The 48,628-nt window shown below is 71.7% G+C and carries 46 protein-coding genes; 27 read left to right on the top strand and 19 right to left on the bottom strand.

Features of this window, described 5'->3' with window-relative positions:
• The 3 genes from KUM49_RS29920 to KUM49_RS29910 form a co-directional block, all read left to right on the top strand.
• On the top strand, positions 1–3,174 hold a 3,174-nt coding region (locus KUM49_RS29920), incomplete at its 5' end, for a non-ribosomal peptide synthetase (RefSeq protein WP_217240090.1).
• A gap of 473 nt (positions 3,175–3,647) precedes the next feature.
• On the top strand, positions 3,648–4,067 hold the full coding sequence (panD, locus tag KUM49_RS29915; protein WP_217240089.1) for an aspartate 1-decarboxylase: 420 nt from the start codon (positions 3,648–3,650) through the stop codon (positions 4,065–4,067).
• 61 nt (positions 4,068–4,128) lie between these two features.
• The gene (locus tag KUM49_RS29910; RefSeq protein ID WP_217240088.1) at positions 4,129–4,479 is read left to right on the top strand and encodes a GNAT family N-acetyltransferase; all 351 of its coding nucleotides are present in this window, start codon (positions 4,129–4,131) and stop codon (positions 4,477–4,479) included.
• A gap of 543 nt (positions 4,480–5,022) precedes the next feature.
• Here the strand turns inward: KUM49_RS29910 and gndA are convergent.
• A complete protein-coding gene (gene gndA, locus KUM49_RS29905; RefSeq protein ID WP_217240087.1) occupies positions 5,023–6,462 on the bottom strand; it encodes an NADP-dependent phosphogluconate dehydrogenase in 1,440 nt (479 codons plus the stop codon).
• 315 nt (positions 6,463–6,777) lie between these two features.
• Here gndA and KUM49_RS29900 point away from each other — a divergent pair, with 315 nt between their 5' ends.
• Positions 6,778–7,941, top strand: coding sequence for a transglycosylase family protein (locus KUM49_RS29900; RefSeq protein WP_217240086.1), 1,164 nt, complete (start codon positions 6,778–6,780; stop codon positions 7,939–7,941).
• Here the strand turns inward: KUM49_RS29900 and KUM49_RS29895 are convergent.
• Positions 7,931–9,199 (bottom strand): DMT family transporter, encoded by a 1,269-nt coding sequence (locus KUM49_RS29895; protein ID WP_217240085.1) that lies wholly within the window; start codon positions 9,197–9,199, stop codon positions 7,931–7,933. The two genes, KUM49_RS29900 and KUM49_RS29895, sit on opposite strands and share 11 nt — an antisense overlap.
• 210 nt (positions 9,200–9,409) lie before the next feature.
• On the opposite strand from KUM49_RS29895, the gene KUM49_RS29890 reads away from it, so the two are divergent.
• The 5 genes from KUM49_RS29890 to KUM49_RS29870 all read left to right on the top strand — a co-directional run bounded on the left by KUM49_RS29890 (position 9,410) and on the right by KUM49_RS29870 (position 15,733).
• Positions 9,410–10,165, top strand: coding sequence for an IucA/IucC family C-terminal-domain containing protein (locus KUM49_RS29890; RefSeq protein ID WP_217240084.1), 756 nt, complete (start codon positions 9,410–9,412; stop codon positions 10,163–10,165).
• A gap of 38 nt (positions 10,166–10,203) precedes the next feature.
• Positions 10,204–11,355, top strand: a complete 1,152-nt coding sequence (gene glgA / locus KUM49_RS29885) for a glycogen synthase (RefSeq protein WP_217240083.1) — start codon at positions 10,204–10,206, stop codon at positions 11,353–11,355.
• A gap of 81 nt (positions 11,356–11,436) precedes the next feature.
• The gene (gene glgC, locus KUM49_RS29880; protein ID WP_217240082.1) at positions 11,437–12,657 is read left to right on the top strand and encodes a glucose-1-phosphate adenylyltransferase; all 1,221 of its coding nucleotides are present in this window, start codon (positions 11,437–11,439) and stop codon (positions 12,655–12,657) included.
• 149 nt (positions 12,658–12,806) lie between these two features.
• Entirely contained in the window at positions 12,807–14,135 is a 1,329-nt protein-coding gene (locus tag KUM49_RS29875; RefSeq protein ID WP_217240081.1) for a wax ester/triacylglycerol synthase family O-acyltransferase, read from the top strand.
• Between the two features lie 104 nt (positions 14,136–14,239).
• Positions 14,240–15,733, top strand: a complete 1,494-nt coding sequence (locus tag KUM49_RS29870; protein WP_217240080.1) for an SDR family NAD(P)-dependent oxidoreductase — start codon at positions 14,240–14,242, stop codon at positions 15,731–15,733.
• 188 nt (positions 15,734–15,921) lie between these two features.
• Here KUM49_RS29870 and KUM49_RS29865 read toward each other — a convergent pair whose 3' ends face one another.
• On the bottom strand, positions 15,922–16,779 hold the full coding sequence (locus tag KUM49_RS29865) for an SDR family oxidoreductase (RefSeq protein WP_217240079.1): 858 nt from the start codon (positions 16,777–16,779) through the stop codon (positions 15,922–15,924).
• Between the two features lie 396 nt (positions 16,780–17,175).
• Between KUM49_RS29865 and KUM49_RS29860 the strand changes: the two genes are divergently transcribed.
• The gene (locus KUM49_RS29860) at positions 17,176–17,349 is read left to right on the top strand and encodes a hypothetical protein (RefSeq protein WP_217240078.1); all 174 of its coding nucleotides are present in this window, start codon (positions 17,176–17,178) and stop codon (positions 17,347–17,349) included.
• A gap of 60 nt (positions 17,350–17,409) precedes the next feature.
• A complete protein-coding gene (locus KUM49_RS29855) occupies positions 17,410–17,892 on the top strand; it encodes a GNAT family N-acetyltransferase (RefSeq protein ID WP_217240077.1) in 483 nt (160 codons plus the stop codon).
• 6 nt (positions 17,893–17,898) lie between these two features.
• Here KUM49_RS29855 and KUM49_RS29850 read toward each other — a convergent pair whose 3' ends face one another.
• Positions 17,899–19,242: an amidase gene (locus tag KUM49_RS29850; RefSeq protein ID WP_217240076.1), complete on the bottom strand. Its 1,344-nt coding sequence runs from the start codon at positions 19,240–19,242 to the stop codon at positions 17,899–17,901.
• Between the two features lie 205 nt (positions 19,243–19,447).
• Here KUM49_RS29850 and KUM49_RS49900 point away from each other — a divergent pair, with 205 nt between their 5' ends.
• Entirely contained in the window at positions 19,448–19,582 is a 135-nt protein-coding gene (locus tag KUM49_RS49900) for a hypothetical protein (protein WP_302185503.1), read from the top strand.
• A 6-nt stretch (positions 19,583–19,588) separates the two neighbouring features.
• Here the strand turns inward: KUM49_RS49900 and KUM49_RS29845 are convergent, their stop codons facing one another.
• The 3 genes from KUM49_RS29845 to KUM49_RS29835 all read right to left on the bottom strand — a co-directional run bounded on the left by KUM49_RS29845 (position 19,589) and on the right by KUM49_RS29835 (position 22,172).
• A complete protein-coding gene (locus KUM49_RS29845; RefSeq protein ID WP_254401996.1) occupies positions 19,589–20,626 on the bottom strand; it encodes a S9 family peptidase in 1,038 nt (345 codons plus the stop codon).
• Positions 20,627–20,630: 4 nt separating this feature from the next.
• Positions 20,631–21,371, bottom strand: coding sequence for a YqjF family protein (locus tag KUM49_RS29840; protein WP_217240075.1), 741 nt, complete (start codon positions 21,369–21,371; stop codon positions 20,631–20,633).
• A gap of 90 nt (positions 21,372–21,461) precedes the next feature.
• A complete protein-coding gene (locus KUM49_RS29835) occupies positions 21,462–22,172 on the bottom strand; it encodes a FadR/GntR family transcriptional regulator (protein ID WP_217240074.1) in 711 nt (236 codons plus the stop codon).
• 164 nt (positions 22,173–22,336) lie between these two features.
• On the opposite strand from KUM49_RS29835, the gene KUM49_RS29830 reads away from it, so the two are divergent.
• Genes KUM49_RS29830 through KUM49_RS29795 form a run of 8 tightly spaced genes read left to right on the top strand, consistent with a single transcriptional unit; the run spans position 22,337 to position 30,190 of the window.
• Positions 22,337–23,413 (top strand): sugar ABC transporter substrate-binding protein, encoded by a 1,077-nt coding sequence (locus tag KUM49_RS29830; RefSeq protein WP_217240073.1) that lies wholly within the window; start codon positions 22,337–22,339, stop codon positions 23,411–23,413.
• Positions 23,410–24,900, top strand: coding sequence for a sugar ABC transporter ATP-binding protein (locus KUM49_RS29825; protein ID WP_217240072.1), 1,491 nt, complete (start codon positions 23,410–23,412; stop codon positions 24,898–24,900). Before KUM49_RS29830 ends, KUM49_RS29825 begins: the two co-directional genes overlap by 4 nt.
• Positions 24,893–25,921, top strand: a complete 1,029-nt coding sequence (locus tag KUM49_RS29820; protein WP_217240071.1) for an ABC transporter permease — start codon at positions 24,893–24,895, stop codon at positions 25,919–25,921. Before KUM49_RS29825 ends, KUM49_RS29820 begins: the two co-directional genes overlap by 8 nt.
• Before the next feature lie 37 nt (positions 25,922–25,958).
• Positions 25,959–27,323 (top strand): L-fuconate dehydratase, encoded by a 1,365-nt coding sequence (locus KUM49_RS29815; RefSeq protein ID WP_217240070.1) that lies wholly within the window; start codon positions 25,959–25,961, stop codon positions 27,321–27,323.
• Positions 27,320–28,075, top strand: a complete 756-nt coding sequence (locus KUM49_RS29810; protein WP_217240069.1) for an SDR family NAD(P)-dependent oxidoreductase — start codon at positions 27,320–27,322, stop codon at positions 28,073–28,075. The genes KUM49_RS29815 and KUM49_RS29810 overlap by 4 nt, the downstream gene beginning before the upstream one ends.
• Positions 28,072–29,058 (top strand): aldo/keto reductase, encoded by a 987-nt coding sequence (locus KUM49_RS29805; protein WP_217240068.1) that lies wholly within the window; start codon positions 28,072–28,074, stop codon positions 29,056–29,058. Before KUM49_RS29810 ends, KUM49_RS29805 begins: the two co-directional genes overlap by 4 nt.
• Positions 29,055–29,369, top strand: coding sequence for an L-rhamnose mutarotase (locus KUM49_RS29800; protein ID WP_217240067.1), 315 nt, complete (start codon positions 29,055–29,057; stop codon positions 29,367–29,369). Before KUM49_RS29805 ends, KUM49_RS29800 begins: the two co-directional genes overlap by 4 nt.
• Positions 29,366–30,190: an amidohydrolase gene (locus KUM49_RS29795; protein WP_217240066.1), complete on the top strand. Its 825-nt coding sequence runs from the start codon at positions 29,366–29,368 to the stop codon at positions 30,188–30,190. Before KUM49_RS29800 ends, KUM49_RS29795 begins: the two co-directional genes overlap by 4 nt.
• Here KUM49_RS29795 and KUM49_RS29790 read toward each other — a convergent pair.
• Positions 30,178–31,599, bottom strand: a complete 1,422-nt coding sequence (locus tag KUM49_RS29790; protein WP_217240065.1) for a lipase maturation factor family protein — start codon at positions 31,597–31,599, stop codon at positions 30,178–30,180. The two genes, KUM49_RS29795 and KUM49_RS29790, sit on opposite strands and share 13 nt — an antisense overlap.
• Before the next feature lie 149 nt (positions 31,600–31,748).
• Here KUM49_RS29790 and KUM49_RS29785 point away from each other — a divergent pair, with 149 nt between their 5' ends.
• From KUM49_RS29785 to KUM49_RS29775, 3 genes are all read left to right on the top strand, one after another.
• Positions 31,749–33,044 carry a DUF6777 domain-containing protein gene (locus KUM49_RS29785; RefSeq protein WP_217240064.1) on the top strand — a complete coding sequence of 432 codons (1,296 nt, stop codon included), beginning with the start codon at positions 31,749–31,751 and terminating at the stop codon, positions 33,042–33,044.
• Between the two features lie 65 nt (positions 33,045–33,109).
• On the top strand, positions 33,110–35,197 hold the full coding sequence (locus KUM49_RS29780; protein WP_217240063.1) for a SpoIIE family protein phosphatase: 2,088 nt from the start codon (positions 33,110–33,112) through the stop codon (positions 35,195–35,197).
• 36 nt (positions 35,198–35,233) lie between these two features.
• A complete protein-coding gene (locus tag KUM49_RS29775; protein ID WP_217240062.1) occupies positions 35,234–36,097 on the top strand; it encodes an Fpg/Nei family DNA glycosylase in 864 nt (287 codons plus the stop codon).
• A gap of 1 nt (position 36,098) precedes the next feature.
• Here KUM49_RS29775 and KUM49_RS29770 read toward each other — a convergent pair whose 3' ends face one another.
• The 5 genes from KUM49_RS29770 to KUM49_RS29750 all read right to left on the bottom strand — a co-directional run bounded on the left by KUM49_RS29770 (position 36,099) and on the right by KUM49_RS29750 (position 40,448).
• A complete protein-coding gene (locus tag KUM49_RS29770) occupies positions 36,099–37,931 on the bottom strand; it encodes a caspase family protein (RefSeq protein ID WP_217240061.1) in 1,833 nt (610 codons plus the stop codon).
• Positions 37,928–38,320, bottom strand: a complete 393-nt coding sequence (locus KUM49_RS29765) for a hypothetical protein (protein ID WP_217240060.1) — start codon at positions 38,318–38,320, stop codon at positions 37,928–37,930. Before KUM49_RS29765 ends, KUM49_RS29770 begins: the two co-directional genes overlap by 4 nt.
• 128 nt (positions 38,321–38,448) lie before the next feature.
• A complete protein-coding gene (locus KUM49_RS29760; protein ID WP_217240059.1) occupies positions 38,449–39,102 on the bottom strand; it encodes a zf-HC2 domain-containing protein in 654 nt (217 codons plus the stop codon).
• Positions 39,103–39,251: 149 nt separating this feature from the next.
• Entirely contained in the window at positions 39,252–39,767 is a 516-nt protein-coding gene (locus KUM49_RS29755) for a hypothetical protein (protein ID WP_217240058.1), read from the bottom strand.
• Positions 39,768–39,902: 135 nt separating this feature from the next.
• Complete coding sequence (locus tag KUM49_RS29750; protein ID WP_217240057.1) at positions 39,903–40,448, bottom strand: sigma-70 family RNA polymerase sigma factor; 546 nt, start codon at positions 40,446–40,448, stop codon at positions 39,903–39,905.
• A 213-nt stretch (positions 40,449–40,661) separates the two neighbouring features.
• On the opposite strand from KUM49_RS29750, the gene KUM49_RS29745 reads away from it, so the two are divergent.
• Complete coding sequence (locus tag KUM49_RS29745) at positions 40,662–41,813, top strand: CapA family protein (RefSeq protein WP_217240056.1); 1,152 nt, start codon at positions 40,662–40,664, stop codon at positions 41,811–41,813.
• A 6-nt stretch (positions 41,814–41,819) separates the two neighbouring features.
• Here the strand turns inward: KUM49_RS29745 and KUM49_RS29740 are convergent, their stop codons facing one another.
• Positions 41,820–42,293, bottom strand: a complete 474-nt coding sequence (locus KUM49_RS29740; protein WP_217240055.1) for a MarR family winged helix-turn-helix transcriptional regulator — start codon at positions 42,291–42,293, stop codon at positions 41,820–41,822.
• 58 nt (positions 42,294–42,351) lie between these two features.
• Between KUM49_RS29740 and KUM49_RS29735 the strand changes: the two genes are divergently transcribed.
• Positions 42,352–43,167, top strand: coding sequence for an alpha/beta fold hydrolase (locus tag KUM49_RS29735; RefSeq protein ID WP_217240054.1), 816 nt, complete (start codon positions 42,352–42,354; stop codon positions 43,165–43,167).
• Positions 43,168–43,224: 57 nt separating this feature from the next.
• Here KUM49_RS29735 and KUM49_RS29730 read toward each other — a convergent pair whose 3' ends face one another.
• Positions 43,225–43,689, bottom strand: a complete 465-nt coding sequence (locus KUM49_RS29730; protein ID WP_217240053.1) for a universal stress protein — start codon at positions 43,687–43,689, stop codon at positions 43,225–43,227.
• 594 nt (positions 43,690–44,283) lie between these two features.
• Here KUM49_RS29730 and KUM49_RS29725 point away from each other — a divergent pair.
• On the top strand, positions 44,284–45,132 hold the full coding sequence (locus KUM49_RS29725; RefSeq protein ID WP_217240052.1) for a polysaccharide deacetylase family protein: 849 nt from the start codon (positions 44,284–44,286) through the stop codon (positions 45,130–45,132).
• Positions 45,133–45,165: 33 nt separating this feature from the next.
• Here KUM49_RS29725 and KUM49_RS29720 read toward each other — a convergent pair whose 3' ends face one another.
• Entirely contained in the window at positions 45,166–45,834 is a 669-nt protein-coding gene (locus tag KUM49_RS29720; RefSeq protein ID WP_217240051.1) for a class F sortase, read from the bottom strand.
• Positions 45,835–46,166: 332 nt separating this feature from the next.
• Between KUM49_RS29720 and KUM49_RS29715 the strand changes: the two genes are divergently transcribed.
• Complete coding sequence (locus KUM49_RS29715) at positions 46,167–46,664, top strand: hypothetical protein (protein ID WP_217240050.1); 498 nt, start codon at positions 46,167–46,169, stop codon at positions 46,662–46,664.
• A 118-nt stretch (positions 46,665–46,782) separates the two neighbouring features.
• Here the strand turns inward: KUM49_RS29715 and KUM49_RS29710 are convergent, their stop codons facing one another.
• The 3 genes from KUM49_RS29710 to KUM49_RS49895 all read right to left on the bottom strand — a co-directional run bounded on the left by KUM49_RS29710 (position 46,783) and on the right by KUM49_RS49895 (position 48,461).
• On the bottom strand, positions 46,783–47,298 hold the full coding sequence (locus KUM49_RS29710; RefSeq protein WP_217240049.1) for a hypothetical protein: 516 nt from the start codon (positions 47,296–47,298) through the stop codon (positions 46,783–46,785).
• Positions 47,299–47,546: 248 nt separating this feature from the next.
• On the bottom strand, positions 47,547–48,311 hold the full coding sequence (locus KUM49_RS29705) for a DUF4239 domain-containing protein (RefSeq protein WP_217240048.1): 765 nt from the start codon (positions 48,309–48,311) through the stop codon (positions 47,547–47,549).
• 21 nt (positions 48,312–48,332) lie between these two features.
• Positions 48,333–48,461 carry a hypothetical protein gene (locus KUM49_RS49895; protein WP_302185502.1) on the bottom strand — a complete coding sequence of 43 codons (129 nt, stop codon included), beginning with the start codon at positions 48,459–48,461 and terminating at the stop codon, positions 48,333–48,335.
• Positions 48,462–48,628 lie beyond the last annotated feature (167 nt).

Genomic DNA, 48,628 nt, shown 5'->3' with positions numbered 1-48,628 from the left:
ATCGAGGGCGGCGCGGCGAACATCGCGGACATCTACCCGCTCGCGCCCCTCCAGGAAGGCATCCTCTTCCACCACCTGATGTCCGGTCAGGGCAGCGGTGACGTGTATGTCCTGCCGATCGTGCTCGCAATGGATTCCCGGGAGCGGCTGGACGCGTTCCTGGAGGCGCTGCAGCAGGTGGTGAACCGGCACGACATCTACCGCACGGCTTTCCTCTGGGAGGAGCTGCGTGAGCCGGTCCAGGTGGTGTTGCGGGAGGTGAATCTGCCCGTCGAGGAGTTCGTTCCCGCTCCCGAAGGCGGCAATACCGTGCAGCAGCTGCTGGCGCATGCCGGAGGCTGGATGGATCTGCGCAGTGCTCCGCTGATCCGGGCGCATGTCGCCGCCGAGCCGGGCGGCGACCGGTGGGTGTGCCTGGTGCGTATCCACCAGACCGTCCGGGACCACACGAGTCAGGAGGCCCTGCTGCGCGAGCTCGGGGCTTTCCTCTCCGGGCAGGGCGACTCGCTGCCTGCAGCCCTTCCGTTCCGCGGCTTTGTGACCCAGGCGCGGCGGGGCGTGGCGCGGGAGGAGCACGAGCGCTACTTCTCGGTGCTGCTCGGTGACCTCCACGAGACGACGGCTCCCTACGGGCTGCTCGACGTGCACGGCGACGGCAGCGATGCCGAACGCGCGCGGTGGTCCGTCGGCGAGGACCTGGCCGGTCGGCTGCGGAGCACGGCGCGCAAGCTCGGCGTGAGCCCGGCCACCGTGTTCCATCTGGCGTGGGCCCGGGTCCTCGCGGCGGTCAGCGGACGGGACGACGTGGTCTTCGGCACCGTGCTGTTCGGGCGGATGAACGCCGGCGCGGGCGCCGATCGCGTCCAGGGTCCACTCATCAACACGCTGCCGGTGCGCGTCCGTGTGGGATCGGAGAGGGTGCCGGACGTACTGGTCGGTCTGCGGGACCAGCTCGCGGAGCTGCTGGTGCATGAGCACGCGCCGCTGGCGCTCGTCCAACGGGCCAGCGGCGTGCCGGGCGGCAGCCCGCTCTTCACCTCGATCTTCAACTACCGGCACCACCAGGCCGCCGCGGAGGCGCTGAAGCACGACAGCGCGACCGTGCTCGAGGGCGTCAGCACTCTGCTCACCAGGGAACGCACCAACTACCCAGTGGCCGTGGCGGTGGATGACCACGGCTCCGGCTTCTCCCTGACCGTGGATGCCGTGGGCTCGGTGGACGCCGAAGCCGTCTGCGCGATGCTGCACACCTGCGTGGACAACCTGGTGGCCGCGCTGGAGACGGCGCCGGAGACCCGGTTCGCGGCGGTCGAGGTGCTGCCGGGGCGCGAGTTGCAGCGGATGCTGGAGGAGTGGAACTCTACCGATGCGCCGGTGGCGGCCCGGATGGCGCAGGAGCTCTTCCAGGCGCAGGTCGCCAGGACTCCCGACGCGGTCGCGGTGGTGGCCGCGGAGAACGAACTGTCGTATGCGGAGCTGGACGCGCGGGCCAACCGCCTGGCGCATTTCCTGCGGGAGTACGGGGTCGGCGCCGAGTCCGTGGTGGGGCTCTCCCTGCCGCGGGGCGTGGCGGCCATAGCCGCGATCCTGGCCGTGTGGAAGGCGGGAGCGGCGTATCTGCCCCTGGACCCGGAGTATCCCGCCGAGCGGCTGGAGTTCATGCTCGCGGACAGCGGAGCCGACGTCGTCGTCGGGCAGAGTGAGCTGACACGCCGGGTCGCCGTGCCGGGACTCCCGGTGCTGGACCTGGACGACCCGGAGGTGGCGGCTGCCCTGGAGGCCGCGCCGGAGACTGCCCCGGCGGTGACCGGCGTGCCCGGCCAGACGGCGTATGTGATCTACACGTCGGGTTCGACGGGGCGGCCAAAGGGCGTAGCGGTGTCGCACGCCGGGCTGGCGGGCCTGGCGGCCGCACAGGTGGAGCGGTTCGCCGTAGCGGAATCCAGCCGCCTGCTGCAGTTCGCGTCGCTGAGCTTCGACGCGGCCGTCTCGGACGTGGTAGTGGCACTGTCGTCCGGTGCGTGTCTGGTCGTGGCGGGAGCGGAGGAGCTGCTGCCCGGACCGGGTCTGGCACGGGTGCTGGCTCGGCACGGGGTGACACATGTGACCCTGCCACCGGCGCTGCTGGCGGAGCTGTCGCCGGAGGACCTGGCGTCGGTGACGACCCTGGTGTCGGCGGGTGAGGCGCTGGCCGCACCGCTGGTGGAGCGCTGGGCGCCGGGGCGTAGGCTGATCAACGCGTACGGGCCGACGGAGACCACCGTCTGCGCGACGATGTCGCAGCCGTTGGCGGTGGACGACACGCCGGACATCGGCGGCCCGATCCGTGGCGTCCGGGCATTCGTCCTGGACGGGCAGCTGGCGCCCGCGCCGGTCGGGGTGATGGGCGACCTGTATGTGGCGGGCCCCAGTCTGGCCCGCGGGTATGTGGGACGCGCGGATCTGACGGCCGAACGGTTTGTGGCCTGCCCGTACGCGGGTGCGGGCGAACGGATGTACCGGACGGGCGACCGGGTGCGTTGGACGGCCGAGGGCCGGCTGGAGTTCGCCGGGCGGGCGGATGAGCAGGTGAAGGTTCGCGGCTTCCGGATCGAGCCTGAGGAGATCGCGTCCGCACTGGTCGGCCACCCCGCGCTGGCCCAGGCCGCGGTGATGGTCCGGGCGGATGCCTCGGGCGACGGGCGGCTGGTCGCCTATGTCGTCCCGGCGGGCGACCGGGTGGACATCGAGGACAGTGCGCTACGTCGGACGGTGCTGGACCACGTCGCACAGACGCTGCCGCAGTACATGGTCCCGCAGGCGGTCGTGGTGCTGGATGCGCTGCCGCTGACGCTCAACGGCAAGCTGGACCGTGCGGCGCTGCCGGAGCCGGACGTCGCTGCGGCGGCGGGCGCGGGCCGGCAGCCGGCCACGGAGCAGGAGCGAATCCTCTGCGAGGTGTTCGCCCAGGTGCTGGGCGTGCCCGTGGTGGGACCGGAGGACGACTTCTTCGCCCTCGGCGGGCATTCGCTGCTGGCCACTCGCCTGGTCAGCCGCGTGCGCACGGCGCTGGGCGTGGAGCTGCCGATCCGGATGGTCTTCACGGCGCCGACGCCGGCCGCACTCGCGGTCTGGCTCGTCGACCAGGGCCCCCATCAGCAGACCGCGAGGCCCGCGTTGCGGCGTATGAGGTGACCTGAGGGCGCGCGACGGTGTGCCACGTGGACGTCAGGGCGGCCATGCGGTCCGCAGCGGGTGCATCGTCGCGCCCGGGTAGGTGCTGGTCAGGCGAGAACCGTACGCAGGCAGGGCCGGGACGGGTTATGGGTGAGAATCGCGGCATGGGGCCGACGAAGGCCCCAGGTCCGTCTGGGCCGATTGCCCGCGCAGCAGTCCCGGTACCTTGCTGGAGGCCCTCGTCGTCTGAGGATCCATCAGGCAAGTCGGCGTCCGATCAGCATCGGTCCGAGACGCATGTCCGTATGCGCCTGGTCGGCGGCTGCAACTTCGCAGCAGCTTGACTCGCGCGGCATGCGAAGGCGAGCAGCCTGCCAGGGAGGCGCACGATGCTCTTGAAAGGTCTTCGAGTCGAAGGCGGGCCGGTGTACAGTGAAGGACGCCCTTGACCTGCAAAAAGCTGGCAGGGAGCCGTCTTCCAGGAGTCCAAAGTGCTGCGTACTTTGTTCAAGTCCAAGATCCATCGAGCCACCGTCACCCAGGCCGACCTGCACTACGTGGGATCGGTGACCATCGACGCCGACCTGCTCGACGCCGCCGACCTGCTGCCCGGCGAGCTGGTGCACATCGTCGACATCACCAACGGCGCCCGGCTGGAGACGTACGTCATCGAGGGTGAGCGCGGTTCGGGTGTCGTCGGGATCAATGGAGCGGCCGCCCACCTCGTCCACCCCGGCGATCTGGTGATCATCATCAGTTACGCTCAGGTGACCGACGCCGAGGCGCGGGCGCTCGAACCCCGGGTCGTGCACGTGGACGGTGACAACCGCATCGTGGCCCTGGGAACCGACCCGTCCGAGCCGGTGCCGGGCTCGGACCAGGAGCGCAGCCCGCAGGCCGTGGTGGTCTGACCTCCGACTCCTGACCCGTGACCCTGATTCTCACGACGATCTTCGGACCAGGAGCGTGTCCATGAGCGACATCGAGATCCGCGACGACCGGGCGGCGGGCCGCCTGGAGGCCATCGGCGACGGTTCCGGTGAAGTGGCCGGCCACATCGAGTACTTCGTGCTCGAGGCGCCCGAGGGCGCGCTCGTCCCGGTCCACACGATCGTCGAACCGGCCCACGAGGGGAAGGGCATCGCGGGCTCCCTGGCGCGTGAGCTGTACGCCATGGCCAAGCGCGAGGGCATCGTCGTCGCCCCGCTGTGCCCGTACGTCGTCACGTGGGCCGAGCGCCACCCCGACGAGGCCCCGCCGGCCGACCCGGGCCTGCTGCGGGCGGCGAAGGAGTGGCTCGTGGCGCACCCGGGGCGGTTCTGAGGTACGCGGTCCGATCTCTCCCAGCGACTCCGGTCGTCCCGCACACCGGCGGACCCACCCGGCTCAGCCCCTTCACGCGGCGGGGTGAGTGGTGGCGCTGGCGTCGGGTACGCGGGGGAGTAGTCCAGAGCCGATGTCGACCGACTGGCCGGAGGACGCCATGACCAACCCGTACGCCGACCCCGTCCACCCGGACCCCACGCCGGGCCCCGGGCCGGGGCCCACCCCCGGCCCGAATCCTCAGCCGCCGAAGCCGTACCCCGACCCGGTGCCGCCCGCGCCGGGCCCCGACCCCGCCCCGCCCGCGCCAGGCCCGGACCCGAGTCCGCCCGCGCCGGGCCCGGACCCGGCCCCGCCCCCTTCGCCGACCCCGGAACCCTCCCCGTCCCCCATCCCGCCGGGCCCGGAGCCGGTCCCGAACCCGGAGCCGGGACCGCCACTGTCCTGAGCCGGCATCGCCGGCCCCAGGCCCTCGGCGCGCAAGAACGGCGGTGGGCGGCCTTCCGGCCGCCCACCGCCGCTGTGCACCTCCGCACCACCTGCCTACTCCGAGACCTCCGACCGGTCCCCGCCCCACAGCGTGTGGAACGATCCGTCCCGGTCGGTCCGCCGGTAGGTGTGCGCGCCGAAGAAGTCCCGCTGCCCCTGCGTGAGTGCCGCGGGCAGCCGCTCCGCGCGCAGGGCGTCGTAGTAGGCGAGGGCCGCCGCGAAGCCCGGCGTCGGGACGCCCTGGCGGGTCGCGGCCACGAGGACCTCGCGCCAGTCGTCCTGGGCCGCCGCGATCTCCTGCGCGAACGTCTCGTCGGACAGCAGGCTCGGCAGGTCCGCCCGGGCGTCGTACGCGGCCCGGATACGGTCCAGGAAGGCCGCGCGGATGATGCAGCCGCCCCGCCAGAGCGCGGAGACGGCGCCGAGGTCGATGTCCCAGCCGTACTCCTCACTGCCCGCGGCGATCTCGTGGAAGCCCTGGGTGTACGACACGATCTTCGAGGCGTACAGCGCCTGCTCCACGCGGTCGGCGAAGGCGCCCGCCTCCGCCTTGCTCAGCGGCGACGCCTTCGGCCCGGCGAGTCCCCGCGAGGCCTCCCGCAGCGCGGCGTGCCCGGAGAGCGAGCGGGCGAAGACCGCCTCGGCGATGCCGGAGACCGGGACGCCGAGGTCGAGGGCGATCTGGACGGTCCAGCGGCCGGTGCCCTTCTGCTCGGCCTGGTCCACCACCACGTCCACGAAGGGCTTGCCGGTCGCTGCGTCCACGTGGGACAGCACCTCGGCGGTGATCTCGATCAGGTAGGAGTCGAGGCGTCCGGTGTTCCAGGTGCGGAAGATGTCCGCGATCTGCGCGGGCTCGTACCCGGCGACATCGCGCAGCAACTGGTACGCCTCGCCGATCAGCTGCATGTCGGCGTACTCGATGCCGTTGTGCACCATCTTCACGAAGTGCCCGGCGCCGTCCGGCCCCACGTGCGTCACGCACGGCGTACCGTCCGCCGCCTTCGCGGAGATCTTCTCCAGCATCGGCCCCAGCGAGTCGTACGACTCCCTGGGCCCGCCCGGCATGATGCTCGGACCGAGCAGCGCGCCCTCCTCGCCGCCCGAGACGCCCATACCGACGAAGTGGATGCCCTGCTCGCGCAGTTCGCGCTCGCGGCGCCGGGTGTCCGCGAAGTGCGCGTTGCCGCCGTCGATGATCATGTCGCCCGGCTCCAGGAGCGGGGCGAACTCCTGGATCACCGCGTCGGTCGGGTCGCCGGCCTTCACCATGACGACCAGGCGCCGCGGTCGCTCCAGAGCCGCCACGAACTCCTTGGCGGTCTCGGCCGCGACGAAGTCGCCCTCGCTCCCGAACTCCTCCACCAGCGCGTGCGTACGCGACGCCGTCCGGTTGTGCAACGCGACCGTGTAGCCGTTGCGCGCGAAGTTGCGGGCGAGGTTGCGGCCCATGACCGCGAGTCCTGTGACGCCGATCTGGGCTGAATTGCTCATTCGGTTGGCTCCTCAAGGATCCGGGGATCCGGTTGTCGGTGGTGCCGGTGGTGCCGGTGGTGCCGGTGCCTGGCGGTCGTGCAGGTCAGTATCGCCCCTCGGCCATCCTGACGTGCCGGTACGCCGGCCGCGCGTCCGGGCTGGGCGGCGCTCCGCAGGCAGATACGCATGAGAGGCACCACCTGGCTCAGCCGCCGCGCAACTGCCGCCTATTCCTGATTTCTTGAACGGAAGCACGGCCGATTGCCGCCTTGTCATGGCCTGTTCGCAGCGCTTACTTTTGCCCCTCCTGACGCATGCCTAGGGGGGCTCTTCATGGCCGTACGCGGCCGGCACCGCCGGTATCAGCCGAACAGGATCAACCGCGCCTCGCTCACCGTCACGGCGGGCGGTGCCGGGATGGCGATGCCGCTCATCGGTGCCGGGGTCGCGCAGGCCGCCGACGTGGACACCTGGAACAAGGTCGCCGCCTGCGAGTCGAGCAACGACTGGAACATCAACACCGGCAACGGCTACTACGGCGGACTGCAGTTCACCCAGTCCACCTGGGAGGCGTACGGCGGCACGCGGTACGCGCCGCGAGCGGATCTGGCCACCAAGGACCAGCAGATCGCCGTGGCGGAGAAGGTGCTGGACGGGCAGGGACCAGGGGCCTGGCCGACGTGCTCGGTGCGGGCCGGCCTGACACGGGGCGGCGACACCCCGGACATCCGTCCCGCCCAGGCCGGCGACAGCGCCGCGAAGAAGCCGGGCAGTGGCTCCGCGGCGGACGTGCAGCCGCAGACCACGCCCCAGTCCCGGGCCGGGACCGCCGAGATGTACACGGTGGTCCGCGGCGACTCGCTTTCCGAGATCGCCGACGCCCAGCGGGTCAAGGGCGGCTGGCGGGGGCTGTACACGGCCAACCGGAAGGCCATCGGACCGGACCCCGACCTGATCGTGCCCGGCCAGCGGCTGAAGCTGCGCGGCCAGGACACCACCACCGCCACCACGACCACCCGGACCGGTGGCGGATCGGCCACCGAGAAGGCCGCCTCGGGCACCCAGGAGACCGAGGAGAAGGCCACGACCAGCCGTTCCCTGGTCTCCCCGGTGAACGCCGGCCCGGGCACGCCGTACCGCAAGACGGGTTCCTCCTGGTCGAAGGGCTACCACACCGGCGTCGACTTCGCCGTGCCCACGGGCACCTCCGTGAAGGCGGTCTCGGCCGGCAAGGTCGTCACCGCCGGGTGGGGCGGATCGTTCGGCTACCAGGTGGTGATCCGGCACTCCGACGGCCGCTACACCCAGTACGCGCACCTGTCGGCGATCTCCGTGAAGAGCGGACAGACGGTGGGCGGCGGCCAGCGGATCGGCCGCTCGGGCTCCACCGGCAACAGCACGGGCCCGCATCTGCACTTCGAGGTGCGTACAGGGCCCGGCTTCGGAACGGACATCGACCCGGTGGCCTACCTGAAGGCCGGCGGCCTCAGGATTTGACGCGCGTGCGGTGCCGGTCGACGACGGGCAGCGGGACGAACAGGCCGGCGTGGAAGGGGCCGTAGAGATACGCCGGCACGTCGGACGCCGACGACGCCGCCCTCTCTGCGGCGTCCTCCGTGCCGGTGTCGCCGTCCAGGGCCGACGGTGAGACCGGGACCGGGACGAGCACCCCGTCGGGCACCGCGGCAGCCGCCGGGGCCGGCACGGAGTCCGGGATCGTGGCAGCGGAGGGGGCCGGCAGGAGCGTGGCTTCCTGGACCGCGGCAGTCGCCGGAGTCGGGACGAGCACGCCGTCCCGGACCCCTGCGGCGACCGGCTGGTCGGGGAACCGGCGGGCCTGGCGCCCTTCGGCCGGAACCGGCTCGGGCAGCGGCGCCACCGGCCGGGCGGTGGGCTCGGGCAGTGGCTCCACGGGCTCCGGGTGGGTGCGCTGCAGCCGCTCGGTGGTCAGCAGGATCAAGCCGCCCGCCGCCACCACACCGCAGCTCAGTGCGAGCGCGGTGCCCGTGGTGCCGTAGCGGAAGGTTTCTCCGAACATCGTGATGCCGACCGCGGCGGCCGCCACCGGGTTGACGACCGTCAGCGTGGCCAGCGGGGCCGCGAGCCCCGCGCCGCGGTAGGCGGCCTGGGACAGCAGCATGCCGGTCGTGGCCAGGACGCCGATCACGGCCAGGGACGGCACGTCGGCCGCGGAGACGCCGCCCGTCCAGTCGACGGCGACGGTCTTGGTGAAGACCGAGGACATGCCGAACGCGATACCGGACGCGATCGCGAGCAGGATGCTGCGCACCGCCGGGTGCCGGTGCGCGGCCCGGCCGGCGATCATCAGCGCGACCACCGCACCGGCGGTGACCACGGCCACCCCCACCCGCTGTGTGGTGTCCAGCGACTGCGCGTCGGACGCGCCGACCAGGGAGAGCAGACCGGCGAGACCGACCGTCGCCATGATCGCGCCGCGCCATGCGGTCGCCCCGGCCTTGCGGCCCACGAACAGGGCCGCCATCGGCAGGGCGAAGACGATGGTCAGCGCGCCCAGCGGCTGCACCAGGCTCAGCGGGCCGTAGGCGAGCGCCACCACGTGCAGCAGTGCACCCAGGCCGTTCAGCGCGACCGCCGCCCACCAGATGGGCCGGCGCATCGGCGCGTACTGCTGACCGGGGGAGGAGACCGCCACCTGCTCCTGGACGATCGCCCCGCCCGCGTACGCCACGGCGGAGATGAACGACAGGAGCACGGACAACGCGAGGGCACTCATGAGCGACTCCTCTGCGTGAGGCGGGGGCGCTGGGCCCGGCGCGGCGTACGGTCGGCTTCCATGACCAACACGATCCCGTGAAAAGTTCTTCCCGTCGTCGTCCCTGAGCAGTTAATGGGTCCTACTGCCGATGGAGTACGAATCGGGCGCAGTCATCCCCAGGGTGGGTGCCCCTGGGCGAACCCCTAGGGGCCGGCGCCCCTAGATGCCTTGGTATTACTGCTCTTCGTGGACCTCGACCCCGATCTCGCCGCGCTGCGCCCGCTCGGCGGCTTCTTCGCACTGCACACGGCAGGAGCCCCGCACGCGTCACCGCCGACGCTCGCGTGCCTGTACGAGCGGGACTCTTGGGATGTTTACGACGATTCTATGACGTTCCGGGTGCGCAAGGTAGGCGCAGCCCTGCGGGCCCCCGAGTCGCGCATCGCGGCCTCCGTGGCCCAGCAAGGGCTCGCCGCCCGCCTGTGGTCGGTGGCTCTCGGCTGCGCCGCCCTCTACGGCCGGGTCCCCGACCTCGACCCGCGGCTGCTGCACTGGGATCCCGACGGCAGCGCCCCCGACGACCTGTGGCTGTCCGCCGTACGGCCGCTGCCCGCGGACGCGAAGACCCTCGCGGACGTCGTGCTGCACGCCCACCTCCAGCCGGTGACCGACATCCTGCACGCCCGGTACCGCGTCGCCGAAGGTCTGCTGTGGGGAAACGCCGCCTCCGCGCTGGCGGGCGCCGCCCGGCAGCTGGACGGCTGGGCGCGGCGTCACGGCCGTACGGACGTGGCCGCGACGGCCCGCGCCCGCACCGCGGAACTCCTCGCCCACCCCCTCCTCGCGGGCGCCGGCACCCTCACCGGCACCGCCTTCCGCCGGCGCAGCTGCTGCCTCTACTACCGTGTGCCCGCCGGGGGCGTGTGCGGTGACTGTTGCTTCACACGACCCCCGCGGTCTTCCCCGCACGCCGCATCTGGGTGACCATGAAGACAAGCAGCCGCTGAGACAGGGGGTTCCGGGTGCGTGTGGGACTGCTGACCCGCGAGTACCCGCCGGATGTGTACGGCGGTGCGGGCGTCCATGTCGAGTTCCTGGCCCGGGAGTTGAGGTCCCTCGTCGACCTCGATGTGCACTGCTGGGGCGAGGGCCGTGCCGACGGCGTGATCCGCCACCGCCCCTGGCCGGTGCTGGACACCGCCAACGACGCGCTGCGCACCTTCTCCGTGGACCTCGCGATGACCGCCGGCCTCGAAGGCCGTGAGCTCGTCCACTCCCACACCTGGTACGCCAACCTCGCCGGCCACCTCGGCAAGCTCCTGTACGGCATCCCGCACGTGATGACCGCCCACTCCCTGGAGCCCCTGCGTCCCTGGAAGGCCGAGCAGCTCGGCGGCGGATACGCCCTCTCCAGCTGGGCGGAGCGCACCGCGATCGAGTCCGCCGACCGGGTGATCGCCGTCTCCGGTGCCATGCGCGAGGACATCCTCGGCTGCTACCCGGCGCTGGATCCGGCCAAGGTCCACATCGTGCACAACGGCATCGACACCAGCCTCTACCGGCCCGACCACGGCACCGACGTCCTGCGCCGCATCGGGCTGGACCCGGACCGCCCGTACGTCCTGTTCGTGGGCCGGATCACCCGCCAGAAGGGCGTGCCGCACCTGCTGCGCGCGGTGCGGGACATCGATCCGGCCGCGCAGGTCGTGCTCTGCGCCGGCGCCCCCGACACCCCCGAGATCGACCAGGAGTTCCGCGAGCTCTTCCAGGAGCTGAGCCGGGTCCGCGAGGGCGTGCACTGGATCCCGCAGATGCTGCCCCGCCCCGAGGTGATCCAGCTTCTGACGCACGCCGCCGTGTTCGCGTGCCCCTCGGTGTACGAACCCCTCGGCATCGTCAACCTGGAGGCGATGGCGTGCGGCACTCCCGTCGTGGCCTCCCGGACCGGCGGGATTCCCGAAGTCGTGGACGACGGGAAGACAGGACTGCTCGTGCCGGTCGACGACGACTTCGAGACGGGCCTGGCGCGGGCGCTGGACTCGGTCCTCGGGGACCCGGCGGCCGCGCGGGAGATGGGCGAGGCCGGGCGGGAGCGAGCGGTGGGCGAGTTCGGCTGGGACGCCGTCGCCCGGCGTACGGTCCGGCTCTACGAGGAGATTCTCAAACCGGATTAGCGGACGAAGTCCTCGAACAGGCGTAGTCCGCCCTGCTCGGGGGCAGGCATGGATGATCAACCCAGGGTGAGGGGAGCGGCCATGCGTCGTGGTGGTCCTTCGGTGCTCGGCATCGTGCTGGCGGGCGGAGAGGGCAAACGCCTGATGCCCCTGACCGCGGACCGCGCGAAACCCGCGGTCACCTTCGGCGGCACGTACCGGCTCGTCGACTTCGTGCTGTCCAACCTGGTCAACGCCGACATCCTGCGCATCTGCGTGCTCACGCAGTACAAGTCGCACTCGCTGGACCGGCACATCACCACCACCTGGCGGATGTCCAGCCTGCTCGGCAACTACGTCACCCCGGTCCCGGCCCAGCAGCGCCTCGGCCCGCGCTGGTACCTGGGCAGCGCGGACGCGATCCTGCAGTCCCTGAACCTCATCTACGACGAACAGCCCGAGTACGTGGCCGTCTTCGGCGCCGACCACGTCTACCGCATGGACCCGCGTCAGATGCTCGCCCAGCACATCGAGAGCGGCGCGGGCGTGACGGTGGCCGGGATACGCGTCCCGCGGGGCGAGTCGTCGGCCTTCGGTGTGATCAGCCCCGGTTCCGACGGCCAGACGGTGGAGCGCTTCCTGGAGAAGCCCGCCGACCCGCCCGGCCTGGCCGACGACCCCGAGTGCGTGTTCGCCTCGATGGGCAACTACATCTTCACCACCAAGGCCCTCATCGAGGCGCTGCAACGGGACGCCGAGGACGTGCACTCGGTGCACGACATGGGCGGCTCGATCCTGCCGCAGCTCACCGACCGAGGCGAGGCCCAGCTGTACGACTTCAGCGCCAACCACGTGCCCGGCGAGACCACCCGCGACCAGGGCTACTGGCGGGACGTCGGCACGCTCGACGCCTACTACGACGCCCACATGGACCTCATCGCCGAGCGCCCCACCTTCAACCTGTACAACCGCAGCTGGCCCATCTACACCCACTCGGGTCAGCTCTCCCCGGCCCGTTTCAACGCGGGCGGCATCGCGAGCGAGTCCATCATCAGCGCGGGCTGCCTGATCCGCGGCCAGGTCACCCGGTCGGTCCTGTCGCCGGGTGTCGTGGTCGACCCGGGAGCCGTGGTCCAGGGCTCGGTGCTGCACGACAACGTGCACATCGGGCGGGGCGCGGTGGTGCGCGGTGCCGTGCTCGACAAGAACGTCCAGGTCCCTCCGGGCGCGACCATCGGCGTGAATCCGGAGCGGGACGCCGAGCTGTACACGGTGTCCAAAGGCGGAGTGATCGCGCTGGGGAAGGGCCAGCAGGTGCCCTGATTTCCTGGGCCTTTGCCCCTGTGACAGCCGGGGCCCAGGGCGCCGGACTTAATCTGCTGTTAACTGAGCGTAGCCTGATCGTACTTGACCGTAATCGCTTGGGGGCGATTGACTGCTTGCCTCACCCGTCGTCGACGCGAGGCAAGCCATTGACTCCTGACCTGCTCGCACCTCTCGACCTGGCGTTCTGGAACATGGAATCCGCCGAGCACCCCATGCACCTGGGCGCACTCGGCGTCTTCACGGCACACTCGCCCACCGCGGGTGCTCACGCGGCCGACCTGCTGGCCGCACGGGCCGCCGCGGTGCCCGGACTGCGGATGCGGATCCGGGACGTGTGGCCCCTGGGCTTCCCGGGGGCCTTCGGCGGCGCGGCACGCGAGCCCGCTCCGGACTTCGACCCGCTCGACCACGTCACCCTGCACGCCCCCACCGCGGACTTCCAGGCCGAGGCCGGCCGGCTGATGCAGCGGCCGCTGGAGCGGGACCGGCCGCCGTGGGAGGCGCATGTGCTGCCGGGTGCGGACGGCGTCTCGTTCGCCGTGCTCTTCAAGTTCCACCACGCCCTGGCCGACGGCCTGCGCGCACTGACGCTCGCCGCGGCGGTCCTGGACCCGATGGACGTGCCGGCCCGCCGTCCCCGCCCCGCCGAGCCGCCCCGCGGCCTCCTCCCGGACGTCCGCAGACTGCCGGGGCTGGTGCGCGGCGCCCTGTCCGACGTGGGCCGGGCCCTGGACATCGGCACCTCGGTCGCCCGCTCCACCCTGGACGTACGTACCACCGCTGCCCTCACCGCCCGGTCCAGCGGCACCCGCCGCACCGCCGGGGTGGTGGTCGACATCGACGACGTGCACCGCGTCCGCAAGGCCGTCGGCGGCACCGTCAACGACGTCCTGATCGCCGTCGTCGCCGGCGCCCTGCGCAGCTGGCTGGACGAGCGGGGTGACGGCAGCGAGGGTGTCGCGCCCCGCGCCCTGATCCCCGTGTCCAGGCGCCGCCCGCGCACCGCCCACCCACAGGGCAACCGGCTCTCCGGGTACCTGATACGGCTTCCTGTCGCCGACCCGGACCCGCTCGGCCGCCTCGCCACGGTCCGCACGGCCATGGACCGCAACAAGGACGCCGGGCCCAACCGGGGCGCCGGCGCCGTCGCCCTGCTCGCCGACCACGTCCCGGCGCTCGGCCACCGCATCGGCGGACCGCTGATGAGCCAGGCCGCGCGGCTGTGGTTCGACATCCTGGTCACCAGCGTGCCGCTGCCGGGCATCGGCCTGAAGCTCGGCGGCAACCCCGTCACCGAGGTCTATCCCTTCGCCCCGCTGGCCGGCGGGCAGTCCCTCGCGGTCGCGATCTCGACCTACCGCGGGCGGGTGCACTACGGGCTCGTCGCCGACGCCGAGGCCGTGCCGGACCTCGATCGTCTGGCCCTGGCCGTGACCGCGGAGGTGGAGACGCTGATCGCCGCCTGCGACCCATGATCGTCACGGGTTTGGTGCTATGGCCCGGCGCTCCGTAAAATGCCCTGTTCGAAAGCGGTCGTCGTCGGAGCGCCGCGCGAAACACCCAGGGAACGGCAGCGGCCATGACGGTGACAGACAACGGCTCGGCGACCACGGACGAGATCGTCTACGGTCCCGGCATCGACCCGGAGCGGCTCGCCGTCTGCCTCAGTGTGCTCGAGGAGCTCGACAAGCTGGACGTCGACCACCCCGACGCGATCACCGTGCGCCGGGCCACCGCGGGCATCTACCGCAGCGTCAAGCAGCGCCGCCGCCAGGAGCGCCGGGCCGCCAAGACCGCTCACGACAAAGCGGTCACGGAGGCCACGGCGACCGGCTCCGCCCAGCGCATCGACGACGAGACGGAGGGCATCCTGCCGTCGTCGGCCACCGGGGAGGGGAAGCTCGCGGGGATACTCCAGCGCCCGCGCTCCTGCTACACCTGCAAGGCGCGGTACGTGGAAGTCGACTACTTCTACCACCAGCTCTGTCCCGACTGTGCCGGTCTGAACCGTGCCAAGCGCGACGCCCGCGCCGACCTCACCGGCAAGCGCGCCCTGCTCACCGGCGGCCGCGCCAAGATCGGCATGTACATCGCGCTGCGACTGCTGCGCGACGGCGCGCACACGACGGTCACCACGCGCTTCCCGAAGGACGCCATCCGCCGCTTCAAGGCCATGGACGACTCGGGGGACTGGATGCACCGCCTGGAGGTCGTCGGCATCGACCTGCGCGACCCGGCACAGGCCGTGGCCCTCGCCGACCAGGTGGCCGAGGCCGGTCCCCTCGACATCCTCATCAACAACGCGACGCAGACCGTGCGCCGCCTGCCCTCCGCCTACGCCGCCCTGGTCGAGGGCGAGAGCGCCCCGCTGCCCGCCGGTGAACTGCCCGCCCACCGCGTCATCGGCGCCTTCGGCTCCGGCGCGGTTGACGGCCTGGCGGCCCTGCCCGAGGGAATCTCCGGCATGGACGCGCAGCAGGTCGCCGACCTCGCCCTGGTCGCGGGCAACGCCAGCGTCGCCCGGCACCTCGACGGCACCGCCATCGACGCGGGCGGTCTCGTCCCCGACGTCGTCGACAGCAACACCTGGGTGCAGACGATCGAGCAGATCTCCCCGGTGGAGCTCCTCGAGACCCAGCTGTGCAACTACACGGCGCCGTTCATCCTGATCAGCAAGCTCCGCCCGGTCATGGCCGCCGCCGCCGGGCAGGCGACGAGCGGGCGCGCGCACGTCGTGAACGTCTCGGCGATGGAAGGTGTCTTCGGCCGCGGCTACAAGGGCGCCGGCCACCCGAACACGAACGCCGCCAAGGCCGCGATGAACATGGTGACGCGGACCAGCGCCCAGGAGATGTTCCAGACCGACGGCATCCTCATGACCTCGGTCGACACCGGCTGGATCACCGACGAGCGCCCCCACTACGACAAGCTGCGCCTCGCGGAGGAGGGCTTCCACGCCCCCCTCGACCTGGTCGACGGAGCGGCCCGCGTCTACGACCCGATCGTGCGCGGCGAGGCGGGCGAGGACGTGTACGGCGTCTTCCTCAAGGACTACGCGCCGGGCAAGTGGTAGGGCGCTAATCCGCTGGCCAGCCGGAGCGTCGCTGTCCTACGGTGGGAAGCGAACGCCGGTGTGCCCGGTGCGATGGTCACGCGTACTTCCTGGTTCGACTCCATGCAGGCCCGCCCTCGGGCCTGTCGCCCTTCGGGGGCGATCGCGTAGCCGCCTTGATCTCGGGCACCCGCGCCGGCGCGTCGTGTTCATCGGTGTCCGGGCGCTTGTCCGCCGGCCTCCGGCGGTGCCTGGGAGCGCAGCCGCTCGTGCACCGCGTACGGCGCCGACGTGGACGCTGCCCGCACCCGCGTGCCCCCGTCCACCAACAGGTCCGCGCCGGTCACCCACTGCGCCGCGTCCGAAGCCAGCCACGCCACTGCCCGCGCCACGTCCTCGGGTTCTCCGATCCGCCCGAGCGGCAGCCCTGCCGCCACGTCCCGCTCGCCCGGCTCCCACACGAAGCGCGCCATCTCGGTGCGTACGAGGCCGGGGGAGACGGAGTTGACGCGCACCCTGGGGGCGAGTTCGCCCGCCAGTTGCCCGGTCAGATGCAGCAGGGCCGCCTTGCTGGTGCCGTACGCGCCGACGCCCGGCCCCACGTGCCCGGCGCCCTCCGTGCAGACGTTCACCACCGCGCCGCCGTGCTCGCCCATCCAGGCCCGCCACGCGCACTGCACCAGCCGCAGGGCGGCCTCGACGTTGACCGTGAACGCCTCGCGCCAAGCGTGCGGATCCGCCTCCATGAGCGGCCCGAACGGCTGGTTCGTCGCCGCGTTGTTGACCACGATGTCGATCCGGCCGAACTCGCGCAGCGTCAGTTCCGTGACCTCCCGCAGGTGGTCGGGGTCGGCCACACTGCCCGCCAGTCCGACACCGCCCAGCTCCCCGGCGGTCCGGCGCACGGCGTCGCCGTCGCGGGCGGTCACGCACACCAGCGCCCCGGCCTCGCTCAACTCGCGGGCCACGGCCCGCCCGATGCCGCGCGTGGCACCGGTGACGATCGCGGCCCTGCCCCGGAGTGCCTGAAGTCCTCGGTGCCCTTGCGGTCCGTACGACGACGTCATCGGCGTACCGTCTCATGACGGGATCCGAACTACGCCGCTTGTGCGGTGGCGTAGGCCATCCGAGGGACCATCAAAACGGGCGCGACGTAACAAAACGGTGCAGACTCCGCCTAGGGAAACACGGGGCGACTTCGGATAGTTACCCTTTGTTTTCAGCCCTATCGAGCGGCCTGCCGCTCATTTGGTTAGTCTGTAGCGGACGGACAGCAGTACCGGGTTCTACCCACACCCAAGGTCCGTCATGGGACACACCCGTTCACAACGGCCTGCTCTCGTACGAGCAACCGACGCCACCGCGTCCAACTGCCTCTAGCCACACCCAAGCGGGCGTCTGGTACCTGGCCGCAGACTGGGCAGGTACGCCCCGAGGGTGACCCGACACATAAGGAGTGCGCGGTGACACCGGAGACATCGAATCGCGAGCAACGCCCCAAGGAACGCACGGAGCGTGCGGGCCGCCGAGCCGGAGAGCTCGGCAGCCTCGACGTGTGGGCCCGGTCGGCCCCCATCCGCCTGGCGGGCTACGAGGACGACCTCGCCGAGCCCCACATCCTGCCCAGCGTGGACTGACGCCCGGGCCGAACCCGTCGTCGCGATCGCCGAACGCATGGGCGTGCGAGACTCACGCCCATGCTGATCAGAGAAGCCGTGGCCCAGGACTGGCCACGGATCTGGCCTTTCTGGCACCGGATCGTCGCCGCAGCCGACACCTACACCTGGGACCCGGACACCTCGGAAGAGGCGGCACGCGCCCTGTGGATGGCCCCGGCCAAACGCGTCTACGTCGTCGAGGACGACACCGGTGCCCTCGTCGCCTCCGCCTACCTCACCGCCAACTACGGCGGCCCCGCCGCCCGCATCGCCAACGCGGGCTTCATGGTCGACCCCGACCAGGGCGGCCGGGGCATCGGCCGCGCCCTCGCCGAGCACGTCCTGGACGCGGCGCGGGCCGAGGGCTACCGGGGCATGGTGTTCAACGCCGTCGTCGAGACCAACCCGGCCGTGAAGCTGTGGACCTCCTTCGGCTTCACGATCCTCGGCACGGTCCCGGACGCCTACGCACACCCCCGGCACGGGCGGGTGGGCCTGCACATCATGTACAAGACCCTCTAGCTGCCTCTACTGCAGAGGTGCCGTCCGCTGCCACGGGCGCCGCTCCTCCAACTGCTCCGCCACCGCGAGCAGATCCGCCTCCGAGCCCGGCCGCCCCACCAGCTGTACGGCGCAGGGGGCGCCGGAGGGCAGGGTGCCGAACGGGACCGACATGGCAGGCCAGCCGGTCAGGTTCCACGGCGGGGTCAGGGGCGAGTAGTTCGTGTTGGCCAGGACGTTGCGCAGCCAGCCCCGCTCGTGCCAGGCCGCGGCCTTGGGGGAGCGGCGGGCGAGCGCCGGGATGATCAGCACGTCATGCTCGGCGAAGAACGGCTCCAGACGCCGGCGCAGCGCCTCACGCCCCTCCCCGGACCGCACGGTGTTCACGAAACGGCGGCCCACGGTCGCGTGCACCCGGGTGCGCCGTGTCAGCAGCCGCCGGTCGAGACCCTGGGCGTCGATCGCGGTGCCGGCCGTCCAGTGGGCGAGCGAGGTGAAGCTCAGTGACAGCGGGTACGGCGGATCGGCACGGCGGACCCGATGGCCGGCCTTCATGAGCAGCTCCGCCGCCTCCCGGACCGCTGTCGTATACGGCGTGCTGACGGCGGTGCCGGCGATCGGGCTGCGCAGGGAGACGGCCACCCTGTGCGTGGCGGACGCGTCCCGTCGTACGAACCCGGTGCCCGCGAGGACCGACAGCATCAGGCGCGCGTCCTCGACCGTGGTCGCCAGGGGGCCGTTCTCGGACATGCCGAACCAGTCGCCCTCGCTGATGCCGGCCGGGACCACGTGGGGGCCGGGCTTGATGGTGACCAGGCCGCAGTTGGCCGCGGGTATGCGCAGGGAGCCCATGCCGTCGTTGCCCAGGGCGATCGGCACCAGTCCGGCGGCGACAGCGGCCGCGCTGCCGCCGGACGAGCCGCCGGCCGTGCGCGAGATGTCCCACGGGTTGCGGGCGGTGCCGTGGACGCCCTCCGAGGTGCCGAAGACGCACAGTTCGGGCACGTTGGTCAGCCCCACGACCACCGCACCGGCCGCCCGCAGCCGGGCCACGGTGACATGGTCCTCGTCGGCGGGCGTCTCGGGCGTCGCCGCGGAGCCGATACGCATGGCCTCGCCGCGCACGGCGAGGTTGTCCTTGACGGCCACCGGCACGCCCGCCAGGGGCAGTTCGCCCAGGTCACCCCTCGTGGCCACCTCGTCGGCCTCGGCGAGCGCGGCCTCGGCCCGGACCACCCGGAAGGCGCCGACGCGGGGGTCGAGCCGTTCGATCCGGGCGAGGTGTTCGGCCACCACCTCGCGGGGCGTGGCCCGCTTCTCCCGTACGGCGGCGGCGATCTCGGCGGCGGTCCGGCCGACCCAGCTGGTCACGGGGGCTCCTCAGGGGCTACTCGCGAGTACGTAGGGAGAACTCTGCCCGGCAGCGGGCGCCGCGTCGAGAGCGCTCACGCTTGGACATTCCGACCGGTCTTCTTGGGCTCGTGCGATCGATCACCCGACTTCACTGCCATCGGGACCCGTTGACAGGCCTATAGGGCGAGCCAATCAGCAGGCCTCCGATGCATGGGAGTCGCTGATGAGAAGACGGCTGAGACTGATCGGCGTCATGGCGGTGCTGATGGTGTTCCTGGCGCCGGGTCCGGCGCTCGCGCGACAGGAGCCGGGTCCGCCGCTCACTGTCCCCGCCCTGACCGACTGGACGCCCGCCTGAGAGGCCTCAGCGCAGGTGGCGCTCGAAGAACGCCGTGGTGGCGTCCATCGAACGCGGCCACTGCGGTCCGAACGTGTGTCCCTCGCCGGTGTACGTGCGCAGCTCGACGTCCTTGCCCGCGGCCTCGAACGCGGCGACCGTCTGCTTCGTCCAGGTGAGGGGGCACGTGTCGTCGGCGGTGCCGTGGTGGATGAGCAGCGGCTCGGTCACGCGGTCGACGTAGGTGACCGGCGAGACCGCGCGCCAGAAGGCCGGATTCTCCTTCGGGGTGCCGTGCTCCGCCTCGATCTCGGCGACGACGGGGTCGTCGTCGGGGCGCTGGAAGTGGTCGATGTTCTCGGCCGGGCGCGAGCTGACCGGCGCGAAGGCGACGGCGGCGTCGAACAGCCCTGGAGCCACCACCAGGGCGTTGTAGACGACGCCGCCGCCCATCGACCGGCCCAGCAGTCCGATGCGGTCGCCGTCGATCTCCGGACGCCCGGACGAGCGCAGGGCCAGTGCCGCTCCGATGACATCCTCGGTGTAGCCGAGGCGCAGGTTGACGTCGTTGTCCGGATCGTCGTCCGAGTCCGCGTGGTTGCGGTAGTCGGTGTGCAGGACGACGTAGCCCTCGCGGGCCAGCAGGTCCTGTTCGCGGGCCAGGCCCCGGCCGGTGGTGTAGACGGCGGGGTCGATGTAACCGTGGGCCAGGACCAGCGCGGGGAACGGTCCCTTGCCGGTCGGGATGTTCAGCAGGCCCGAGATCGTCAGCCCGTTCGCCTCGTACGTCACCCGGTAACCGGTGTAGGCGGCGGTGCGGGTGAGGACGGCGCCGAGCCGCAGGTCGGAGCCCTGGTGCTCGCGCTGGATCAGGCCCGGGATCGACACCGGGTCGACGGGCGTGGGGGTCGGGGAGGGCGTCGCGGTGGGGGCCCGGCTCGTGGTGGCGGTCGGCGCGGGCGGGGTGGTGCGGGCGGCGTCACCGTCGGCACCGCCCCCGGTGCAGCCGACCGTGGCCACCAGCATCGTCGCGGCGGCTGCGCAGAGCGTTCCCCATGACCGCATACGGCTAGTGTTCCCCGATCGGTGAGGGGGCACCGAAGCGCACCTTCACTCCCGGCGAGTAGAGCACGCTGACCGGCGGGCCCGTCATGCGCGGCAGGCCCGCGGCCGTGACCAGGCCGTCGTCGAGGTCGAGCAGCTCGGCCCGGTGCAGCGGCCACGGCGCGTGCTCGTTGGGCAGGTGCAGGGTGCGCCCGTGCCACGAGACATGCAGACCCCACCGTGCCGTCAGGAACAGTTCCAGAGGGGTGGGTTCCGCGATCGGCCGGCCGGTGCGCACCGTCGCACGGCTCACCGGCCCGCCGGCCGCGGGGCGTCCCCGCCGGCAGCTGTAGGCGATCACATCGTGCTCGCGGCGCAGACGCATCGACGACCACGTGTACGGCAGCCGGACCCCGAGCCGGCCGATCAGGACGGGGAGCAGCCGGGCCGCGTCCAGGGACCGGAAGACGACGCCGCGCCGGCCCTGGCCGTCGACCGAGTAGAGGCGCACGTTCGTCTCGCAGAACGTGCCGAGGTACGGCAGCCCGGGACCCGGTCCCAGGCCCACCCCGCGCATCAGGAACGGGACCAGCCCGACGTAGGTGACCCCGTCCAGGGTGTCCGGGCGGGTGCCGGCCGGCAACAGCGCCGCCACCCGGTCCGGCTCCACCGGCCAGTGCAGGAAGGTCAGGTCATGCCAGCCCTGCACCAGCGTGGGCCGCCGCACGGGGCGTGGCGTGGACAGGGTGACCGGCTCGGTCTGCATACCGCAGCGTCCCACAGCCCGTGATCGACGGGCGTCCGGCCCCTGACCGACGGGCGTCCGGCCTCCGACCCGCGGACGCCCGGCCCCGGTTCAGCGGATGCCGTCGACCACCTGGGAGCGCAGCCACTGCTCCACCTCCCCCACGTGCGCGGCGGCGGCCGCCCGCGCCGCCTCCGGGTCGCGGGCGACCAGCGCGCGGTGGATCGCCGCGTGCTCGCGGCGGGTGCGGGCGAAGGCGCCCTCCTCCTGGTAGCCGCGCCAGACACGGGCACGGAAGGTGCGGGAGGACAGGCCGTCCAGGATGGCGGCCATGGTCTCGTTGCCGGCGGCCGCGGCGATCTCGCGGTGGAAGGCCAGGTCGTGGGCGAGGATTTCCTCGGGGTCCTCGGTGGCGTTCATGGCCGTGAGGTGTTTCTCGACCTCGGCGAGCTGGTCCGGGGTGATCCGGGCCGCGGCCAGCGCGGTCGCCGTCGACTCCAGGATGCGGCGCACCTCGAGCAGCTCCACCAGGCGCGGGCCGCGCGAGAGGTCGGCGACCACACCGAAGGTCTCCAGCAGGTCGCCGGCCTCCAGCTGTGTCACGTAGATGCCCGAGCCGTGCCGGGCCTCCAGCACGCCCAGCACCGTGAGCGCGCGGATGGCCTCGCGCATCGAACTGCGGGAGATGCCGAGCTGGACCGCCAGATCGCGCTCGGTGGGCAGTCGCTGGCCCGGCTCCAGCCGCCCTTCGCCGATCATCGCCTTGATCCGCTCGATGGCGCGCTGCGTCACGGTGCCCTTCTGGGGGGCCGTCTCGTCCACGCCGTTCCTCCACTCACCGGGTGCGCCGCAGTCTAACCACCAGAGTGGTCGGACCACTACAGCCAAAACTCCGGGAAATGTGCCTCCGAAGGCTGTTCCTCCGGTCGAGTGGTCTGATAAGTATGCGGTCATCTGCTCGAACACGCTCAATGAGGAGCCGCAAGATGCCCGGCAGAACAGTGGGGAAGCGGAACAGGTTTCGGACGTTCGGTGCGGTGGCGGCGGTCACCGGCGCCTCGCTCGTGCTCGCCGCGTGCGGCAGCACCAAGGACACCGCGGGCTCGGCCGGCGACGCGGGAGGGGACGGCACCGGCAAGGTCGGCGTGATCCTGCCTCTGCTGACCTCGCCGTTCTGGCAGTCGTACAACGACTACGTGCCGAAGACGGCGAAGTCCGAGGGGGTGGACGCGATGAAGACGGTCAACTCCAACAGTGATCCCTCACAGCAGATCACCGACATCAACAACGTGCTCAACCAGGGCGTGAAGGGTCTGGTCGTCGCGCCCCTGGACAGCGCCGCCATCGAGGCCGGCCTCGACCAGGCCGAGCGCAAGGGCGTGCCGGTCGTCGCGGTCGACGTGGCGCCGGACAAGGGCAAGGTCGCCATGGTCGTCCGCGCCAACAACGTGGCGTACGGCGAGAAGGCCTGCCAGTACCTGGGCAAGGAGATCTCCTCGGGCAAGGTCGTGCAGATCATGGGCGACCTCGCCTCGGTCAACGGCCGCGAGCGCTCGGAGGCGTTCCGCGCCTGTGTGAAGAAGGACTTCCCGAAGCTGAAGGTGCTGGAGATCCCCGCCAAGTGGGAGTCCGACACGGCCGCCTCGAAGCTCGACACCCTTCTCAACGCCAACCCCGACATCAAGGGCATCTACATGCAGGCCGGCGGCGTCTACCTCGCCCCGACCCTGCAGACCCTCAAGTCGAAGGGCATGCTGAAGAAGGTCGGCCAGGCGGGCCACATCGCCATCGTCTCCAACGACGGCATCCCGCAGGAGTTCGACGCCATCCGCAAGGGCGAGATCGACGCCACCGTCTCCCAGCCCGCCGACCTGTACGCCAAGTACGGCATGTACTACATCAAGGCGGCGATGCAGGGGAAGACGTTCGAGCCGGGGCCCACCGACCACGACTCGACGATCGTGAAGCTTCCCAGCGGCATCCTCGAGGACCAGCTGCCCGCGCCGCTGGTCACCAAGGAGAACGTCGACGACCCCAAGCTGTGGGGCAACACGGTCGGATGAGCACACCACTTGTGGAAGCGCGAGGGATCGTCAAGCGCTACGGCCCCACCACCGCCCTCGCCGACGGCCGGCTCACCGTCCTGCCCGGCGAGTCGCACGCCCTGGTCGGCCGCAACGGCGCGGGCAAGTCGACCCTCGTCACCCTCCTCACCGGCCTCCAGGCCCCCGACGAGGGCACGGTTCGCTTCGACGGCGAACCGGCGCCCCCGCTGGCCGACCGGGACGCCTGGCGCCGCAAGGTCGCCTGCGTCTACCAAAGGCCCACGGTGGTCCCCGAGTTGACGGTCGCCGAGAACCTGTTCATCAACCGGCAGCCGCTCCAGCGGCGTTTCATCAGCTGGCGCCGCCTCAAGGCCGAGGCGGCCGACCTCCTCGCCGCCTGGGACGTCCACGTCGACCCGGAGGCACGCACCGCTGACCTCAAGGTCGAGGACCGCCAAATGGTGGAGATCGCCCGGGCGTTGAGCTTCGGCGCCCGTTTCATCGTCCTCGACGAGCCGACCGCCCAGCTCGACAACCGGGAGATCGAGCGGCTCTTCAGCCGGATGCGCGCCCTGCAGAAGTCCGGGGTCACCTTCCTGTTCATCTCGCACCACCTCCAGGAGGTGTACGAGGTGTGCCAGACCGTGACCGTGCTGCGCGACGCCCGCTGGATCACCACGGCCCCGGTCGCCGACCTCCCCCGCGCGGGCCTGGTCGAGGCCATGGCGGGCGAGTCGATCGCCGAACAGGCCGGGCACGTCAGGGAGGTCGACGTCAGCGCCCCCGTCCTCCTCGACGTGCGGGGACTCACCTCACAGTCGTACGAGGACGTCGACCTGACCGTCCGCCGCGGCGAGGTCGTCGGACTCGCCGGGTCCAGCGCCAGCGGCAAGATCGAACTCGCCGAATCGCTCACGGGACTGCACAAACCCAGCGGCGGCACGGCCCGACTGGACGGACAGCGGCTTCCCTTCGGTGACGTGCAGGCCACGCTGAAAGCCGGCGTCGGCTGCGTGCCCCGTGACCGGCACACCCAAGGGCTCGTCATCGGCATGACCATCGGTGACAACGCCACCATGAGCGTCCTGGACCGGCTCGGCCGCTTCGGCTTCGTCGGCACCGACCGCAAACGCGGCTTCGCCACCGAGCTGATCGAACGCCTCGACATCCACGCCGAGGGCCCCGACCAGCCCGTCTCCGACCTGTCCGGCGGCAACGCCCAGAAGGTCGTCATGGCGCGCGCCCTCGCCTCCGACCCGCGCCTGCTGGTCCTCATCAACCCCACCGCGGGCGTCGACGTGAAGTCGAAGGAGTCCCTGCTCGCCCGCGTGGACACTGCCCGCGACGACGGCACCGCCGTCCTCGTCGTCTCCGACGAACTCGACGACCTCAGACGCTGCGACCGCGTCCTCGTCCTCTTCCACGGCCGCGTGGTCGCCGAGCACCCGGCGGGCTGGCGCGACCACGAGCTGATCGCCTCCATCGAAGGAGTGGACCATGGCTGACACCAAGGCGGCCCCGCCGCTCGCCCCGCTCCAGACCCCCGTCGCCCGGTCGGCCAGGACCGTCCTGCTGCGCCGGGCCCGCGAACTCGCTCTCGTCCCCGCACTGTTGCTGCTACTCGTGCTCGGCGCGGTGGTCAACGACTCGTTCCTCACCGAACGCAACCTCATCTCGATCCTCGGCGCCTCGGCCGCGCTCGCGATGGTCGTGCTGGCCGAGTCGCTGGTCCTGATCACCGGCAAGTTCGACCTGTCCCTCGAATCCGTCGTCGGTATCGCGCCCGCCGTGGGCGCGCTCCTCGTCCTGCCGGTCGCCCAGTCCGGCTGGGGCACGGAGTTCCCGGCCGTGCTCGCGCTGCTGGCGGTCCTCGTGGTCGGCGGGGCGATCGGCGCCTTCAACGGCATCCTGGTCGTCAAGTTCAAGCTGAACGCGTTCATCGTGACGCTCGCCATGCTGATCGTCCTGCGCGGTCTGCTCGTCGGCGCCACCAAGGGCAAGACGCTGTTCGGCATGCCCGACAGCTTCTACTCCCTCGCCACCACCACCTTCCTGACCATCCCCATGTCGGTGTGGGTCGCCGCGGTCTCCTTCGCCCTCGCCGGGTTCATCCTGAAGTACCACCGCATCGGGCGGGCCCTGTACGCCATCGGCGGCAACGCGGACGCGGCCCGCGCGGCCGGCATCCGCGTCGAACGCGTCATGCTCGGCGTGTTCGTCGTCGCGGGCGTCCTCGCCTCCGTCGGCGGCATCATGCAGACCGGCTACGTCGGCGCCATCAGCGCCAACCAGGGCCAGAACATGATCTTCACCGTGTTCGCGGCCGCGGTGATCGGCGGCATCAGCCTCGACGGCGGCAAGGGCACCATGTTCGGCGCCCTGACCGGCGTACTCCTCCTCGGAGTCGTACAGAACCTGCTCACCCTCGCCCAGGTGCCGTCCTTCTGGATCCAGGCCATCTACGGCGGGATCATCCTGGTCGCCCTCATGATCGCCCGTGTGACGACGGGACGCGCCCAGGACTGATCCCGCCCTGCCCCCGTCTCCGACCGAAAGGCCCTCTGTGTCCGCGACGCCCGTCCCCCCTTGCCGCATCTCGGCGGTCGACACCTACGACATCCGTTTCCCCACCTCGCGCGAGCTCGACGGCTCCGACGCGATGAACCCGGACCCCGACTACTCGGCCGCCTACGTCGTGCTGCGTACCGGTGCGCAGGGCGGGCCGGAGGGGCACGGCTTCACCTTCACCATCGGGCGGGGCAACGAGGTCCAGGTCGCCGCGATCCACGCGCTGCGCCACCATGTGGTCGGGCGGTCCGTCGACGAGCTGTGCGCGGATCCCGGTTCCCTCTTCCGGGACCTGATCGGCGACAGCCAGCTGCGCTGGCTCGGGCCCGAGAAGGGCGTGATGCACATGGCGATCGGCGCGGTCACCAACGCCGTGTGGGACCTGGCGGCCAAACGCGCCGGCAAGCCGCTGTGGCGGCTGCTCGCCGAGGCCGACCCCGAGTGGCTGGTCGCCCAGATCGACTTCCGCTACCTCACCGACGCGCTGACGCCCGAGGAGGCGCTGGAGCTCCTGCGCAAGGGCCGGGAGGGCGCCGCCGAGCGCACCACCGACCTGCTCGCCCGGGGCTTCCCCGCCTACACCACCTCCCCGGGCTGGCTCGGCTACGACGACGAGAAACTGACCCGGCTCGCCGCCGAGGCCGTCGCGGACGGCTTCCGGCAGATCAAGCTCAAGGTCGGCGCCGACCTCAACGACGACGTACGGCGCTGCCGTGTCGCCCGCGAGGTCGTCGGTCCCGGCATCCGTGTGGCGATCGACGCCAACCAGCGCTGGGACGTCGACGAGGCGATCCGCTGGACCAAGGCACTCGCCGAGTTCGACCCGTACTGGATCGAGGAGCCCACCAGCCCCGACGACGTCCTCGGCCACGCCGCCATCCGCAAGGCGGTGGCCCCGGTGAAGGTCGCCACTGGCGAGCACGTGCAGAACCGGGTCGTCTTCAAGCAGCTCCTCCAGGCCGGCGCCGTGGACGTCGTCCAGATCGACGCGGCCCGGGTTGCCGGCGTCAACGAGAACCTGGCCGTGCTGCTGCTCGCGGCCAAGTTCGGCGTGCCGGTCTGCCCGCACGCGGGCGGTGTCGGCCTGTGCGAACTCGTCCAGCACCTGTCGATGTTCGACTACGTGGCCCTGTCCGGCACCACCGAGGACCGGGTCATCGAGTACGTCGACCATCTGCACGACCACTTCCTCGACCCGGTGGTGATCCGCGAGGGTCACTACACGGCACCCAGCACGCCCGGCTTCTCGGCCGCCATGCGACCGGAGTCCATCGCGCGGTACACCTTCCCCGACGGCGCCTTCTGGGCCGCCGACCTCGAGACGCACAACGACGAGAACACGAAGGGACAGGCGGCATGAGCGACTTCGAGGGCCTCAAGGCACTGGTGACCGGCGGCGCCTCCGGCATCGGCAGGGCGACGGCGGAACTCCTGGCGGCGCGCGGCGCCCAGGTCGCCGTACTCGATCTGGACCCGTCGTCGGTGGACAAGCCGCTGCTCGCCTACCAGGCCGACGTCACCGACGACGCCTCCGTACGCACGGCCGTCGCGGCCGCGGCGGCCGACCTCGGCGGCCTCGACGTCCTGGTCAACAACGCGGGCATCGGCGCCCAGGGCACCGTCGAGGACAACGACGACGAGGAGTGGCACCGCGTCCTGGACGTCAATGTCGTCGGCATGGTCCGCGTCGCCCGCGCCGCCCTGCCGCACCTGCGGGAGTCCGCGCACGCGGCGATCGTCAACACGTCGTCCATCGCGGCCACCGCGGGCCTGCCGCAGCGGGTGCTGTACAGCGCGACCAAGGGCGCCGTGTACTCGCTCACCCTCGCCATGGCCGCCGACCACGTCCGCGAGGGCATCCGCGTCAACTGTGTGAACCCCGGCACGGCGGACACCCCGTGGATCGGCCGTCTGCTGTCCAAGGCCCCCGACCCGGCCGCCGAACGCGCCGCCCTGGAGGCCCGCCAGCCCACCGGCCGCCTCGTCACGGCCGACGAGGTCGCGGGCGCCATCGCCTACCTGGCGAGCCCGCTGTCCGGCGCCACCACGGGTACCTCACTCGCCGTGGACGGCGGCATGCAGGGCCTGCGGCTGCGCCCGGCGGGCCAGTGAGCACGCTCGGCCGCAGCGGCGTCCAGGTCAGCGAGCTCGCCTTCGGCGCCGCCGTGATCGGCAACCTCTTCACCGAGGTCGGCGAGGAGCAGGCGCACGCGGCCGTGACCGCGGCCCGGCAGCGGGGTGTCCGCTACTTCGACACCGCCCCGCACTACGGCATCGGCCTGTCCGAACGCCGCCTCGGCGCGGCCCTGCGCGAGCACCCTCGCGCGCAGTACACGGTCTCGACCAAGGTGGGCCGCCGCCTGGAGCCCACCGCGGCGAGCGGCGACGACCTGGCGAACGGCTTCGCCGTCCCCGCCACCCACCGCCGCGTGTGGGACTTCAGCGCCGACGGCGTACGGCGCACCCTGGAGGCGAGCCTGGACCGGCTCGGCCTCGACCGCGTCGACGTCGTCTACCTCCACGACCCCGACGACCACGCCGAACAGGCATTCCGCGAGGGCTACCCGGCCCTGGAGAAGCTCCGCTCGGAGGGCCTGGTCGGCGCGATCGGCGCGGGCATGAACCAGTCCGCGATGCTCACCCGCTTCGTCCGGGACACGGACGTCGACGTGGTGCTGTGCGCCGGCCGCTACACCCTGCTCGACCAGGACGCGCTCACCGACCTCCTCCCGGCGGCCGTCGCACGCGGTACGTCCGTCGTCATCGGCGGCGCCTTCAACTCCGGCCTGCTGGCCGACCCGCGGCCGGGCGCGACGTACGACTACGCCCGGGCGCCGGCCGACGTCCTGGACCGAGCCCTGCGTCTGAAGGCCCTCGCCGACCGCCACGGCACCACCCTGCGAGCCGCGGCCCTGGCCTTCTGCGCCGCCCATCCGGCGGTCGCGAGCGTCCTCGTCGGCATCCGTTCGGCGGCCGAAGCGCACGACTGCGCCGACCAGTTCGCGGCGTCCGTCCCCGCCGCCTTCTGGCGGGAGGCGCGCGACACCGGCCTCCTGCCGGGCGACGCCCCCGTCCCCACCGAGGAGCCGTCATGAGAGTGGCCCTGCACACCAAGGTCCGCGCCGACCGCGTCGACGCGTACGAGGCCGCCCACCGCGAGGTCCCGGCCGAGCTCACCGACGCCATCCGCGCCGCCGGTGCCGTCTCCTGGACGATCTGGCGCAGCGGCACCGACCTCTTCCACGTCCTGGAGTGCGAGGACTACGCCCGCCTCCTCGCCGAACTGGAGAAGCTGCCGGTCAACGTCGCCTGGCAGGCCCGCATGGCCGAGTTGCTGGACGTGGTGCACGACTACTCAGGACAGGGCACGGACGCCGGCCTGCCCGTCGTGTGGGAGCTGCCGTGACCGTGGACGCGCACCATCACGTGTGGGACCTGTCCGTCCGGGACCAGGACTGGATCGACGCGCACAGTCCGCTCCGGCGCGACTTCACGGTCAAGGACCTCGTTCCCGAGGCCCGCGCGGCCGGGGTCGACCGCACCGTGCTCGTCCAGACGGTCACCGTCGCCGAGGAGACCGAGGAGTTCCTCGCCCTCGCGGCCGACCACGAGCTGATCGCGGGCGTCGTCGGCTGGACCGACCTCACCCGCCCCGGCGTCGCCGACGAGCTGGCCCGGCTGCGGGAGCTGCCCGGCGGGCAGTACCTCAAGGGCATCCGCCACCAGGTCCAGGGCGAGCCGGATCCGGAGTGGCTGCTGCGTGCGGACGTACGGCGCTCACTCGCCGCCGTCGCCGACGCGGACCTGGTCTACGACCTGGTCGTCCTGCCCCATCAGCTCCCCGCCTGCACCGAGGCGGCGGCCTCCCTGCCCGGACTCACCTTCGTCCTGGACCACCTGGGCAAGCCACCCGTCGCCTCCGGCGCCCTGGAACCCTGGGCGTCCGACGTCCGCGCCCTCGCCGCCCTGCCCAACACGGTCTGCAAGCTGTCCGGCCTGGTCAGCGAGGCGGCCCCCGGCTCCTGGACCGTCGACGGCCTGCGCCCGTACGCCGACACGGTACGGGACGCCTTCGGCCCGGACCGGCTGATGTTCGGCTCGGACTGGCCGGTGTGCACGACGGAGGCGACGTACGGCGACGTGCTCGACCTCGCACGGGACTTGATCGGCGCGGAGGACCACACACAGATCTTCGAGACCACCGCCACCCGCGTCTACGACCTCTGAGTCACCCCGGCCAGCCGCGTCGGCGGCAAATACTCCCGCACATACGTCCGCTCCCAGCACGCGCCCGTCTCCCGCAGCTCACGCCACGTCGTGTACCGGTAGCGGAAGAGGCGGGCGCGGACGTAGCGGGGCGGGGCGTCGGCCGGGAACGGGGAGCGGCGCAGCAGCTTCAGCGTGTCGCGGTCGTTCTCCAGGAGCCGTTCCACCAGGGCGCCGAACCAGGATCCGGCGTACGCGGGCGACAGCGCGGCGAACCACATCATCCAGTCGAGGCGCAGATGGTACGGCGCGAACTGGCGTGGCCAGTGCCCCGGATCGCCGGGCTTGCCCTTGAACTCGTACTCCCGCCAGTCGGAGTCCTCGCGCGGCACGTCGGCGTCCGTGCCCTCGACGACCACCTCGTGGCGCACCCGGCTGACGCTGCCGAAGGCGCCGTAGGTGTTGACCAGGTGCAGCGGGTCGAAGGAGCGGTTCATGACCTGGCGGCGGGAGAGCATGTTGCGGACCGGCTGGTAACTGAGCCCGGCCAGCAGCGCGGCGACCGCCAGGACCAGCACCTCGTACCAGAGCGGGGTGCCGGGCACCGACGGCGGATCGGCCGGGAACCGCACCGCCGACAGGGCCAGCACGATGGTGATCCAGTTCAGCCAGGAGAAGTTGCCCGAGAGCACCAGCCACAACTGGGTGAGGATCATCAGCGAGGCCGCCGCCGTGGCGACCGGCTGCGGGGTGAACAGAAGGAAGGGCACCACGAGTTGGGTGACGTGGTTGGCGGCCACCTCCACCCGGTGCAGGGGCCTGGGCAGATGGTGGAAGAACCAGCTCAGCGGCCCCGGCATCGGCTGCGTCTCGTGATGGTGGTCCAGGCACGTCAGTTTCCGCCAGCACTCGTCGCCGCGCATCTTGATCAGACCCGCCCCGAACTCGACGCGGAACAGGATCCAGCGCAGCAGGAACAGCACCAGGACCGGCGGCGCCACCTCGTCGTTGCCGAGGAAGACGGCGAGGAAGCCGACCTCCAGCAGCAGGGACTCCCAGCCGAAGCCGTACCAGGTCTGTCCGACGTTCACGATCGACAGGTACAGCACCCACGGCACCAGCCACAGCACCATCCCGCCCCACAGCGGGAGGAGTGAGTCGAGCCCCGCGACGAGTGCCGCCGACACCGCGCAGCCCGTCCACGCGCAGACCGCGAAGAACCGGTCCGAGTAGTGGAGTTGGAACAGGCTCGGGGCGCGCTTGAACGGGACCCGCTCGACGAAGCGGGGGACGGGCAGCATGCCGCGCTCACCCATCAGCGCACGGAACTGCAGGGCCGCCGTCAGGAAAGCCACGAGGTACAGCACGGCCAGAGCCCTCTGGAAGACCAGCCGGCTCATCCAGTACTCGGGTGCGGTGAACCACTCCACGGCCGTGTGCTCCTCCTCTCCATGCTCGCGCTCTCGATGCTCGCGCCGGAACCCGGGTGACTCTCCGTGTACCTCGGCTCCGCTTGCGTAACCCAAGTGAGTGAAGCAGACAATAGTGACGAACTGCCCGGGATGGACGGGAGAGTGTGGTGCGCATACCCACCGGAACGCTCGTCACGGCCTGCGTGCTCTCGGCGGCGCTCCTCGTCGCCGGGTGCGGCGGCGAGGACGAGGAGACGAGGGCGAGCGGGGAGCTCTTCCTGCAGCCGGCCGCGGCCCAGGGCCCCGATCCCTTCACCAACTCCACGGTGACCTCGACGGCCACGCCGCCGCCACCGGTCACCCGAACGCCGCAACCGGACCGGTCGGGATCGACGGCCGTGCGATCCGTGTCCGGTGGCACGCCCGGGCTCTACACCGGCACCGCACGGGTCGGCAGCTGCGATGTCGGCCGGCAGATCGACCACCTGACCCGCGACCGGGCCAGGGCCCGGGCCTTCGCCCGGGTCGAGGGCATCGACCAGGCCTCCGTCCCGGACTACCTGCGCGGACTGGCGCCGGTCACCCTGCGCGCCGACACGCGGGTCACCGGCCACGGCTACCGCGACGGCCGGACGACGAGCTACCAGTCCGTCCTGGAGGCCGGCACCGCCGTCCTCGTCGACAGCAGGGGCGTGCCACGCGTGCGCTGCGCCTGCGGCAACCCGCTCAAGCCGCCGGTGGCGCTGCCGGGCGGCCCCGGCACCAGCGGCCGACCCTGGGCCGGATACCGGCCCGACCGGGTGATCGTGGTGGCCCCGGCCGCCCAGGTCATCACCAACGTCACGATCATCGACGTCGTCACCACCACCTGGATCGAGCGGCGCATCGGCCACGACGTCCGCCACGACCGCGTCGTGCCCGCCCCGGACCCGGTACCGCCGTCCCCGCCCCCGTCTCCGTCCCCGGACGAGAGTGCGTCGCCGAGTGCGGAGAGCTCCTTCCCGGAGGCGACCGACTGCGCGACCCCCACTCCGACCGCCACCGCCACCGCCACCCCGGGCACCTCCGACGGCGTACCGATCGGCCAACCCACGCCCCTGCCCACCGGCGCCCCCACGGACCCGCCCGCGAGCGCGACCCCGGACTGCCCCGCAGCCACGGCCACGGCGACCGTGAGGCCCCCCACGAGCGAGCCGGGGAACCCTCTCGTCCCGACGGACGACACGAGCCTGCCCGGTGCCGGGACGGCGATCCCGCAGGAGCCGGCCGTCGAGGGCCCCGGCAGCCACCCGGACTCCCTCGATCCCCTCGACTCCCTCGACTCTCTCGACTCCGCGGAGGAGGTCGGCCCCCAGACCGTGCCGGACGCCCCCGACCTGCCCGACGGCGGGGGACTGATCCCCGACGACCCGGCCGGTACGGACAGTGTCTTCGGCAGCCCCACCGATGTCTTCGACAGTTGACCGCACGAGCTCACCGGCCCGTCCCCCCGGTCGAAAAATCAGACAAACCCTGGCAAGGTGGCCACATGGTTGATCGGGGAGCGAGCGCCCTGTCACTCCCGGACGACTGGCCCGCCCACCCGGATCCGATCCTGGCGCTCAACCGCATGGGCAGTTTCGACTGGGACCTGGACACCGGTCTGTTCTACATGGACGCCCAGGCCTACGAGGTCTTCGATCTGCGCCCCGACGAGTACGACGGGAACCCGACGACCCTCGCCATCCGGGTGCCGCAGGCCGAGGCCCACCGGCTGGACGCCCTGGTCGCCCGGGCCATGAAGGACGGCAGCGAGAACTACGGCACGTACTTCCGTCTCCGCTGCCGCAACGGCAGCCTGCGCTGGACCCACACCCAGGGCTACATCAGGCGCGACGAGACGGGCCGCCCGCGCCGGATCATCGGCATCGTGCGCGACGCCACCCAGGAGCTCGGTGACATCGCGTCCCGCCGGGAGCAGGCCGCCCAGGACGAGGCGAGGCGCCGGCAGACCAACGTCGTGCAGCTCACCACGGCCGCCCTCGCCCATGCCCGCACCGTCCAGGACGTCATCGACGTCCTCAAGGACACCCAGGGCCTCACCCACCTCGGTGCCACCAGCCTGGTCTTCGGCCTGGTCGAGGCCGACCGCATCCGGCTGGTCGCCGAGGGCCCGGAGGGCAGCTTCGTCCCCGGCACCGACGTCACCCGGATCGACGAGCCGTACCCGATGAGCGAGGCCGTCCGGACCCTCAGCCCCCGCTTCATCGAGTCGCCCGAGGAGTTCGCGGACCGGTACCCGGTCCTGTGGCCGTACATCACCGACCTGAACATCACGTCGGCCGCCTATCTCCCGCTCATCGCCGAGGCTCGCCCGATCGGCGCCATGGGCCTGCTCTACAGCGACCGGCGCGGCTTCTCGCCGGAGGACCGCAACGTCTTGGTCGCGCTCGGCAGCAGCATCGCCCAGAGCCTCATGCGGGCCATGCTCTACGAGCAGGACAAGGACCTCGCCACCGGCCTCCAGCAGGCCATGCTGCCGCGCACCATCCCCAGCGTCCCCGGCGCCGACGTCGCCGTCCGCTACCGCGCCGGCAGCGCCGCGGGCTCCCTCGGCCGGGACATCGGCGGCGACTGGTACGACGTGATCCCGCTGCCGGGCGGCCGGGTCGGCGCCGTGATCGGTGACGTCCAGGGTCACGACACGCACGCAGCCGCCGTCATGGGCCAGCTGCGTATCGTCCTGCGGGCGTACGCGGCCGAGGGCCACATGCCGGCCACGGTGATGGCCCGCGCCTCCGTCTTCCTCCACGAACTCGACACCGACCGTTTCGCGACCTGTCTGTACGCGGAGGCCGACCTGGCCACCGGGGTGGTCCAGGTGGTCCGGGCCGGCCACATCGACCCGCTCGTCCGACGCCCCGACGGCACCTGCCGCCGCGTCTTCGTGGACGGTGGACTGCCGCTCGGTCTGTCCGCCGAGTTCGGGAGCCTCGAGTACCCGGTCGCCACCCTCGAACTGGACCCCGGCGACACCCTGTTGCTGTGCACCGACGGCCTGGTCGAACAGCCCGGCGCCGACCTCGACGACGGCATGCGGACCCTGACGGGCCTCATCGCCACCGGCCCGGACGACGTCCGCGACCTCGCCGACCGGCTCATCGACCTCGCCGAGGAACGCGGCGGCGACGACGACGTCGCCCTGCTCCTGCTGCGCCGCCGCAGCCTGGACACGCCGCGGGCCCAGGGCCGTCTCCAGCAGCACGTGGCATCGGGCGACCCCGAGGCCCTCACCGAGGCCCGGCACATGATCCGTGCCGCGGTCGGCGCCTGGGAGGCCCGTGACCTCTCCGACGAGATCGAGCTGGTCGCCGACGAACTGATCACCAACGCCCTGATGCACACCGAGGGCTCGGCGATCGTCACCTTGCGGGTCCTCACCGGCGGCGGCCGCCGGTTGCGCGTCGAGGTCGAGGACGCGTCCAGCGCCCTGCCACGCCGCCGCGAGGCGGGCGAGTCGGGCGTGTCCGGCCGTGGCCTGCTCCTCGTCGACCTGCTCACCGACGCGTGGGGCGTGGAGGCGCGCGGCGGCGGCAAGTGCGTGTGGTGCGAGTTCGTGGTGCCGGACCGCGGCTGACCTGAGCGCGACGGCCCGCGGTGGCACTCTGGACGTATGCCGGAACTGCCCGAGGTCGAAGCGCTCAAGGACTTCCTGACCGACAACCTCGTCGGCCACGAGATCATCCGCGTGCTGCCCGTCGCGATCAGTGTCCTGAAGACGTACGACCCTCCGCTCACCGCCCTCGAAGGCCACGAGGTCACCGCCGTGCACCGGCACGGCAAGTTCCTCGACCTGGAGACGGACGGCGGCCCGCACTTCGTGACCCACCTGGCCCGCGCCGGCTGGCTCCACTGGAAGGACCGGCTTCCCGACGGCCCGCCCCGCCCCGGCAAGGGCCCCCTCGCGCTGCGCGTGGCCCTGGAGACCGGCGCGGGCTTCGACCTGACGGAGGCGGGCACGCAGAAACGCCTCGCGGTGTACGTCGTCCAGGATCCCCAGCACGTCGCGGGCGTGGCCCGGCTGGGCCCGGACCCGCTCGCCGAGGACTTCGACGAGGCCCGCCTCGCCGCCCTGCTCAAGGGCGAACGCCGGCAGATCAAGGGTGCCCTGCGCGACCAGAGCCTCATCGCGGGCGTGGGCAACGCCTACAGCGACGAGATCCTGCACGCGGCGAAGATGTCCCCGTTCAAGCCGACCTCGTCCCTCACACCCGAGGAGACCGGCCGTCTGTACGAGGCCCTGCGCTCCACCCTCACGGAGGCGGTCGAGCGTTCGCGAGGAGTGGCGGCCGGACGGCTCAAGGCCGAGAAGAAGAGCGGCCTGCGCGTCCACGGCCGCACCGGCGAGCCCTGCCCGGTGTGCGGCGACACCATCCGCGAGGTCTCCTTCAGCGACCGCTCGCTGCAGTACTGCCCGACGTGTCAGACGGGCGGCAGGCCACTGGCGGACCGGCGGCTGTCCAGGCTGCTGAAGTGAGTCACCAGTGCTTGCTGGCCACGAGGTAGGTGACCAGCGCGAGTGCGCCCAGGATCAGGGCCGGGACGGCCAACCCCTTCGCCAGTGAGGTGAGGCTGCTCGTCCAGCTCGATGCCGAGGTCGTGTAGCGGTCGTGCCGCGCACGGAGGTCGTGCCGGGCGAACGCACCGAGGACGAGCGCGGCGGCGGCGGTGATCAGGCAGATGGTGAGCGACGTGACCACACCGAACTCGCCGACGTGGTCCGCGATGGCGCCTCCCGGCCCCTCTTCGATCCTGTCGCGCACGGCTTGCGCCGCTCCCACGGCGGCGAGGACGACCGTGACCACCGAGGTGACGGCGAGGGCGAGGGCCGCACCCGCGAGGGCGGGGGCCCAGCGGGACCTGGGAGACGTCCGGGACGTGGGGGACGTGGGGGACATGGGAGACCTGGGGGCGGTCCGGCCTGCGACGGGCTCCTGGGGGGCCCGGCGTGGCTGCTCGGGAGGGCGGCCGGTCTGCCCGGTGTCGATGATCACCGTGTCCCGGTCGGCTCGCGGCGGCTCCTCCGGACGTTTGGGAACGGCCTGCCCAGGCGCGGGTGCCACCACCGCCTCCACGTGGACCACCGCGTCGTCGGCGACCCCCTTGAGCACGATGTCACCGGACAGTGGGCCCTCGGTGGACGTGTCCAGCCGGACGGTCAGCCCGTTCGCCACCGGCTCGACCCTCAGCCACGACTGTGTGGACTGGGCCACGCAGTGCCGGGCGAGGGGCGGGCCGCCCAGGGTCAGCGACTGTTGCCGAGGCGTCGAACCCTGCGGCACCCGGCCGAAGTCCAGACGGTCCGGGGAGGGCGCCAGGCGGACCTCGCGGAGAGCGCCGCACGCCAGGTCGGCGATCTGCCGGATGTCGTCGCGCGCGATCTCCTCCAGGTCCTGACGTGCTCCCTCGGCGATGGGGAGGGACTCGTTCTGCAGCCGGGATCTCAGCTCCAGGACGGCGCCCTGCCGGGTGAAGGCGTTGTCGCTGTGGAGGGCGGCCGTCAGCGAAGGCGGTGAGGGAATTTTGACGATCTTGATGCGGCCGCGCCGGCTGTGCGCCAGTGTCAGCTCCCCCTCCATCTCCACGTCCTTGCTCGGGGTCTGGTGCGGATTGACCTCCCGGACGCGGTCGTAGACGTAGTCGTACAGCTCGTCGAGGGTGACGACGCCGTCACCGTCGCGATCGGCCTCGCCGCTCTCCAGTCCCTGCACCACCGCGTGTGTGAACACCGACGGCCGCGGCGCGGAGTTCTCGGCGAGTTCGGGGCCCTCGAAGGCGTACTCCATGGAGTTGGACGCCGTGATGACGGCCCTGCCGCGCCCGCCGGGGGGCTTGTCGCCCCGGAAGGATTCGAGGACGTTCACGTCGCCGGTGGCGCGCACGGAGCCCGAGGCCCGGGAGAAGGCGCCGCCGTAGCAGCAGTCGAGGAAGAGGACGGTGCTGCCCGCCCGGGTGCGGGACATGCACCGGCGCACGAAGTGTGCGGGGACGGCCGTGGCGTCCAGCAGGCGGGGGTCGGTGTCTTTGGCGGCGAAGTAGAGCTCGCCGGACTCGCTCTTGAGTCCGTGGCAGGAGAAGTGCAGGAGCAGGGTGTCGTCGCGTCGACGGTCGTTGAAGAATGCCTGGAGGTGCCGGTTGGTGATGTGGGCGGGTTCGTTGCGGATGACCTGGACCTCGAAGTCGCCGATCTCGGGATCGTGCAGGACCTCGGCGAGGGCCGCGGCGTCCTGCGCGGGTGCCCGGAGTTGCTTGAGTCCTTGGTCGTCGTAACGGTCGTTGGCGATGATCAACGCGTGCCGGGCTTCCGTCATGGCGGGGCTCCTGCCGTTGCGTGGCGCCGCACGAAGACCTCGAAGGCCTCGGCGACCTGCTCGTCGGTCGCCTTGGAGACCTCCAGGACGTCGTCGTCCAACTGCAGGCGCAGCGAGGGGCGCGCGTCATGGCACCGGCCGAGCCAGCCCCGGACCACGGTCACCACCTGGGTCAGGGCGGTGGCCGAGCTGCCCAGCGCGACCAGCAGGGAGCCGATCTGGGCGACGTCCACGGCCCGTGCTCCGGGCGGAACCGCCTCCCCGGGAACGGCCGTCACGTCGTCCACGTCGAGCTGAAGCAGTTCCTCGCGCAGGTAGCCGGTCAGCTCCGCCACGCGTTCGGCTTCCGCTCCCTCCTCGGAGAGGAGGATCATCAATTGGTCGCCCACCGGTTCAGCCCCTTCGCTCGTGCTCCCAGGGGCGGCGCGGAGCGGGGGGCCTGCCAGTGGCTCCGCGTCGGTATGTCCAGTTTCCGTCCGTGGCCGCCGAGCGGCAAATCAGGCGATGTGCGGGCCGGTCAGCGGGGTTCGAGCGTCACCAGGTGCTTCCCGTCCGTCGTCCGCACCTCGTACCGGACGATCTGGTCGGGGTGCATCGACGCGCCGCCGCGCATGGTGTTGGCGCGGGCGTCGTGGTCGGGGACGTTCCAGTTGGTGATCGTCTGTTCGGAGCCGTCCTGACCGATGGCGACGAGGACGCAGGCACGAGGGCCGGCACCGTCCTTGACCTTGAGCTCCACCTCGCTGCCCCAGGTCTCGTCCTCGGTGGTGATCTCGGCCCACACGCCCGAGCGTTCGTCGGTCGCGGTGACCCGCGCGGCGGCCCCGCCGCTGTCGCTCGCCATGAGCACGATGCCGGGTCCGGCCACCGCGAGGACCACCGACGCGGCCAGGGCGTACCACAGCCGCCTGCGGCGCGCCCGCTGCCGTACCGACACCTCGCCGAGCAGCCGCTCCAGCATCCGGGGGCCGGGCTGCGCCGTGGGGTGCACGACGCGCGGTGTCGCGCGCCGGTACAGCATCAACTGCCGGGTCGCGGGCCCGAATTCGGTCACGTGTACCGCACAGCGGGGGCACTCCATGAGGTGGTCCTCGAAGCGGAAGGCGTCCGCCTCGTCCAGCACGCCGAGCGCGTACGCGCCGACGTCGCGATGCCTCTCCAGGGACCTCATGACGAATCCTCGTGCCGTTGAGTGGGTGGGGGGTTACTCCTTGCTCCCACCGGTACGCACCGGACCGCCGAATCACTCAAGACACACACAGAATCGCAACCAACGATTCGGAGCGGCCGGACCCGCGGATTGGTCCGAGTCGAACGAATCTAGAAAAGGTGGATCGCGAGGTGTCCCAGAGGCAACCCGAGCTGCCACGCCGGCGTCCATACCTTGGGCCCTTCGTCCTCACCGGTCACCGGACCGCCGCCCGGCACGGCGTTCAGGTCGGGTGCGAGCAGCTCGGTCTCCTCCAGCCAGCGCCAGGCCGTGCGGGCCAGGTCCAGGTCGGGGGAGGGGCCGTCGGTGGCGGCCTCGGCGGCGGTGAGCGCGGCCATCCGTTCGCTCACCCAGTCCTGCCACGGCTGGTCGTACGCCGTCAGCGACAGCCAGTTCTCCAGCTGGGAGACGACCTGGATGCCGGACAGTTCACCGTCGGTGTCGGACAGGAAGATGGTCAGCGCCAGGGCGTCCCGCCCGGCGCGGAACTCGAACGACGTCGGTGGCATCAACTCCCCGGACCGCAGCAGTTCGTCGGCGATGTACTCGGCGTACAACCACGCCATGGGGACGGTCAGTTCGCCGCCGCCGGCGCCGTCCGTGCTCTCTTGACCTCTGTGCAGCATTCCTTCCTGCCTTCCTCCGGTGCGTGCGCGTCGCCCGTCGCCGGGCCCCAGTGCGGAACACGGATGAGGACAGCCGATTACTCAACCGGGGTCAGAGGCAAGGCGCTTTACGGAGGCTTGACTCAGTCATGGGTTTCATCGCAGGTCGGCCGCGTATCCGGGCAGCACCCGGCGCAGGGCGCGCAGCGCGTAGTACGCGCGGGACTTCACGGTACCGGGAGGAATGCCGAGGCTCTCCGCGGCCTCCGCCACACTCGCCCCTTGGAAATACACCAGCACCAGGACTTCACGGTGTTCCGGAGTGAGTGTCTTCACAGCCTCGCGCACATCGAGGGCCGCGGCCGCCCGCTCGGCGTGATCGCCGCACACCCGGGCGTTCTCCAGGATCGCGTCGCCGACCTCCGCGGGCCGCGCCTGCCGGGCCCGCCGCGCGTCTATGGCGAGCCGCCTGCCCACGGTCAGCAGCCAGGGCCGTACGGACTCGAAGTCGTCGGCGCGCAGGGCCTCGGGATGCTGCCAGGCGCGTACGAGAGTCTCCTGGACGAGGTCCTCGGCGCGCTGCCGGTCGCCGTCGCAGAGCCGGAGCAGGAGCGCGAAAAGGGGCCGGCCGTGCTCGCGCTGCAGTGCGGCGAGCTCGTGCTCGGCGGTCGTCCCGTTCGTGAGAGTGGTTCCGGCCGTCATGGCTGCATGGCACAACAGGGGGCCGTTTCTGGACAGGGCGGGCGCACAGGTCTGCGGCGGACGGTCGATCGCGTCGGCGAACGGTTCGACGAACGGTCGGCATCCGGCCGTTCGCGCGCTCCGGACGGGCTAAAGAGGGCGGGGAGGTTGTTTGCGGTCGTCGTCAGCGTCGTACCTATTTGTGCGTAAATATGACCACAGTGGGGTGAGCTGATGATTGCACGCAGACGGCAGGTGGCCCTGGCCCTCACGGCCCTCCTCGCCGCGGGCGCCGCCTGCCAGGCCCAGGACCAGGACGCGCCCGCCCGGCCGGGGCGTCCCGCGCCGGTCAAGGGCACCGGCTTCACGCTCGTGGCCTCCGGCGACGTCCTCCCGCACAGTTCCGTCATCGACCGCGCCCGCTTCGACGCGGGCGGCACCGGCTACGACTTCCGTCCGATGCTCGCCGGCGTCCAACCGGTCGTCTCCCGCGCCGATCTGGCGCTGTGTCACATGGAGACCGTCTACGGCGAGAACGGCGACTACACCGGCTACCCCACCTTCAAGTCCCCGCCCGAAGTGGCGCAGGCCCTCGCGGACACCGGCTACGACGGCTGCTCCACCGCCTCCAACCACAGCCTCGACGACGGCGCCGACGGTATCCGCCGCACACTGGACGCCCTCGACGCGGCGGGCGTACGGCACGCCGGTTCGGCGCGTGCCGAGGCCGAGGCGGGCACGGTCACGATGCTGCGCGCGGGCCCCGCGAAGGTCGCGCATCTCGCCTACACGTACGACACGAACGGCTTCCCGCTCCCGCAGGGGCAGCCCTGGGCCGTCAACCTGATCGACGAGAACAGAATCGTCGCGGACGCGCGAGCGGCCCGGGCGGCGGGCGCCGACGTGGTCGTGGTGTCCGTGCACTGGGGCACCGAATGGCAGGACGGGCCCGACGAGCGGCAACTGGCCCTGGGCCGCTCGCTCACCGCCGCCCGCACCGGTGGCCGCCCCGACATCGACCTGATCCTCGGCACCCACGCACACGTCCCGCAGGCGTACGAGAAGGTCAACGGCACCTGGGTCGTCTACGGCATGGGCGACCAGATCGCCGGCGAGATGTTCAACCACGAGGGTGTCCAGGACCCGCGCGGCAACCAGTCCACCCTCGGCCGCTTCACCTTCGCCCCGCCCGCCCGGCCTGGGCAGCGCTGGCGGGTGACCCGGGCCGAGTTCGTGCCCCAGGTCTTCGACGTCGACGCGGGCCGGGTGCTGAACCTCAACGAGGCGCTCGCCCGGGGCGCCGACGTGCGGGGCCTGCGCGACCGCATCCGGGACGTCGTCCTGAGCCGGGGCGCGGCGAAGGACGGGCTGGTGATGGGGAAGTAGCCCGGCTCAGTCCACGTCCACGTGGTCGAAGGTGCGCACCATCTCGGTCAGCACCCGCACGCACGCCCGGACTTCCGCGTCGGTCAGATCGCCGCCCACCCGCCGGTTGAGGGTGTGTTCCCGTGCCAGGACGGCGACGATGGTGGCCTGCCCCGCCTCGGTGAGCCGGATCAGCGAGGACCGCTGGTGCGCCGGGTTGGGCGTGATCTCCACCCAGCCGCGGGAGGCCGCCTCGTTGACCATGCGCTGCACGAACTGTCGGCTCAGGGCCTGTGCCCTGCCCATCTGGGGCACCGTCATGGCCCCGTTCTGACGCAGCAGGTTCAGCACGGCGCGCACGCCGGCGGATGCCCCCTCGATCGGTTCGGCCTGCTCCACCTTGTGCGCGGCGCGCCGGTAGAGCGGACCCACGAGGTCGAACACCTCGGTGAGGCGGTGGCCGAGTTCGTCGGGGGCCAGGGGTGCGCCGGTGTCGTTCATACGGCCATCATGACACCTTGGTTGCCAAAACCCGCCCCCACATGACACCTTGGTTGTCATGAATGCTGCTTCGGAGCTTCGCTTCTTCCCCTCTGCCGACGGCGACCTCGCCTACCTCGACGCCGGCTCGGGGGATCTCGTGGTCCTGCTCCACGCGGGGTACGTCGACCACCGGTTCTGGGACGACCAGATCGCGGCCCTCGCCGCCGGGCACCGCGTGATCGCCCCGGACGTACGCGGCCACGGATCCTCCGCCAACGCGACCCGACCGTTCCGCTGGGCCGACGACCTCGCCGGTCTGCTGCGCCACCTCGACGCGGGCCCCGCCGTCCTCGTCGGCGTGTCGATGGGCGGGGTCATCGTCACCGACACCGTGCTGGAGCATCCGGAACTCGTCCGCGCGGTCGTCACCTGCGGCGCCGCGACCGGCGACTTCCAGTACACGGATCCCTGGCACCGCGGGATCCAGGCGGAGTACGCGCGCACGCTGGGCGCCGGTGACATCGAAGGCTGGCTCACGGCCTTCCTGCGTGTCGTGCCGGGGGAGCACCGGAGCGCCGACGAGATCGATCCGGTGATCCCGCGCCGGCTGCGGGAGATGGCCCTCGACATGATCTCGAAGCACACGCCCGACGAGAAGGACTGGCTCGTACGGGTGACCGACTCGTGGTCCCGCCTGCCGAAGATCGACGTGCCCGTGCTCACCGTCAACGGCGGCCTCGAACCCGCCGACATGATCGACGCGGCCCAGCGGCTCGCCGGCACCGTCCCTGACGGCCGCTCCCGGACCATCGAGGGCGTCGGCCACTACCTGAACCTGGAGAAGCCGGAGGCTTTCAACGAGATCCTGCTCGACTTCCTCCGCACCCTGTGACCATGGGCTGACGCGACAGCGACCGCCCACCGTCCCCTTCCACGTGACGGTGGGCGGTCACGGCACCACCGTCACCGGCCACCGCCCCGCCTTCACCAGCCGGACCGCCACCGATCCCACGATCCGGTGGCCGGCCTGCTCGGAGGCACCCACCACCACCGCGTCCGCCTTGAGGTCGTCCGCCGCCTTCACCAGGCCGTTGTAGGGGTCGCCGCGGAAGGTGTGGAACTCCCAGCGCACGTCGAATATCCCCTTGCTGTGCTCGGCCGCGTCCCGGATCTGCGCCACCAGGTCCTCGGCGATCTCGTCGGTCGTGTCGGTGACCGGTGCCCCGAGCGCCGCGCCCGCCGCCAGCACCGGCTGCACGTAGACGACCGCGAGCAGCGCGTGTTGTCGCCGGGCCAGGCCACCGGCGTACGCCGCGGCGCGGAGCGATGAGTCGGAACCGTCCACGCCGACCACGATGACCTTGGGGCCGTCCGTGCCCCGCTCGAACCCCTGCGAGTGCTGCTGTTCCGTCACGGCTGCGAGGCTATCGGAAACCGCAGGTCCCGCCCCCGCCCGGGACGCCTCGGCGGGCGAGGCGGCCGGGCTCTTCCTGCGGTCGGAACCCGCCGCGGTCGCCGAACTGGGCCCGGTCGTACTCGGAATTGAGGCAGGCGTCGGCATCGGCCTGCCTCCGCGACCGCCGAAGGCTTCGTCTCCGTACCTTCGTTGCGCAAACTCCGGGGAAAGGGGCACCCGAAGGGCGGGCACCGGCCGGCCACGACCGAAGGCCTGCCGACGCTCTCGGTGCCCGGCCTCGACGGAGGGGACGAGGCCAGGCCCGGCGAGCCGGATGCGGACCTGCCCCAACAGGTCCGCATCCGGCACCGCACGCTCGACCGGCGGCGCGCAGCCAGCACCGGCCTCTGCCCGGCGGGCACCCACCGCCTGACCATCCGTGAGACGTTGCCGTTCCCTGCTGGTGCGCCTCCGGTGACGATCCGTCACGGCGGTCCGTCGCATCGGGCGGGTGGGATCGCGCCCGCCCCCGTTGGGCCGGGCGGGTGGAATCGTGCCGCCGTCCCGGTGCCGCTGTGGTGCGCCGGGTCCGCTCCGGGCGACTGATGAGTCATGACGAAGGATCAGTTGCTCACACGGCTGCTCACGCGGCGCAGCGCGTTGCTCTTCGGCGCCGCGGCCTGCGGGGCGGCCGGCACGGCCGGAGTACTGGCCGCGGTCACCGGCGACCAGCCGGTCCGGCCCGCCGCCCCGGCGGCCGGCCCCGCGACGCACCTCGCACCCAAGCCCTCCGCCTACCGTCTCCAGCCCCTCACCGGGTACGGCCCGCCCGCTGCCGCGCCCGCCCGGCCCCACGTACGGCGCGAGCCGCTCCTGCGCATGTCCGGGCGCGGCCGTTCCATGGTGCTGACCTTCGACGACGGGCCCGACCCCCGCTACACCCCGGACATCCTCGACACCCTGGCGGAGTACGACGTCCGAGCGATGTTCTTCGTGTGCGGGGAGATGGCCGCCGACAACCGCGAGCTGCTGGCCCGCATGGCCGACGAGGGACACGTCGTCGGCAACCACACCTGGTCCCACCCGCTGCTGACCCGCCTGAGCCGCGGACGGATCCGCTCGGAGATGGAACGCACCTGTGAGGTGATCGAGGAGGCGTACGGCGAGCCGCCCGTGTGGTTCCGGGCGCCCTACGGAGCCTGGAACCGTGCCGCCTTCCAACTCGGCGCCGAACTCGGCATGGAACCGCTGGCCTGGACCGTCGACACCCTCGACTGGGCCACTCCGGGCACCCGGGCCATCGTCGGACGGGTCGTGAACGGCGCCGCCCCCGGCGTCGTGGTGCTCTCGCACGACGCCGGGGGCGACCGCACCCAGAGTGTCAGGGCGCTGCGCGACTATCTCCCGCACCTGCTCGACTCCGGCTACCACGTCACGGTCCCGCGACGGCAGTACGCGTAGCCGGACCACACCGCCCGCCGGGTCGGGGAACGCTCAGCGGACCTCGACCATGCGGGCGAAGGCGACGACGTTACCGTCGTAACCGTTCTGCTGGGAGAAACCGCCCCCGCAGGTGATGACCCGCAACTCCGGGTGGCCCTTGGAACCGTAGACACGGTCGCCGGGGAAGTTGTTCTTCTCGAAGACCTCGATGCCGTAGATCTCGAACACGGCCGTCTTTCCGTCCTTGCGGGTGACCTCGACGCGACTGCCTTTCTTCAGGGCCCCCAGTCCGTAGAACACGGCGGGGCCCTGCTGGTTGTCGACATGGCCGACGACGACCGCGGTGCCCTTCTCGCCCGGGGAGACCGCACCCGTGAACCAGCCGGCCAGGTTCGGGTCCTCCGGCGGCGGTGCGGCGACCCAGCCGTCCATGTCCAGGCCGACCGGGATGACCGGCGCGTCGACGTTGATCGCCGAGAGCCTGACCCGGTCGGGAAGGGAGTACGGCAGGGGCTCGGCAGCGGCGAAGGTGCCGCCGGGCAGCCGGCTGTCCGCCGCGGCCGCGGAGGCGGGCTGCGGCGGCCCGATGTCGAACTCCCCCGAACCGTTGCGAATGAGCGCGAGGCCGGTCAGCAGAACAAGCGCTATCACGCCCCAAGGAGCGCGCTTCTTCCGCCGCTCCTCCTCTTCGGCCAGCTCGGCCAGCTCGGACGCAGACATTCGACTTCCCCTCTCGACGCGGCCGTCGCCTCGTCATTCGCGCATGGAAGAACGCTAAGTCTCACGAGGGAAACCGGCGACGGGGCGGATGCGAACGGGTGGCCCGCGCCGCCGCTGGTGCGCCATCCGAGTTGCCGCCCGCAGGAATTTTCTGACGGTCCGTGACCTGCGGTGATATCCGATTGTGTGCTTTTTCTTCGGCGTGTCCTCTCACCAGGACGGACCATTCCCGAAATGCGGTTCAGCACAAGGCATCTGAGGGTCTGTCTGGGAGGCGCTTTCTCGCCGATCGACCGGGGACGGTTCCCGGGGTGTCTCCCGCGGAGGATCACATGCGTACTACTCGTGCCCTGGCGGCCACCGGCGCCGCGATCGCCGCTCTCGGACTCGCCGCCCCAGCGGCCGTCGCCCGGGACGGCATGGGCGTCAGCCCGACCAACATCGTCGCCCTGCCCAGTGTCATCGCCCGCGGTGGGCAGCTGACCGTCACAGTCGACAACTGCCCCACCGGCGGCACCATGACCTCGGACGCGTTCCCGAGCACACCGCTGACGCCGATCCACGGCGCCAACCAGACCGCGAAGGGCACCGCGACGATCAACCGCAACGCGCGTCCGGGTTCGCACAGCATCACGGTCAACTGCAACGGCCGCATCCTGACGAACCCGGCGGCCTTCACCGTCATCGGCGGCGTCCAGGGCGGTATCGGCGGCAGCAGCTCCACCGGGGCGACCCCGGCCGACATCGCCATCGGGGGCGGGCTCGTGGCCGCGGCCGTCGTCGGCGGAGCGGTGTTCTGGATGCGCCGCCGGGCCGAGAACCGGATCTGACGGTCCCGGATCCTGATCTGGCCGACCCCCTTCGGAGACAACGGATCGCACGTGTACAGGCCTTCGCCCCGGATCCGTCAGGGATCCGGGGCGAAGGCCTGTGCGGTGGGCGACGCGGTCAGGCGCCGTCGTCGCCGGTGCGGCGACGGGAGAAGTGGTACGCCGCCCCGACCGAACCGGCGATGAGCGCGACCCCCAGGCCGATCTCCTTGAGGTCGAAGCCGCCGAAGCTGCTGCCCTCACCGGCGTGCACGCCCCGGCTCGGGTGCAGCGGCTCCGGTCTCGGGGGGACCGGGCGGTCGCCGGCGATGGTGAGGCTCGCGTTCTGCCAGAAGGTGCCGCAGTGGAACGTCACCTCGTAGATGGCGCCCGGTTTGGCGTCCCAGTCGACCATGGCGGTGGCGGAGGTCTGGCCCCGGCGGATGGTGAGGTCGTCGAAGACGCCGGAGGAGACGAACACGGCCTGGTCGCAGCCGGTCGCGCGTAGGGTCACCTGTCCGCCGGCCGCGATGGTCGTGGGGTGGACGGCTACCCGGAAGCCGGCGGTCTCGGCACTCGCCTGGGCGACGCAGGCGGTGAGGGTCAGGGCGCTCACGCCCAGCAGTGCGGCCGAAGCGACGCGTATCGCGCGCACGATGAGTCCTCCGGATCTCCGAGGAGCAGCCGCGGACCTTTTCCGCTTGCGCCGGAAATGCACCTCGATGACCGAAACGGTAGGAACATGCGTGCGTCTGCGCGATCGCAGTAGCGCGAATGGGGCAAGCGTGTGGACCACCCGGGGGACGGTGTTCCTGCGGCCGGGGGACACCGGCGGTGTGGCGGGCGTCCCCCGGGCCGCCCGTGTGGTGAGGACCTGTCGGTGGCCGCTCGGGTGCCGCGCCGTCAGCCCTTGGCGTCCGGGAAGAGGCTCAGGAACGGGTCGGCCGACGCCGCGATGCCCCGGCTGTACGGGGCGTCGAAGTCCCAGATCAGGAAGAGCAGGAAGGCGATCAGTGCGGAGAACAGCCCGGCGAGGATCAGTTCGCGTGTCGTACGCCGGATCTGCAGTGCGAAGATCATCCCGATGGTGGCCGCACCGCCGCCGATGAGGCCGAACCACACCACGCCCGGCATGGTGGGCGCCGCCGAGTCCGCCCGGGCGTTGCGCGCCTGGTCGGCGGTGGCCATCTGGTCCAGGACCGGCTGGTAGGCCTGGGCCTCGAAGTCGGTCGCCGGCCGGTAGTCGGTGACGTCCACGCGGACCTCGTGCAGGAGCTCGGTGCCCCGCTCGGTGAGCTGGCCGGTGTCGGCCATCGACTCCCACTCCGTGGTCACGACGTGTCCGACATAGGCGTTGACATCGTCCCGAATACGGTCACGGACGTCGGCCGGGTAGACCCTGACCCGCTCCGAGATCTCGTGCAGCGCCTGCGCCTCCGCCTGGACGTGGTCCTGCGCCGCGCTGCGCGCCTCCCACACACCGGCGATGGCCAGGCCCAGGACGATGGCGTACACCACCCCGATCCACATCGTCATGTACTCGATGACGTCCGGCGTCTCGTTGGGGTCCTCGTCCTCGGGTGCCCTGCGGTGCCGTACGAGGGTGATGACGACCACCACGACGCAGGCGGCCAGCATCGCGAGGGTGAGAACAAGCCATTCCGGCAAGGGGTGCCTCCAGATTCAGCACTAGCGCGGCCGCAGCGCGGCGACGGCGATCACCGCGGGTGCGGTGATGAGCAGGACGTAGGTGACCGGCGACGTGGCGCCGTGGGCCGGCCGCTGACGGGGGTGCGCCTTGTAGCGCGGATACGTCACCGGGGTGACGGAAGGACGCGGGGTGGGCTTCGCCGACGGCGTCGGGGTGGGGGGTGGCGGCGGAGGCGGGGGCGGAGTCGGCGTGGGCGTCGGCTGCGGGTGGGCCGGCGCCGGCTGCGGTGCCGGTGGAGGCGGCTCGGGCGTCGGCGTGGGCCGCGGTTTCGGCG

The organism is Streptomyces sp. AC555_RSS877 (assembly GCF_019049245.1).
Taxonomy (GTDB): Bacteria; Actinomycetota; Actinomycetes; order Streptomycetales; family Streptomycetaceae; genus Streptomyces.
Note: the sequence above shows the minus strand (reverse complement) of the source record. Positions and strands in the feature narration are given on the sequence as shown.

What these genes read in the sequence shown, in the direction of transcription:
- KUM49_RS29865 (WP_217240079.1), bottom strand. Translation starts at nt 16,779, where the DNA reads ATGACGTCGTCGTACGGACCGCAAGGGCACCGAGGACTTCAGGCACTC.
- KUM49_RS29725 (WP_217240052.1), top strand. Translation starts at nt 44,284, where the DNA reads ATGACGAAGGATCAGTTGCTCACACGGCTGCTCACGCGGCGCAGCGCG.
- KUM49_RS29810 (WP_217240069.1), top strand. Translation starts at nt 27,320, where the DNA reads ATGAGCGACTTCGAGGGCCTCAAGGCACTGGTGACCGGCGGCGCCTCC.
- KUM49_RS29825 (WP_217240072.1), top strand. Translation starts at nt 23,410, where the DNA reads ATGAGCACACCACTTGTGGAAGCGCGAGGGATCGTCAAGCGCTACGGC.
- KUM49_RS29780 (WP_217240063.1), top strand. Translation starts at nt 33,110, where the DNA reads ATGGTTGATCGGGGAGCGAGCGCCCTGTCACTCCCGGACGACTGGCCC.
- glgC (WP_217240082.1), top strand. Translation starts at nt 11,437, where the DNA reads ATGCGTCGTGGTGGTCCTTCGGTGCTCGGCATCGTGCTGGCGGGCGGA.
- KUM49_RS29895 (WP_217240085.1), bottom strand. Translation starts at nt 9,199, where the DNA reads ATGAGTGCCCTCGCGTTGTCCGTGCTCCTGTCGTTCATCTCCGCCGTG.
- KUM49_RS29770 (WP_217240061.1), bottom strand. Translation starts at nt 37,931, where the DNA reads ATGACGGAAGCCCGGCACGCGTTGATCATCGCCAACGACCGTTACGAC.
- KUM49_RS29910 (WP_217240088.1), top strand. Translation starts at nt 4,129, where the DNA reads ATGAGCGACATCGAGATCCGCGACGACCGGGCGGCGGGCCGCCTGGAG.
- KUM49_RS29720 (WP_217240051.1), bottom strand. Translation starts at nt 45,834, where the DNA reads ATGTCTGCGTCCGAGCTGGCCGAGCTGGCCGAAGAGGAGGAGCGGCGG.
- KUM49_RS29755 (WP_217240058.1), bottom strand. Translation starts at nt 39,767, where the DNA reads ATGCTGCACAGAGGTCAAGAGAGCACGGACGGCGCCGGCGGCGGCGAA.
- KUM49_RS29800 (WP_217240067.1), top strand. Translation starts at nt 29,055, where the DNA reads ATGAGAGTGGCCCTGCACACCAAGGTCCGCGCCGACCGCGTCGACGCG.
- KUM49_RS29840 (WP_217240075.1), bottom strand. Translation starts at nt 21,371, where the DNA reads ATGCAGACCGAGCCGGTCACCCTGTCCACGCCACGCCCCGTGCGGCGG.
- KUM49_RS29775 (WP_217240062.1), top strand. Translation starts at nt 35,234, where the DNA reads ATGCCGGAACTGCCCGAGGTCGAAGCGCTCAAGGACTTCCTGACCGAC.
- KUM49_RS29750 (WP_217240057.1), bottom strand. Translation starts at nt 40,448, where the DNA reads ATGACGGCCGGAACCACTCTCACGAACGGGACGACCGCCGAGCACGAG.
- KUM49_RS49900 (WP_302185503.1), top strand. Translation starts at nt 19,448, where the DNA reads ATGAGAAGACGGCTGAGACTGATCGGCGTCATGGCGGTGCTGATGGTG.
- KUM49_RS29870 (WP_217240080.1), top strand. Translation starts at nt 14,240, where the DNA reads ATGACGGTGACAGACAACGGCTCGGCGACCACGGACGAGATCGTCTAC.
- KUM49_RS29845 (WP_254401996.1), bottom strand. Translation starts at nt 20,626, where the DNA reads ATGCGGTCATGGGGAACGCTCTGCGCAGCCGCCGCGACGATGCTGGTG.
- KUM49_RS29900 (WP_217240086.1), top strand. Translation starts at nt 6,778, where the DNA reads ATGGCCGTACGCGGCCGGCACCGCCGGTATCAGCCGAACAGGATCAAC.
- KUM49_RS29740 (WP_217240055.1), bottom strand. Translation starts at nt 42,293, where the DNA reads ATGAACGACACCGGCGCACCCCTGGCCCCCGACGAACTCGGCCACCGC.
- KUM49_RS29820 (WP_217240071.1), top strand. Translation starts at nt 24,893, where the DNA reads ATGGCTGACACCAAGGCGGCCCCGCCGCTCGCCCCGCTCCAGACCCCC.
- gndA (WP_217240087.1), bottom strand. Translation starts at nt 6,462, where the DNA reads ATGAGCAATTCAGCCCAGATCGGCGTCACAGGACTCGCGGTCATGGGC.
- KUM49_RS29745 (WP_217240056.1), top strand. Translation starts at nt 40,662, where the DNA reads ATGATTGCACGCAGACGGCAGGTGGCCCTGGCCCTCACGGCCCTCCTC.
- KUM49_RS29830 (WP_217240073.1), top strand. Translation starts at nt 22,337, where the DNA reads ATGCCCGGCAGAACAGTGGGGAAGCGGAACAGGTTTCGGACGTTCGGT.
- KUM49_RS29760 (WP_217240059.1), bottom strand. Translation starts at nt 39,102, where the DNA reads ATGAGGTCCCTGGAGAGGCATCGCGACGTCGGCGCGTACGCGCTCGGC.
- KUM49_RS29715 (WP_217240050.1), top strand. Translation starts at nt 46,167, where the DNA reads ATGCGTACTACTCGTGCCCTGGCGGCCACCGGCGCCGCGATCGCCGCT.
- KUM49_RS29735 (WP_217240054.1), top strand. Translation starts at nt 42,352, where the DNA reads ATGAATGCTGCTTCGGAGCTTCGCTTCTTCCCCTCTGCCGACGGCGAC.
- KUM49_RS29855 (WP_217240077.1), top strand. Translation starts at nt 17,410, where the DNA reads ATGCTGATCAGAGAAGCCGTGGCCCAGGACTGGCCACGGATCTGGCCT.